The sequence below is a fragment of the Bacteroides sp. 1001136B_160425_E2 genome (assembly GCF_015559655.1).
GTDB lineage: Bacteria > Bacteroidota > Bacteroidia > Bacteroidales > Bacteroidaceae > Bacteroides > Bacteroides luhongzhouii.
In genome coordinates this window covers 314,722-372,392 of record NZ_JADMQH010000003.1, presented here as the reverse complement: position 1 = coordinate 372,392, position 57,671 = coordinate 314,722, and the positions used below count along the sequence as shown (strand labels likewise).

Genomic DNA, 57,671 nt, shown 5'->3' with positions numbered 1-57,671 from the left:
TGTTCCGGATAATTATAATGTCCTGTTTCCTCTACTACGAACAGTTCCTTCTCCGACTGAATCATATTATATGTACTATAGGTTGTTGTAGGCGGACAAACCATATCGTTATACCCGAACGACATATAACAAGGCACATCAAGCCTCCTTGCAAAATTAGCAACATCATAATAAGCTGCAGTCGCCACTTTGGATTTCAATGTCGGACTTTCCTCACAATTACGGAAATAATGCGGCCACCCACCTGCACGACCACAAAGATAACCTGTCAGATCACAAAGTGCGGGATAAAAAGTCATAATCGCCTTTACTTTGGGATTCAACGCCGCCGTTACAATAGCCAGCGCACCTCCTTGGCTTCCTCCGGCTACAAATAAATTGGTCCCATCATACTGTGGTAACGTAACTAAATAATCAACTGCTCTCACACAACTCAGATAAACCCGCCGATAATAAAAATCAGAACGCGAATCTATATTCAGCGTGGGATAACCATTCAACGCACCATTGGCCAAAGCATCATACACCGTTTGCGACAAATTCACCGGAATCCCATGAATACCTAATTCCAAGGTTATAAAACCATTTCCAGCCGTAGCCACATCACCTGTATATGAACGTACGCCCGCCCCGGGTACTTTCAAAATAGCTGGGTATTTCCCTTCCTTCTTCGGCACACAAAGGATGCCGTATACTTTGGAATTCGAAGCAAATGCCCCTAAACTGAGATGGTAGACATTGACATTCTCTGTACAAGAAGCCGGAATTAACTGCAATTGGATATTCATAGGTACATGGGCTGCCTCTGCCAATTGTCTATCCCAAAATACATTAAAATCTGCCGGCATTGCAACTGTCGGCACTAGCTTTTCCGGTTCAAAACCTACCGTACACAATCCTTCGTAACGGCAATGGTTATAAACAGTCTCAACCTTACAACGCAAAAATCCGTTTTTTTTCATCGTACCACCCTTTATACGTCCGGTTCCGTCCGACAACATCAACGAGTCTTGTTTTAAAGGCTCCATCATATCCTCGGCTATCGAATAAACGACCACGCTCCTAACCGGAATACCCGACACTTTGACGGTTACATTAAAATCAACCTGTTCACCAAGAGAATAATTAAACTTCTTCTGTTGAGGTGAAACTTCCACTTCTACCATCTGTCTAGATGGCTGAGCCTGCAAAACAGATGAATACATCACTAAAAAGAAACATAAATATGATAAATATATTCTCAACAACATTACTAAATCCTTCCTAACTAAATTGACAACTATCACTCACTGATTATCTGGTATACGTACGCCATACAACCAACATCTTTATCTTCTCTCAAACTCCCTTTCTACGGACCTCCAACTCTGCTGTTATCTCCGACATTTTCTTTTCACTCAACGGATATCTTGAAATGAATAAAACAGATATCAATGTAGCGCAAGCTGGCAAAACACTCATCATCAAGCAAATGCCGATCAAAGCAGTCTCCGTCTGAACCACATTCGCCTCAAAACCAAAATAGAACAACAACCAGCCACTCAAAGAGCCTCCTATTGTCCAACCAAGCTTTTGAGACATAGATGAAGATGAAAAGATTAATCCCGTAGCCCGACGTCCAGTTTTCCATTCCGAGTAATCGGCTATATCCGCATACATGGACCACATCAGCGGTGAAACAATACCTGCACAGATACTAATCAGAATTTGCATCAACAAGATAGCAGCAACCATATCTTTGGGCAAGAAATAAAAAATAATACTCAATACTGTTGCCGCTGCCATAGCAGAAAAAAATGTCAGTCTTTTACCTATCGCACGCGTCAAAGCTGGTACACATAGAATACCGACAATATTGAAAGCCTGCCCCAGCACCAGATAAATAGTAATTAATGTCAGTGACGCGTCCATGATGGAAAACGACCATAAATCCGACCCCGCCACATAATACTTGAAATAAAACACAGCCGCACCATCACGCAAAGAGTTGAATACAAGCACCATCACACTGGCTCCCAAAAGAATCCACCAAGGTTTATTCACTCCTAAATCTTTCAAATCATTCTTTAGGAGACTCTTCTTCTCAAGAATCGGACGAATCCGCTCCTTTGTCCACAAGAAAGTTAATAAAAACATACAAGTGGCCATAACGGCAAAAACGACAGCAGCCATCTGCCAACCGAAAGCCATTGAAGGCAAACCATCAACCAGCTTCATCCTGCTAAAGAAATCAGTCAATGGCTCAACCAATGCAAGAACGAGTATGCTGCCCCCAAAAGCAAAAGTCATACGATAGGAGGAAAACTCCGTACGAGTCTGCGGATTGACTGACATAACCCCTAATAAGGAAGCATACGGTACGTTAATCAAGGAGTAAATCATCATCATCAACGTATAGGTGATATAAGCATAAACAATCTTAGCGGTTTCACTCTCCCCCCATGAAGAAAAAGTAAGGATTCCACAAATTCCAAACGGAACAGCCACCCACAACAAATACGGTCGGAATTTGCCCCAGCGGCTTTCCGTACGATCTCCCAGAATGCCTATAAAAGGATCCAGAAACGTGTCCCAGATACGAGTAACCAAAAACATAGTACCCACCACTGCAGCCGAAAGTCCTACCACATCCGTGTAAAAGAACAAGAGATACATGGTAAACAACTTCCAAAACATAGAAGAAGCTGCATCCCCTAATCCATATCCGATCTTTTCCTTCAGTTTAACTTGTTCATTTTCCATAAAAATCTACTTTAAAGAAGCTAAATAAGCTTTGTTCTTATTCACTAACTTATATATATTCTGAACTGATTTAATTGAACGAAAATCATCAGCCGGCGTATTGAAACAATAATCCAGCAAATGTTCAATATCAGTTTCCGCCACATGCATACGGGTATCACATGAAGCATAATAAATATATACTTTATCCTCGTCTCTTATCCAGCCATTCGCAAACAATACATTAGAGACATCCCCCACTCTTTCTTCACCAACCGGGGCCATAAAATAACCGGCCGGCTCTGCTATCACCTTTGTCGGATCTTCTAATGAAGTAACATACAAATATAAAACATATCTCAAACCTGCAGCACATCCGCGCACACCATGAGCCAGATGTAGCCAACCTCTTGAGGTTTTGATCGGATGCGGACCTTCTCCATTCTTCTGTTCCTTGATGGTATGATAAAAACGAGAATTAATAATCTTTTCCTCTTTGACTTCTGCATGAATAATATCATCAACGAGCGCCCATCCTATACCACCGCCATTTCCCGCATCGATAAATCCATCTTGCGGACGAGTATACAATGCATATTTACCATCCACAAACTCCGGATGCAGCACAACATTACGTTGCTGGCTCTTCGTCACCAAATCCGGCAAACGCTCCCAGTTTTTCAGGTCTTTTGTTCGGGCAATTGCCGCAAATGCCACCGCCGAAGACAAATCTCCCGGACGGGCGGCCGGATCCCTGCGTTCCGCACAGAATATTGCATAAATCCAACCGTCTTCGTGAGCTGTGAGCCGAGCATCATACATATTGGTATCCGGAACCTCCGTTTCCGGCATCAATACCGGAAAATCCCAAAACCGGAAATGATCTACAGGGCTGTCACTTTCAGCTATAGCAAAAAATGACTTGCGGTCCATACCTTCCACACGAACCATTAAATAATATTTCCCATTCAGCTTAATGGCACCAGAATTCATTACTGCATTAACTCCGATACGTTCCTCCATAAAACGATTGGTTACTGGATTAAAATCATAACGCCAGATCAACGGCGCATGATCAGCTGTCAATACAGGATATTTATAACGACAATAAATACCGTTCGTCGTCTCCATCTGTATATTCTTACGAGTAAGCAATACTTCATGCTTAACTTTCAAGTCATCTAATACACAATTTTTCATAATACTATCCTTATCATTTTTCTAATATTAATACCCAATCTTCTTTTTCACTATTATTCGGTGTATTGATCTCCAGACTTACTCTTGAATCAATTCCTGCCTCAGAAAACAAGCCGTTACGCGGGTTCATCCACCGCAAAGAATAGTAACCGGCTCCCCAATCCTTCAAGTTCAGTTTCCATCGCCCACCTTCCGGAAAATAACACACTAAATAGCTATCCCCGCCCAAAGCCACGGCTTCATCAACTCCATCTTTTACACTACTTATCATCCCGAAAAATGTTTTCCCATTCTTAAAAGAAAACATATTCCACAAACGACGAAAGTGAATCAGTTGCTCTGCACCTTCCAAATCAAGAGAGTCATACCAGGGAGTACGTGCTTCACACATCGGAATATGCTTAGCTGTATACATTTGCCAGACATTATTGCAACCATAAGTATAACCACATGCTCCGGACAACATACTCTGGTACAAAGACTTCCGAACATCATATGCCGTAAAACGTCCATCCTCCGGTTTGAAATTACGTGGTATGTCTTCATAGCGGGGTTCACCATCCATCACAGGTTTTCTCGGTTCCCTAAACAGATCTGGAAGTAGCAACCGGCGATAAATGTCATAAGACTCCTGACAATGCCCGCTTTGAAACATATTAAAATCTAACCATGTTTCATTATGAAACCACATGGATGAAGAATGTTCTCCATGCGGATGATAAGTCATCAAATGCCGGGAATCCTTTTCCCTGATGCCTTCAGCCATTGCTTTCCAAATGTCGCTATTCTTATCACCACCGCTTCTATCACCTCCTATGACCCAAATTATATTCGGATAAGAGACATAACGATCACCCAGAAAACGACCGTACTCGCGGGCATTTTTCACATTAAACAGCTCCGGACCTCGTCCCCATTGTTTGTCAACTTTATCTCCCCATGTTGGTAACAAAGCCACATACAATCCTTTTGATGCCGCTATTTGGAGAATAGAATCAATATGATTCAAATAATCAGCGCTCAATGTAATGTCAGCCTCATCCGTCAATTGGGGCGTTCCAAATACGGTTGAAAAATCATCCAGCTCTGTCAAAATAACAGATTGGATTACAGTGAAACCTTTTAACCGGCGATTTTCTAGATAACACTCTGCTTCCTCTCCACTCAAACGGGCAAACATCTCCCACGCCGTATCTCCTAAATATAGAAACGGAGTCCCGTCTTCATGCTGCAAATACCGTTTACTGCAATCTACTTCAAGGTCTCCATGAGTAAACGGAATCATATTTTCCCTGTCAGAAACAGCAGGAAATGATATAATCGTAAATAAAGCCAGCAATAAATATGTCAGAAGTAGCCGCTTCATTTTATAATATTCGCTTCTTTATACTTTTCCAGAATCTTTACTTGAGAACGCTCCGCCCCTCCTTTATAGGTTGGAATCACCATAACTGCATCATCCGGCCACCAGGAACCGGAAGCCCAGTATGTCCCATTGATACCGTTTGTAGACAAATAGGACAGAAAATTATCCAAAGTAACTTCCCAATCCGGATCATTCACCGGAATCCCATATTCACCTATAAATCCTTTCAACCCATTCTCCTTTAACCACTCGACAAAAGGAGTGACTAGTTTCACCCCTTTATCAGGAGTACCCTCTTCTTCTTCGTAACTATATTTATATGTTCCCGAATTGTCTTTATCAAAATAGCAATGAGCCTCATACAGCAATTTCTCTGACGGGTCTTTCAAATACTTGAGTGTATCACTTACATGCTTCCATTTAGAAGCAGAACTCCAATGATTGCCACCAACTATTATGGGTGTATTGGGATCTGCCACACGAATAGAATCAATGGCTGACTGCGCCATACTAATCCAGAAAATATCTTCACCCAAATCATAAGGTTCGTTCATTAACCCATAGCCATAAATATTCGTATAGTTTTTAAACTCATCCGCCATTTTCTTCCAGAATCCAGCATAATGTTCGTTAGTGATATCATCTTGGCCTATTATCTGTACTTTACCATTATGATATCTACGGCAATAATTATGCATATCCAATATAACCTTCATATCCAATTGTGCGGCAGCCGTAACAAAATTCTTGACAGCCTGGAGATCCGGTGAATGAAGTTTACCTCCCGGTTCATGCTGTAAACGCTCCCATTTAAAAGGCATACGAATCAGATTCAAACCTTTTTCATGCCAATATTTCAAATCCTCCATAGTAGGATAACCATAATCCTTACCACATTCACCGGGAAAATTATCACCAAACTCCGCACAAGCAATATTGATTCCGAAAGGTTCACCTTTCTGCTCTGGAGAAGTCTTAACCGCACAAGATACCAGTCCCAACAAACCTAAACCAATCAGTATAATTTTAGCCTTCATATTTAACCATTTTATTAATATAGAATATATTTTATCTTATCCCCCATTTTGTAGGTTGATCAGTCATAACTATCTCAAGCCTGCCCCCGGATACAATATCCTGATGGCTGAAAAAAGGTATGTCTAATGATTTTCCGTTTAATGTTACCGACTGAATATATTTATTTTTCTCTGAATTATTCTTTGAAACTATAGTGAATGATTTATTATCCGCCAGATTAACCACTACACGGTCAAATAACGGTCTTCCTATGGAATATACAGGTTTACCCGGACAAACTTGATAAAATCCCATTGCATTTAGTATATACCATGCAGACATCTGTCCACAATCTTCATTACCGGACAATCCATCCGGTGTATCTTGATATAATTCTTTAAAAACCTGATCCACCAGTTCTTGGGTTCTCCATGGCCTATTTACATAATTATACATATGAATAATATGATGGCTTGGCTCATTTCCATGTGCATATTGCCCAATAAAGCCACTTATGTCAGCAGAAGCACTACTACCCTCCAACCTAGAATCAATTGTGAATAAAGAATCCAATTTCTCAATGAATGCTTCTTTTCCATCCATTAGCTGCACTAAGCCATCAATATCGTGAGGGACGAACCATGTCCATTGCCATGCATTGCCCTCACAATAATTATCACTGCGATGTGAAGAAGCTTTCGGATTAAAAGGAACATCCCATTTTCCTTTAGAATCGACTCCCCTCATAAAACGGACAGAAGGGTCGAAATACAATTTATAGGCTTTTGACATGCGACTGTATTTTTCATAGTTCTTCTCGTCATTGACCGCTTCTGCCAGAATAGAAATGCAATAATCATCATAAGCATATTCCAACGCTTTTGCAACCGATTCATTCTCAAGATCACAAGGTATATAACCTACGGTGTTCTTATAATATTTGGCCATTGGCATCAAATGGTGCATAATCAATGGAGGACACTTAATTCCTGACATATCGAACTCCGCCGCCCGCAGACATGCATTATATACCTCATATAAATCAAAATCCGAATATCCCTTTGTATAAGCATCAGCTATTAATGAGACAGCATGATAACCGATCATTATCCCTGTATAGTTTGAAGCCAAATCCCACATCGGAAATATTCCCCCTTCTTTATGCTTTTGAAGTAACGAGTATATAAAATCATTATTCAATTGCGGATCAATAATAGAAAAAAGAGGATGAAGAGCACGAAATGTATCCCATAAAGAGAAAATGGTGTAAATAGGTTTCTGCACATCACCTTGATGAATTTCCAAATCCATTCCCCGATAGCGTCCATCCACATCCGTAAATAGATTCGGACATATCGCTGTATGATACATAGCAGTGTAGAAGATTCTCCGGTGAGTATCATCTTTTGTGGTTATATCTATTTTAGACAAATATTTATCCCACTCCCAGGATGCTTCCTGACGGACACCCTCAAAATCCCATTCCGGAATTTCCTTTTCCAGATTCTGACGGGCCCCATTCATATCTACAGCCGAAATACCTATTTTCACCATCACTTGCTCATCCGGTTGAGTTTTGAACTTCAACAACGCCTTACAACGTGGCTGCCGTTTCCCGCCATGATCAATAATGGTATCTTCTATTATACGACATTCAAATGGCTTCGAAAATTTCATATAGAAATTAATAGATTGCTCTGCCGCCCAATATGCAGTTAATTTATGTCCCCTGATTTCCGTTGCGCTGATCACTTCTATCTGCATATCCGAGTTAGTCTGATATTGGATAGAATAATCCAGATCCAGAATAAAACCGGCTTCATCACTCTTCGGGAAAGTATAACGATGCAATGCTGCACGTTTCGTAGCAGTAAGCTCTGTTTTCACATTATAACGATCCAGAAATACAGAATAATATCCCGGTCTGGCTATCTCATTATCATGCGAAAATCCCGAAGCATAAGGAAGTACCTGACTCTTATTATCCTGTGGATTATATTCTTGTTTACCCACAGTCGGCATCAATAAAATATCCCCATAATCTGCACAACCTGTTCCGCTCAAATGGGTATGAGAAAAACCATTAATGATAGAATCTTCATAATAATATCCAGAACAAGCATCCCAACCATCTATACGTGTATCCGGACTGGGCTGGATCATTCCGAAAGGAACTACCGCTCCCGGAAATGTATGTCCGTGACCGCCAGTGCCAATAAAAGGATCTACATAGTCAACATAACTTTTTTCTTTTGCAGTGGCAGATAATACTACCAGAAATGCAAATCCTACACAACAATATATCCTATTTAACATTCTCATTTCACTGATTATTTTACTTGTTTAATCGGATTGAAGCCTTATATTCAAACTCACGCAAAATGTCAGAAGACAATTGAGCCTTTTCTTTCCATTCTTTAGAACCATAAACACCTGCCTGTGAATAATCAAATGGTATAAAACCTATTTTCCTGACATTCTTTAATGTTTTAAATCTAAAATCATCATTCTCGGCATCTATAAATAAAGGAGAAGCTACCATCGAATCATTCTCTTTCTCTTTTTTCCATTGTTCCCATGGAAGTCCGTCAAAACTAAGTGCTCCATCCACACTCCAGTATAAATTGGACCCTATACCAATATTTCCTTCTTTCCAGGGACCAGACAATGTTTCTCCTCGCTTTTGCAATATAATATTACGCCGGAACGAAAAAGATAAATGCTTTTCCACACGAGTAAACTGTGCCTGATAATAAAAGCCAAAAGCAAAAATATTATTTTCAATTATATTTTCCCGGCCATAATGCTGGTGAAACCCGCCACTTTTACAACGATAAACTAGATTATTACGCATAATGATTCCTCTTGATCCCTCATCCGTATACAATCCCCAGCCACCATAATCATAAGAAAGAATATCATGGACTACATTATTGGAAACACTAGTACCCGGAGACTCTCCCAACGTATAAATGGCTCCCATATCCGACAATTCTCCCCAGCCTATATGATGTACATGATTATATTCTATGATATTACGAACGGAAGGACTTGTAAGCGGAGCCTGATAATATTCTCCTTCACCCCGTTTATTTAGAACAGAGGTCCATGAATCGGAAGTCTGATTATATCCCCAAAACCAGCCTGAAGATATGCCCGAATAACGCAGATCGGCAATATCATTGTGTGTTATCCGGTTGTTGCTTGTATGAAAAAGAGCAATTCCTACCCCACAAGGCAGTTCACTTCCCATATGTTGTAAAATACAATTATCGACGATATTCTCACTAGATACCGGTTGCCCGTCTGGTCGGAAAAAAGGTTCCCCGATCTTTATTCCTCCTGCACCAAAATCCGCTAAATAACAATGTTCGATCCTATTTCGATGGCATCCACGTTTCAGCCATATCCCATAACTCCCCAGATGCATCAACTCACAATTCACAAAAGAGACTCCCTCTGCATAATTTAATAATAAAGCCGCATCAGTAAAAGCGGCAGCCTGAACTGCATCTTCTCCATTATCCGGTAATAAATAAGAGGAATACTGAAATGAAATATTCTCAAAATGCAAATCACGAACAGGAGCATTTTCAGTCCCTTCCACAACCAACAGATGCTGCAAAGCCGGTGCCACACAAAAGGCCGTAGCCATATTTTCATTTGCCAACGGCATATAATAAATATAACCTGTCTGATGGTCCAAATACCACTCTCCCGGTTCATCTAAAGCCCTCATATAATTAAACATAACATATCGGGATCCTGCGGTGACAGGATTCCAATCCTGCATTCCTTTCCCTGCCAAATAAACAAATCCGGAATCAACATCCGCATATTCAATGTGCTTCTGTGTAATATCCCATTTATGATAAAAACGGAGCTTCACTCTTGAAACTTCATCTGCGGTTAACCCCTTTAATGAAGAAATATCTTGTGTATCCAATACCACTCGCTGAACCGCATAGTCCGCTGCACGAACTCCATTCACAAACGGAGTTTCGAAAGCATTTTTTACCACATACCAGTCTTCATTCGGCATACGCGCAAGAGTAGCCCGCCGGCCATTTATATACAACTGTTCAAAAGTAAATCCATATTTTACAACTTCCGGTACATAAGCGCGATAAAGTTTGTCTCCATACGGCTCCCAAGCATTAATGCATATACCTCCCAACAAAGAAGATTTTTGTTCTCCAACTCCACGAAAAATGACAGGTCTTTTTAAACTCGTTTTAATCTGAACCGGACGGTCTAAATAGTAATCACCACTTTGTATGAGAATAGATAATGTATCTGTACGGTTCATATCCGCACATCCTTTTTCCAATGCACGGTTTAACGAAAAGAGTGGTCTCTCCTTTGAACCATCATTGTTATCATTTCCTGTTGGAGACACATAAATTATTTGCTGACCATACATCTGACACAACGGACCCAATAACAGACTTACTAAAAATATAAGAATTTTCATAATTATTCATTTATCAGCCGGCAATCCCGACAGTATATCATTTGTCTAATACCCTATTTTATTGATTTCTATCTCAAATTCTCATACACTTTATCCACCGTATTATAGAATCTTATCAATTCACGAGACTTTTGTCCCGCCGGTTTTATGACTTCGGTATCCCATCCACCTTCATAGCTTCCACGAGGAAGTATCATGGAACAAGTTTCATTTTTATTAGAAATAGACCAGTTGACCCAGCTTATCCGGTTTTTTTCTAAGAAACCGGTCCATTTTTCCCATTCCGGAATATCCAGGAAACCATTTCCCGTATGTTCCATCCCCGCACATTCAGTAACAAAAAGAGGAAGATCCTTCTCTAAAGCCTTGGCAACACGGCTCCGAAGCTCCTCTTTATGGCTGGCCGCATAGAAATGCAAAGAATACATAATATTCTCATAACCAACAATCGGATCCTCAGCTACTATATCCACATGCTGGTCCCAGGAAGGAGTACCCACAATAATCAAGTTATCCGGATCATATTTCCGGATCTCGGCAATGACCTCTCCCGCATATTTCTTAACCCGCCCCCATGAATGTTCATGAGTCGGTTCATTGAATATTTCATATATTATATGTGGATTCTTCCCATATTTACGAGCCATGGATGCAAAAAATTGTTTGGCCAGTTCCGGATAGAAATCATGCGCATGCCAATCAATGATAACATAAACATTTTCTTTTATAGAAGCCCTGACAACAGTTTCCACACAATCCAATGCAAATCCCGGATTCACCAAATATCCATCCTCCACCCCTTCGTAAGCACCCATAGCAGCACGGATTACTGAACATTTCCAATCATTTTTAAGCCATTTTATAACCTTCTTGTTATAAAAACGGGGCCACAAATTATGCCAGCCTAGGCTTACCCCACGCAGAGAGATTGTGTCTCCTTGTCCGTTGCATAAAAAGCGCCCTTTTACTTGAAGCTGTCCGTGTATCTTTACCGGTTCCCAATTATTATTTCCGACCTTTCCATGCACTGAACAAAAGAAAAACAAAGAAACTATTACAAATGTCAGATACTTCATATTTTTAATTGATTTGAAAGTTTAAAACAAAAGCTGTTCCGGCTGATTCTCCAGAAACAGCTTTCATTGATAAAGATTTAATTACTGGTCTTCAGATATTTCTCCAGAATTTTCATTTGAGGTCTGTCAACTGTATAATTATTGGTTGGCTGTACAGACAGTGGGTAATCGCCCCAACGGGGACCTGCTGACCAATATGTTCCGTTGATACCATTATCCGATAAGAATTTCAAGGCCCTGTCAAGTACATCCAGCCAACGGCCATCATTATCAGGCACCCCATATTCTCCGACAAAACCTCTCTTTCCATTTTGTCTTATCCAGTCCACAAAAGGAGTCAAACGGGTAATGCCAATATCCAGAGTCGCACCGTCTTCTGCATAACTCAAGTTATAATTGCCCGAAGCGTCAGCATCAAAATAAGTATGAGCCTGATATATCAGATTATTATACGGGTCAACCAGATTCTTCAGATTATCACTATATCTCACCCATCTGCTTGCAGAAGCATACTCATCTCCACAAACAACAATTGATGTTTGCGTATCAATCTCACGTATAGCCGTTATGCAAGCCTGCGCTATATTAAACCAAGGAGTAGTGGACAACATACTATAGGGTTCGTTCATGATATCATATCCCCAAATATTTGTATACCCCTTAAATTCTGCAGCCAATCGCTTCCACACATCACAGAAATGATTGACCGTACAGTTCACCGAACCAATAATAGCATATTGATTATCATTCGAGTTTTGACCGTTTGAATAAATGCAATAGCGACCAAAATTGTGCATATCTAGCAAAACCTGTATACCCATACTTTCCGCTAGACTCACAATGCTCTTCATCTTAGCCAATTCTACAGAATTCAATTCTTTCCCCAATTCCGGTTGTATACGTTCCCATCGGAATGGGAACCGAATCAATCCGAATCCTTTCTTTTTTACATATGTCAAATCATCACGTGACGGGTATCCATAGTGAGTACCGTCAATACCCGGATAAACTGCAGCAAACTCAACTCCTGACATATTAACGCCAAAATATAACTCAGACCGTGACTTATCGTCTTCATCCCTTTCATCATCAGAAGAACAGGCACTTAAAGACAGGAACATGACAATGACACCCAATATAATTTTCAATCGTATCATAATAACTCTATTTTTAACGTTTCACAAATCTGAAATTACAGAAACTTACATCAAACACTTGTTCAGATGAAGGGGAGAAAATAATTTTAAAGGGTAACCTGCTTTCCGAGCTAGTTCCGTTGGGAATCAGCTGATGTCCGTCACCATCAGTGGAAGTTACCGGAATACGAGCGGTCATCCATTTGCCATACGTATTAATAGGTACACCGCTGGCAGCAGGCTCCCAAACATAGTCACCCAATACGAAACGGGCAGCAGAAGATATTGGATAAGCGGCTGATGTATTCATCTCAAATCTAAGATCATACGAAGACAGATCGGAAACAACCTCTTGTGGTACATCAATGTAACCATCCCGTAAAACCATCCAGCCCCACGCTCTGACAGTGCCCTCAAAACGAACATAGTTCATACCCTCTGCGAGTGGCGCCGGATCCTCACCCTCTACAATATTTGTAGCATTATACAAAAAGTCTTTTGGAGAATCTGGATAGTTGTTCGAATGTGTATATGCACCGGGACCCGGCCAGTTATTAAAATCAAACAATTGGGAAACACCTTCATCTGCATAAGTCAGATAAACAGGCTCTCTCATCTCACTACCTTGAATGGATAGACGAATACCTGGACGGGCATTTGCAGGAATCTGTAATGTTATATCCGTACGGGAGGCTGCCAGAATATTAATCGGAGTATCACCCAAACGAATATTCGCCGCTTCCGCAGTGATTCCATAAAGATCAAAGTTATCGCCTGAAATAACAGTTGTATCACCCGGTTGCGCAAACTCATTATACAAACCTCCAATTGTCAGTTCCGGAACAGTAACAGTCAAAGAAACAGTCGTTGAACCGTTTGCAGTTGTTATATATACCATATTCGTCACTTCCGAAGGTAATTTACGAGGAATAGGCGCAAGAATAGCTTCATATGAAGAATAGGTTTCTTTCGGATCCACCTCTATATCATTAAATTTCAACGACTTCAAATCACCAAGGTTAGAGCCTTCGATGCGTACGACTTGTTCAAATGCCGCCGTTGTAATAGGCATCTCACCCTCTGTGGCTAAAACGATACGTTCGACAACCGGAGCTCCAGTAGAAGGTATATTTTCCTTAGCCAACACTTTATCCACTTCCACTATATCCGTACACGATGATACCAATAGTAGAAAAGTAGCAATAGACATATAAATATATCCTAATGTTTTCATCTTATTTTTACTTGTTTAATTGATTATCTATATTAATTCCAGCCCGGATTATTGGATGTTATCGCCTGATTCGTCAGCATCTCCATAGTCGGAATCGGGAAAAGCAAATGTTTCTCCTGACGAGCTTTCACATTATTAGCTTCATCCATTCCGCCCAATGCATTCATGGCTTGCAGATAAATACCCCAACGAATCAAATCCCAACGACGATCACCTTCGAGTGCGAACTCCATCGCCCGTTCTTCCAGAATAGCCGAACGCAAAGACGCTTTATTGGCAAAAACATCCAACTCTTTCAATGTGGCATTACTACGACTGCGCACATCATTCAATGCATCCACAGCTTCTTGTGTCGGCCCGTTCAGTTCATTTGCGGCTTCAGCTTTAATAAGCACTACATCCGCATAACGCAAAAACGGATAGTTAGCATCCATACGTTCCAGAGTCTGGTCCGAAATCTGTTGGGAATATTTAGTCGTATAAGCAAAGAACTGTTCAGAGCCACCTTCATCAGAACGCCATCCAGCAGTCACTTCCGGATTATCAAATGGCGGTTCTTTTGCATCGACCATACTTTTCCATTTTCCAAAGTTTGGATAATAAGAACCACCACCCCAACTGGAATCGGAACCTTCACGTATCCAACAATGCAAAACTCCTTTGTCTACACGATAATCTTTCTCCTCAAACAACAAATACCAGTGTTTACGCATACCCACTGTCAAGCTATTATCAACATGGCCTTTATTATTCAATCTACCGCAGTAATGCAAACCAAACAAAGTACCGAACGAGGAGTCTCCTGACAAGGACTGCAAACTAAACAAGAACTCACTGCTTGTTTTTCCGATAGCCGTCCATAAATTATCATAAGCCACCAGTTCATGATTTCCGTATACACCTTCTATTACATCGGATGCCAGTTGATAAGCATTTTCATAACATATCCGAGGGTCAAAGCTCTCATAACCTGCTACCACATTCTTTGAGAAAGTAGTTGCAACGGGGTCTGTATAAATCTTAGTATCCACGCCATTAATATTCTGAATCACATAAGGTACTCCCGTCTTTACTGTAACTTGCTCACTGGCAGGAGTAGAAGCAGCCCCCATCGTAGCATATACTTTAGCCAGAAGTCCGGCCGCCGAAGCAGCACTTACCCGACCGGGTACATAAGCTCCATCTGTATTCTTATAAATCATATCTTTCGCTTTGTCAAGCAATGGAATGATTTGTTCTTCATAAACCTGCTTAACCGGAATTCTCGGATTGTCCGTATATGAGCCGGATTCATTCACACTTACGGAATATACCGGAATATCACCATAAGCACGAGCTAGATAGAAATAAGCCCACGCTTTCAAGAAATAACACTCGCCCAAGCAATTCTTTTTATGAACTTCCGTCGGACCAGTCATGCCCTCTATTTGCGCAATTGCCTGATTAGCTTTGTTTATCAAAGAATACATTCCTGTCCATAACGCATTGCATTGCGCACTACCCCCCTGAAAATTACCACTGCCAAACTCGGAAAACTGCCAGACTGCACCGGATATATAATCACAATCGTAATCCAGCGGACGTGGAAAAGAGCCATATATAAACATTCCAGTATGCAATACATTATAAACTCCTATTACCCACATATCTGCTCCCCCATCAGAATTTTCAATCTCTCCCGGAGAGATAAAGTCATAAGGTTTCTCTTCCAGCATATCTTCACAAGAGGTTGTAAAAAGTCCAAAAGGCATACACAGACCTAACGCCAACACTGTAGATATTAATTTATATTTTTTCATCATTACTTCTTTTTATAATGTTAATTTAAAACCAATCGTATAAGTACGGCTATTCGGATAAGAGAATATATCCACACCACGACGAGAAGCGTCTGACCCGAAAGCATTTACATCCGGATCGAACCAACTGTAATTGGTAAGCGTAAATACGTTCGTTATTGTTCCGAACACCGACAAGTCGGCAATACCCTTACATACTGATCCAAAATTGTAATTCAAATTAATTGTTTTCAAACGGAAATAGGAACCATCCTCTACATAACGGTCAGACAACTTCATATCACGCGTCATAGCCGTTGTTATTCGCGGCCACTTCGCATTCGCCGCATTCTCCGGTGTCCAACGGCTTTCATAGGCTTCACGAGTCACATTACCAATACTGTTCATACCAATCATAGTCAGATTACCGTTAAATATATCATTTCCCTGACTTCCTTGGAAAAACAATCCCAACGAAAGCTTCTTCCAGCGGAAATTAGCATTCAAACCATATATAAAATCAGGATTCGTATCTCCGATGACAGCACGGTCTTCAGTAGTTATCTGATTATCACCATTACGATCGACATACTTTATCTCCCCAATCATCCGCTGAGCTTCTTCATTCGAAACTTTAGAATAAATAGGATCTGCTCTTACTTCTGCTATGTTATCATAGAACCCATCTTCCACATATCCATAGATCGTTCCTATCGGTAAACCATTTCTTTGCAGAAATACTTCATTGGCTCCATACCACAACTGCGTTGCATACTGGTCGGCATTCAACCCACCTATCCGGTTCTGATTAAATGAAATATTTCCATCGAAGTTTAGTCCCCAGTCCTTTTTGTCAATAGCTACCACATTGGCTGTAAACTCAAAACCTTTGTTAGTAACATGTCCGAAGTTAGTCCACATTGTACTATAACCAGTACTTAAAGGAATTGAGACATTCTGCAACAAATCTTTCGTTTTTTTGTAATAATAGTTTGCAGAAAAGTTCAGGCGGTTCTTCCAGAATCCGAAATCAAGACCTACGTTAAATTGGTCAGTAGTCTCCCATCTTAACGAAGTATTTAAAGGACCTTTATAAGTCTGACCACTAAAACCGCTAGTTAGTGTACCGTTCAACGGATAATTGGCCGTACCTAATGACTCCATAGTCTGATAACTGCTGATAGCCTGATTACCAGTCTGTCCGTAACTAAAACGAAGTTTTAGATTACTAAATAAGTTCAAACGTTTGATAAATTCTTCTTCTGAAAGAGACCATGCTATTGCACCTGATGCAAAATTTGCAAATTTATTACCCGGCGCAAAACGACTGGATCCGTCACGACGGAATGAAACTGTAAAAATATATCTATCCAGCAATGTATAATTGGCACGTCCCAGCAATGATACCAATACAGATTCTCCACGACTACTGGAAGGACGATCAACAACCAATGCCTGACTCATATCGTAATCTTTGGTCAAGTCAGTTGGAAAGTTCTGTGCAGTAATAGCTTTTCCTCCCCAATGTGATTTCTCATAAGTAAAACCTGCTACAGCATTCAAACGATGTATCTTATTGAAGGTTTTATCGAATGTCAGCACTGATTCAGCTGTCACATTCTGCCAAAAGTTATCACTTCGGCCGGCACGTCCGTTTGCTACCTTACCTTCACCGGTCTCACGGCTATAATAAGAGCTACGGTCATTTGAAGTATAACTGATACCCAAATTCTGCCGGAACTTCAACCAATCTACGATTTTCAATTCGGCATAAGCTGAAGTGAACACATTTATCGAACTTAATTCATCTTTCGCCGTATTCACATAGGTTCGCGGGTTAGCCGACAACCATGAATACTCATCATCTTCACTTTTATCACCGGCATAAACTGTCGGAATGTAAATCAATGCCGACCGGATAATACTTGCATCATAAGAATTTGCTTTCGCAAAATTGGTCGTTGATTTTGTAAAATTGATATTCAACCCCGCATTCAGCCATGAAGTAATTTCACTATTTACATTCGAACGGAACGTAAAACGCTCGTATCCGGAATTTTTAATAATACCATCTTGTGTAGTATAATTGCCGGAAATAGCATAATTGCTCCTTTCATTTCCACCCGAAACACTGACATTATATTCCTGCGTTAAACCAGTCTGTAGAATTTCATCCATCCAGTCGGTACCTTCCACCCATTTACGATTTCCATACTCATCGGTTCTCCATCCCGGGTGCAAGAAATCTTCAGGAATAGGATTGTAACTCCCGGATTCACGAATTACATTCCCGTTTCCATCTCTTTTATATTTCCACGAACCATCATAAGGCAATTCCGTATAAAGCAAATTATCATATAAGCCACCATTTCTAGTACCTTCATTCATGAAATTAGCATAAGTGTAAGCATCCAACATTTCCACCATTTTGGAAATTTTAGAGATTCCGAAGTTTGCCGAAAACTCGATTCTTGCCTTACCTGCCTTACCACGTTTGGTCGTTATGATAATCACACCGTTTGCACCACGTGAACCATAAATAGCTGTAGCCGAAGCATCTTTCAGAACATCAATGGATTCAATATCATTCGGATTAATCAATGACAACGGATTCGCGGTCGTATTATTTCCTTCATTCGCCCCACTGGTAGGTGTACCTCCTGTTTCAAAAGGAATACCGTCTACAATATACAAAGGCTGGGAATTAGTTGAAAAAGAATTGGTTCCACGTACGGTAATACTAACACCGGACCCCGGAGCACCGTCACTTTGATTAACGAGCACACCTGCCAAACGTCCCTGCAAACCTTGCGTCAAACTGGTGGGCGCACCTTGTATCAGATCATTACTACGTACGGAAGATATAGCACCAGACAAGTCCTTGCGCCGCATTGCGCCATAACCAACCACCACCACTTCATCCATAAGAGTCGTTTGCTCTTTCAATTCGACATTGAGTATTGTTCTTTTTCCAACGACTACAACTTGCGTTTCATAACCTATAAAAGAAAAACGAAGCTGGGAACGGTTACTGTTTACAGAGAGCGTAAATCTACCATTCATATCGGTAATAGTCCCATTTCCACTCTTCACACCTTCTTCTACAACATTAACTCCCGGGAGTCCTTCTCCATTGGCATCTCTAACCACACCGGTTATTTTAATACCATCAGCTAAAACGTCCGCACTTACAAGCAGGAACACAGCCAGCATTATCCACACTACCTTAAATGCCCTTGACTCCTTCATTCTTGAACGAGGATAAAAAAAGAGATTTTTCATCATTTATTAATTTAAAGTTTGACTATAAAAATTATTCTTATCTACATAAGTATAATATACCGTCATAGCCTTCCTTACAAAACTTAAAGGTCCACAACGATTTCATAAATACAAGCAAACATCTTCCTTTTACCCTAATATTACAGAAAGATTTGTTCGCTTTTCCTTCAGACAAATTAAAAGATTGTAGTTTCATTTTTCAACCGCATTAGATTTACATTGAATTACTGATGCAAAAGTAGTCGCATCACTACATTATAAAAAGTACTTTATTATCATATCATGATACTATCTTATCATTTGCATAAATGGACATTATAAGTAAGGTATAAAGGAGATTATCAATGTATAAAATCACAAATTCACCTACGGCAAAGCAATAAGTCTTCCTCCCAAATAGCTTCAAGTAATATCAATAGTCAATACCAGATTTATACTTTTATAGCATGCGTCCCCATCGACTACAAGTTATAAAATATTTTAATGTATAGGAACCAGCTTTCAGAGTAAGATAAAAAAACACCCTTATCAAAACAACTAATATGAATCCGGTTTCCAATTAATGCAACCCAATTCATACCTCAATATCCCTGCACAATATTCGCAAAATTACCAGATATCTACAAAAAAAACGCTAAGTAATTTAATAAGTAACCATTTAAATGTACCAGATGCCATACCGTTTTTTGCCATCCCACGCGTTGTAATTTAAAGATTATCACGTATCTTTGCCTCCTCAAATCATAAATACGAGATATGGCTATTACAATCAAGAAAGTCTCCACAAAGAGAGAACTTAAGAAATTTATCCGTTTCAATTACAGAATGTACAAGGGCAACCCATATTCTGTGCCCGACCTCTATGACGACATGCTCAACACCTTCAACAAGAAGAAAAACGCAGCATTCGAATTCTGTGAAGCAGATTATTTCCTCGCATACCGGGACGATAAAATAGTAGGACGTGTAGCTGCAATCATCAACAACCAGGCGAACGAGAAGTGGAAATGTAAAAACGTTCGTTTCGGATGGATAGACTTCATCGACGATCCCGAAGTATCATCCGCACTCATCAAAACGGTGGAAGAATGGGGAAAAGAACGAGGCATGACTCACATTGCCGGCCCTCTCGGATTTACTGATTTCGATGCAGAAGGAATGTTAGTTGAAGGATTCGACCAACTTAGCACCATGGCCACTATCTACAACTACCCGTACTACCCCGTACACATGGAAAAGTTAGGTTTTGAGAAAGACGCCGACTGGGTAGAATACAAGATATACATACCGGATGCCATTCCCGACAAGCATAAACGTATCTCCGAACTGATCCAACGTAAATACAACCTCAAGATAAAGAAATATACTTCCGGAAGAAAGATAGCCAAAGACTACGGACAGAAGATTTTCGAACTGATGAACGAAGCATACAGTCCACTTTATGGTTATTCTCCATTGACACAGCGGCAAATCAACCAATACGTGAAAATGTATCTGCCGATCCTCGACTTACGGATGGTTACACTGATTACTGATGCCAATGACGAACTGGTCTGTGTAGGTATCTCCATGCCATCTCTCGCCGAGGCTTTACAGAAATCAAACGGGCGTCTGTTGCCACTCGGATGGTTCTATCTGTTAAAGGCATTATTTATGAAACGCCGTGCCAAAATGCTTGATCTGCTACTCGTTGCAGTGAAACCGGAATATCAAAATAAAGGTGTTAACGCTTTGTTATTTTCCGATTTAATTCCTGTTTATCAAAAATTAGGTTTTATCTTTGCGGAAAGCAACCCCGAACTGGAACTGAACGGAAAAGTTCAGGCACAATGGGATTACTTTGAGACTCAACAACATAAGCGCCGCCGTGCGTTCATCAAAGAGATAAAATAAAAAACAGCTATGGAAGAGAACGAATTGATACCTGTAGACAACAACAATGCAGTAGAGTACACTGACGACAACATCCGTCACCTAAGTGACATGGAACATGTACGCACACGCCCCGGTATGTATATCGGAAGGCTGGGCGACGGTGCACATGCCGAAGACGGAATCTATGTCCTCCTGAAAGAAGTAATTGACAACAGTATTGACGAGTTCAAAATGCAAGCCGGTAAGAAAATCGAGATTACCGTTGAAGAAAACCTTCGTGTCAGCGTACGCGACTATGGACGAGGCATCCCACAGGGAAAACTCATCGAAGCCGTCAGCATGTTGAACACTGGTGGTAAGTACGACAGCAAGGCATTTAAAAAAAGTGTCGGACTAAACGGTGTCGGTGTGAAAGCCGTCAACGCCTTGAGCTCCTGTTTTGAGGTACGCAGTTACCGCGACGGTAAAGTACGTATCGCCACTTTCTCAAAAGGAAACCTGCTGACCGACGAGATACAAAATACCGAAGAAGAAAACGGAACTTACATCTTCTTCGAACCGGATAATACATTATTCCTGAATTACAGTTTCAAGCCTGAATTTATTGAGACAATGCTACGTAACTACACGTACCTCAATACAGGGCTTGCCATTATCTATAACGGGCACCGTATTCTGTCGCGCAACGGTCTGGTAGACCTTTTGAATGACAACATGACGGCAACCGGACTTTACCCGATCATCCACCTGAAAGGGGAGGACATCGAAATCGCCTTCACGCATACCGGACAATACGGAGAAGAATATTACTCCTTTGTCAACGGTCAGCATACCACCCAAGGAGGTACACATCAGAGTGCTTTCAAAGAACACATCGCCCGCACCATCAAGGAGTTCTTCAACAAGAACATGGACTATACCGACATTCGTAACGGGCTGGTTGCTGCCATTGCCGTCAATGTGGAAGAGCCTATCTTTGAGAGTCAGACGAAAACGAAGCTGGGTTCTACCAATATGGTTCCCGGCGGAGTGACAGTCAACAAGTATGTAGGTGATTTTATCAAACAGGAAGTGGACAACTTCTTGCACAAGAATGCAGATATAGCCGAAGCGATACAACAAAAGATACAAGAATCCGAGAAAGAGCGTAAAGCCATTGCAGGTGTAACTAAACTTGCCCGTGAGCGTGCAAAGAAGGCAAACCTGCACAACCGCAAATTGCGTGACTGCCGCATACACCTCAACGACCCGAAAGGAAAAGGACTGGAAGAAGACTCCTGCATCTTTATCACTGAGGGAGATTCTGCAAGTGGTTCCATCACCAAAAGTCGTGATGTAAACACCCAGGCAGTGTTCAGTCTCCGTGGTAAACCGTTGAACTCTTTCGGACTGACGAAGAAAGTGGTTTATGAAAATGAGGAATTTAACTTGCTTCAAGCAGCTTTAAATATAGAAGATGGAATTGAAGGACTGCGCTACAACAAAGTCATCGTAGCAACTGATGCCGACGTGGATGGTATGCATATCCGCTTGCTATTGATTACCTTCTTCCTGCAATTCTTTCCCGATCTTATTAAAAAAGGACACGTACATATTCTGCAAACGCCTTTGTTTCGTGTACGCAACAAGAAAAAAACAATCTATTGCTACAGTGAAGAAGAGCGCGTTAACGCAATTAACGAGCTAAGCCCGAATCCGGAGATTACCCGATTCAAAGGTTTAGGTGAAATTTCACCGGACGAGTTCAAGCATTTTATCGGTAAGGATATGCGCCTGGAACAAGTGACCTTGCGCAAAACGGACGCAGTAAAAGAACTACTTGAATTCTACATGGGTAAAAACACCATGGAACGACAGAACTTTATTATAGACAATCTGGTTATAGAAGAAGATTTGGCATCATGAGAAAAGCAATATTCCCGGGTACTTTTGACCCCTTCACCATCGGACATTACTCGGTAGTGGAACGTGCACTCACCTTTATGGACGAAATCGTGATAGGAATTGGTATCAATGAAAACAAGAATACATACTTTCCCATTGAGAAAAGAGAGGAAATGATTCGGGAACTTTACAAGGATGAGCCTCGTATAAAAGTGATGTCTTACGACTGTCTGACCATTGATTTTGCGCAGGAAGTAGGGGCCAGATTCATTGTCCGCGGCATCCGTACGGTGAAAGATTTCGAGTATGAAGAAACAATTGCAGACATCAACCGCAAACTGGCGGGTATTGAAACCATCCTGCTCTTCACGGAACCGGAACTGACTTGCGTCAGCTCGACGATTGTACGCGAACTATTGACTTATAATAAAGACATCAGCCAGTTTATTCCCAAAGGCATGAAAATGAGTGAATAACACTCGGCAGGAATAGATGGCGAAACTAAAAAGATGATGAAGAAACTAACTATTATACTATCCGTTTGCTTGTGGACAATTGCCGCACAAGCCCAGAACTTCGGTTCTGAAGCCATGCGTAAGCTACAAATGGCAGAGTTCGCAATCTCCAATTTCTATGTGGACAAAGTAGATGAAGACAAGTTGGTGGAAGAAGCCATCATCAAGATGCTGGCACAACTCGACCCGCACTCTACTTATTCGGACGCAGAAGAAGTGAAGAAAATGAACGAACCTCTTCAAGGTAACTTCGAAGGTATTGGAGTTCAGTTTCAGATGATCGAAGATACCCTGTTAGTAGTGCAACCCGTCAGCAACGGACCTTCCGAGAAAGTCGGCATCCTTGCCGGTGACCGTATCGTTGCGGTCAATGACAGCACCATTGCCGGAGTGAAAATGAGTACGGAAGATATTATGAAGCGTCTTCGTGGTCCGAAAGGCTCTAAAGTCAATCTGACTATTGTTCGTCGTGGCGTACAGGATCCTTTATTGTTTACAGTAAAAAGAGATAAAATACCTATCCTTAGCCTCGATGCTTCTTACATGATTCAACCAAAGACAGGTTATATCCGCATCAACCGTTTCGGGGCAACTACTGCCGAAGAATTCAAGAAAGCAATGACAAGCCTTCAGAAACAAGGTATGAAGGACCTGATTCTCGACCTGCAAGGAAACGGAGGAGGTTACCTGAACGCAGCTATCGACCTTGCCAACGAATTCCTGGGACAAAAGGAACTGATTGTCTACACGGAAGGACGGACTGCCAAACGCAGTGATTTCTACGCTAAAGGAAACGGAGATTTCCGTAATGGACGTCTTATTATTCTGGTAGATGAGTACACAGCCTCTGCCAGCGAAATTGTCAGTGGCGCAGTGCAGGATTGGGATAGAGGAATTATCGTAGGACGTCGCTCTTTCGGCAAAGGATTGGTGCAACGTCCTATCGACCTGCCGGACGGTTCCATGATTCGTTTGACTATTGCACGCTATTATACTCCATCGGGACGTTCCATCCAGAAACCGTACGACAGTACTGTCGATTACAACAAGGACCTGATAGAACGTTTCAACCACGGCGAACTGATGAATGCTGACAGCATCCACTTCCCGGATTCGCTGAAAGTACAAACCAAGAAACTGGGACGTACTGTCTATGGCGGAGGCGGTATCATGCCGGATTACTTCGTTCCCATCGACACTACTCTTTATACAGATTATCACCGTAATCTGGTTGCTAAAGGAGCCGTGATTAAATTCACCATGCAGTTTATCGAAGGACACCGGAAAGAGTTGAAAAACAAATACAAGAAGTTCGAATCGTTTGATGAGAAGTTTGTTGTCGATGATGATATGCTCGCCACTTTAAAGGAAATCGGTGAGAAAGAAGGGGTGAAGTTCAATGAAGAGCAATATCAGAAGTCGCTTCCTCTTATCAAGACGCAACTTAAAGCACTGATAGCCCGTGACCTTTGGGATATGAATGAATATTTCCGGGTAATGAATACCACCAATGAGAGTATACAAAAGGCGCTGGAAATACTGAATTCGGACGAATATCAGAAGAAATTAAAATAAAATAGCAAAATAAGTAGAATAAACCGTACCCGAACAGGCACCCTTGTTGTAGTATAAGTAAAATCATTAAAACCAAAGTATGATACGACAGTTTGATTTTACTTGGACAACAATCTGGTTGTTATTGATCGGGTACGGTTTATTTTTTATCTCTCTCCCTGCACAGGCACAAACAGGAGCGAAGAGAATCTCATTAGAGTTGAAAGACAAAGCCTTGCCTGATGCGCTGAAACTAATTGAAAAAGCATGTGGGAAAAGTATTCTCTTTACCTACAACGGAACCGAAAGTTATCGTGTGACAATGAGCATACGCGAAAAGACAGAGCGGGAAGCCATTGATCTGGTATTGAGTGGGAAACCTTTCATCTGCATGGAGCGGGAAGACTATTTTGTTGTACAACAACACAAGTCGGACAAAGCCATTGCGGTAGAAGGAAAAGTGTATGATGAGAAAGGAATTCCCCTCCCTTTCGTCAATGTACTTGCTCTTGCTGCCGATTCCAGTTTCCTCGCGGGAAGCGTAACGGAGGAAGACGGTTCCTTTCGCCTGCCACCCATAGCCGGAGAGGATTGCCTATTGAAGGCTACTTTTGTAGGCTACTCTCCGCAAGTAGTTCCCTGCCGGCATACAAACATCATCCGCCTCCAGCCTGACGCGAAATTACTGAAAGAAGTGGTTGTCACCGCCTCACGCCCATTGATAGAACGCAAGGACGGAATATTGACGGCTAATATCATCGGCACTCCCCTTTCGCTGATGGGATCGGCAAACGAGATGATTTCACATCTTCCCTTTGTCACAGGTTCGGAGGGGGATTTTTCTGTTATAGGAAGAGGCACACCGGACATCTACATCAATGGACGTAAAGTGAGAGACAACACCGAGTTGAATCGTCTCCAAGCTAACGAAATACTATCAGCGGAAATCATTACTACACCGGGTGTACAGTATGGTTCCTCTGTGAAAGCCGTCATCCGCCTCCGCACCATCCGTAAACGTGGACAAGGAATGAGCGGTAACTTCTACACTGACTACTCACAAGGGCGGGTAGCCAACGGCACGGAAGGTATATCATTAAACTACCGTACCGGCGGACTGGACATTTTTCTAAAAGGAGATTTTGCGGAGATTAACAACCATAGTACAAGTATAATAAACCGTGAGGTTCACGCCTCTTCAGACTGGAACCAACAGACGGAAGCCCAAAATAAAGGCAACTACAATACCTTCAATGGAGAAGTGGGATTCAATTACGAGGTTAACGATCACCAGTCATTCGGCGTGCGTTATACACCGGGCACAAATATTGGCAACTCCCATTCCGTCACAGAAGGTAATACGCTCATTCTCCAAAATGGCAAAGAAACCGACAATCTACACTCCCGCCAGGAAACCAATGCCCACACCGGCTGGTGGCAGGGAGCCAACGGATACTACAACAGTACACACGGAAAATGGAATATCGACTTCAATGCCGACTACGTATATGGGCGTGACCGTATACAACAATATGCAGAAAATAATGGTATTGAGGACGCCACATCAAGCAACCGCGTACGCAATCGCCTCTATGCCGCCAAACTTCTTATTACCGCTCCACTGTGGAAAGGCAAGCTCTGCTTCGGCACAGAAGAGACATTTACCAACCGTCACGACATCTTCCTCCAAAACGGTTTTTCTGCCGATGCTGACGACCGCATCAAACAGACCATGATTTCCGGTTTCGCAGATTATAACCTGCCATTAGGTAAGTTCAATATTTCGGCAGGGCTACGCTATGAATTCCAAAAGACAGACTACTACGAGAAAGGGATCCACCAGAAAGAGCAAAGCCCCACGTATCGGCACTGGATACCGGTTGTTGGCATCGCATACACTCCCGGAGACTGGTCTTTCAGCCTTTCTTACCGGACAATAAAATACAGCCCTAGTTACGAGATGCTCACCAGTGCCATCACGTATCAGAACAAATATGCCTACCGCAGTGGAGATCCGTTTCTCGTCCCTCAAATACACCGTAATATTTCTCTGGATGGTGGATGGAAATGGGTTAACTTCAGTCTTTTTTATGACCATACTTGGGATATGTACACCAGTTATACCAAGCCTTATGACGATGTAAACCATCCGGGCGTACTGTTATTCAGCATGGCAAGTATCCCGCATACCAACCAATATGGAGGTGCTATCGTTCTTTCGCCCCAAATAAGTATTTGGCAGCCGCAACTGACAAGCGGCATTAACTGGTACGATTCACACGCAGCTCCCATAAACATCACCCAGCATTGGAACGAACCCGTATTCTATTTTAGTTTAGATAATAACTTCAGCTTTCCCCGCGGCTGGTTCTTTAATATAAAAGGCACCTTGCAAACCGGTGCCAAACAAAGTTATGCCATCAGACATACCGCAGGAAGAGTAGATGCCCAACTGACAAAATCATTCCTGAAAGATCAGTCGTTAAAAGTATCGGTAACCGCTAAAGACATCTTTCATACAGCCTACAGATACTTTACCATTTATGGCGACCGGACGTTCAGCTCCAATCGCGATTATTCGGACCAGCAACGTCTCGGTATTCGGTTAAGTTACCAATTCAACGCCACAAAGAGCAAATATAAGGGAACCGGAGCCGGAGAAAGCGAAAAATCACGCCTATAGGTTTGCAACCCGAAAGAGAAACGTTACTTTTGCCATCTCTGATGCACATAAACAGATGATGCTGATATATTAAAACGAATGATACTCCTGTTTCATAAAAACCACACGAAGGAAGAGGCCTTCAAACAACTATTCACGGAAATGTATCCGCGATTGGTGCGTTATGCCACACAGCTCACCGGAGACAGGGAGGAGGCACGCGACATCGTAAGCGAAGCAATGGAACAGGCATGGAAGCATTTCGACCGACTGGACAAGAACGACTGTGGCGGTTGGCTCTACACCATAGTCCGCAACACCAGCCTTAACCACCTGAAGCACCGCATGGTGGAGCAAGACAACTTGACAGCTCTGTACGAAGCCACACAGGCAGACGTAGAAAGCAACTATAAAGAACACGAAGCATTGCTACAAAAGGCAGAAGCTATCGCACATCGTTTGCCAGAGCCAACCTGCACGGTGCTACGGCTATGCTATTATGAGCACCTTACTTATCGGAAAGCCGCCCTACGTCTCGGCATCAGTCCCGACACAGTAAAGAAACATATATCCAAGGCATTGCGCATACTGCGCGAAGCCATGAACAAGTAAGAAGGAGGAATCAATATGAAAGAAAAGAAAAAACGTAATGAAGTGAAAGAACAGGAAACTTCCTCATTCCCGGAAGATACCGAAACGCGCCGTCTACAAAATATTTTTGGAGAAGCATTGGGTGACTTCCCGTTGCCGGAAGAGGTTCAGTCAGAGTGGAACACATTTATACAAAAGCAAAAAGAGAAAAGAAAAAAACTTTATCTCCGGATATGGCTCTCCGGCAGTGTAGCGGCAGCCATCATCCTCATCCTCTTGCTTTGGTCGCCTTGGCAGCAAACGGAAACCGAAATATCCGGAATTGAAATCTTCGCTTCTCTCAAAGCTCCTGAACGTATCACAACCACAAAGGAAAACGGACGAATTATCGTCTCCACTCCGCCAAGCACGTTGACCCACATCACGCTGGAAGACGGTAGTCATGTTATATTAGGTGCCAACAGCCGTTTTGAATATCCGGAGAAGTTTACTTCACCGGACAAACGTATGGTTAGTCTCACCGGAGAAGCCCGCTTTGAAGTTACCAAGGACATCAGTCGTCCCTTCATTGTTACTGCCGGGAAAATACAGACACGAGTACTAGGCACAGTGTTCGACGTGAACGCCTATCCCGCCAGCCTCCCAGCTGTGACCTTATACGAAGGATGCGTGCAATTGACTGATACCGTTTCTACTTCCAGCCGGAAAATGTCACCCGGACAACATGCCCGGTTAGCGGCAAACGGCGACATACTTCTCTCCAAAGTCTCTTGGACAAAGGAAGAAGGGTGGACACAGGGAGAGTTCTATTTTGACAACATCCCCATGAAGGAAGTCTTACAAGAGATAGGCACATGGTACAACATCAGCATTATTTGCCATTCAGCCAGTCTCCTGCAAGAACGAATTCATTTTCGTTTTAGCCGGAACGTTCCGGTAGGAGATCTGTTGGCAGCGCTGAATGACTTGGGGATCGCAGAGTTTCAATATAAGGAGAAACGAATTATTGTAAAATAATGTCTCACTGAAACTGATTCATTACTAATCTGAAGTATACTCAAATGTCACTGCATTGCGGATGTCAGCAGAAGAGGCGGCAATATAAGCTTTAAACTTCCCTGGTTCCACGATCCAGGCATGCTGCTTATCATCAAAGAACTTCAGCACTTCCGGCTTTATCGTAAACTTCACTTCTTTTTCTTCATTCGGAAGAAGTTGTACCTTCCGGAAATCTTTCAATTCCTTAACCGGACGGAGAACACTACACTCTTCGTCACCAATATATAGTTGAACAATCTCTTTCCCTATTACTTTTCCTGTATTCTTAACCTTCACGAGAATATCTATACTACCATCAGCATTCATTGTTTTAGCCGACACCACAGGTTTACCATACTCAAAGGTAGTATAACTCATGCCATAGCCAAAAGGAAAGAGTGGCTGCACCTTCTTCGTATCATACCAGCGATAGCCAACCAAAATATCTTCTTTATATTCCTGGCGGATGCTATCGCCCGGATAACTGATTTCTCCAAAGAAATGTGCCGGACAATCCTTCAGTTTCACCGGATAAGAGAAAGGCAGTTTACCACTGGGAGTCACATCTCCACTCAACACATCAGCTAGCACCTCTCCACCAACAGAACCTAAATACCATGACTGGACAATAGAAGGAATCTCCTTCACCCAAGGCATTTCCACCGCATTTCCGCTGACAATCACCGCTATCAGGTTTTTATTTACCTTCAATAAAGCTTCTATCAACTCATTCTGGGCAAAAGGAAGTTCGTACGATAAACGGTCTCCACCCTCACAATCTTGAAAATGATTCTTATTCAATCCACCTACAAAAATCACTAAATCCGAGTTCATCGCTTTTTCCACCGCATCATTACGCAAAGAATCCACAATAACCTGCGGAATGACATCCGCCCGACCGTACATCGGACGACCGCTTGTATAACCTTGTGCATAAACTACATTATCACCAAACTTGGCCTTTATACCGTCCAATGGTGAAATCACTCTCTGAACTTTTAATTCTGAAGATCCACCGCCTAACATCAAATTACGGGTAGCATTATCTCCCACCACTAAAATACGTTTGTATTTTCCTTGGGATATAGGCAATAAAGAAGGCTGTTTCCCGCCAGTTCCATTTTTCAACAAGACAATCCCCTCTGTTGCAACCTCATAAGCCGTGCGATAGTGCTCTTCACTAGTCAGTGCCCCAAACGGCTTCCTGCGATTCATAGCCGTACGGAAAATCAAACGTAGCACACGTTCAGCCTTATCATTCACTACTTCCATCGGAATTTTACCTTCCCGAACCATTTTCAGATAAGACTTGCCCAAGTAATAATCATCATAACCGAATTCCGATTCCGAAGTCAAACCATTCGTATAAGATCCCATTTCAATATCCAAGCCATACATGGCAGCTTCATAAGTGTCATGCGCAGCTCCCCAGTCCGTTATGACACAACCGTCGAATTTCCATTCTCCTTTCAGTATATCATTATTCAATAGCTTGTGATGAGTAGCATGAGTCCCACGCACCTTATTATATGCTCCCATAACAGACCAGACCTTACCTCTTTCTACGGCAGCCTTAAAGGCAGGCAGATATATTTCATACAGAGCACGGTCACTTAGCTGCACATCAATATGTCCCCGCCATAACTCCTGATTATTCAGCGCATAATGCTTCACACAAGCAGCTACTCCATTCTTCTGCACTCCCTGAATATAGGGAACACAAAGTTCCGAAGCTAAATAAGGATCTTCTCCCAGATATTCAAAGTTACGTCCATTGAGTGGGGTACGATAGATATTCACACCCGGTCCCAGCAAAACATCCTTTTCACGATAACGGGCTTCCTCCCCAATAGCGGTTCCATACTTCTCCGCTAACAGAGGATTCCAACTGGCAGCCAGACAGGTCAGCGCAGGAAAGGCTGTGCAACTGTCATTAGTCCATCCTGCATATCCCCAATCGTTCCAGTTAATTTCGGCACGTACACCGTGAGGTCCGTCACTCATCCAAAGTTCAGGAATACCCAAACGGGGACAACCTGGAGAGCTGAACTTTCCCTGTGCATAGCTAAGACGAGTTTTTTCCTCTACGGTCATACGGTTCAAAGCATCCCGCACTCTAACCTCCATCGGTTGTGTATCATCAAGATAAACCGGTGTTTGTTTCTTATCCTGAGCAATCATCTTCGTACCTGCCCCAACAGACAGGAAACATATAGTCAATAAAAACAGTCTCATTATCAAATTATCATTTACAGTTTACAATTCTTTCGCCGAGATCTTTACCACAGCTTGCCGAAGCCCCTCTGAAGTAGCTGTTAGCTCTGCTTTTCCCGGTTTTCCATCATTCTGAATTACAACAAGGCATTTTCCATAAAATGCTTTCCTCTTTTCATCCTTAAAGCGTTCCATCGATATCGGATTTCCGTTGTCCACCCCTGCGATAAAGGCATTACCTTTTACTGTGAAACTCACTAAATTATCAGCATTAGGGCAAAGATTTCCTTTCTTATCCAACACCTCCACAGTGATAAAACACAAATCTTTTCCATCAGCAGTAAGAACAGAACAATCAGGAGTCAGACGAATTTCTGCAGGTTTTCCGGCTGTCCTGATTTCCTTTTCCGCCACTACCTTACCACTTTTACGTGCAACAACCTTCACCACCCCCGGTTCAAACCTTACACGCCAAACTACATGCAGGTTATCGATATCCTTACACTTCACTCCTTGCGATTTTCCATTCACAAACAATTCCACTTCATCAGCCTGATTATAGTAACACCACATATCGATCTCCTGTCCCGGAGTCCAGTTCCAATGCGGGAAAAGATGTAATACCTGTTTGTCCGTCCATTCCGATTGATACAGATAGTAGACATCTTTCGGGAAACCAGCCAGGTCAACAATACCAAAATACGAACTACGCGCAGGCCATCCGTAAGGAGTAGGTTCTCCGATATAATCAAATCCAGTCCATACATATTGTCCACTGATAAAATCATTGTCCCTGACTAATTTGAGGCTTTCCTCGTGAGTGTTTCCCCAAGGCACATGACAGTTTTCATAAGATGAACAGGCAAAAGTAGAATCGACAAAGGGCTTGTCCCAACGTTCGGGCCAGATAAACATCCGGTCGCTGGGCATACGGTAATATCCACGCGTCATCAATGCCGAATTACTTTCAGTAATGATAAACGGCTTGTCCGGGAAATTGGTCGGAGCATTGGGAATATCCTTGTTATGATAATTATAGCCAATCACATCCAATGCGCCGGAACGAAATAAATGGTTCCCGGAATTCGGCTCATTACATCCGGCAGTGACAGGACGGGTAGCATCGAGCTCCTTCACAAAATCCACCAGCTTCTTCGTCAGCAAAGAGTTGATACTTTCTTCTCCTTCTCTGGCCAACATATCAGAAGAATGTCCGAAATTCAAGATCAGATTAGCCTCTTCCAAACTCAACGTATCCGCTTTGGCATCACTCCACTGTTCCAGGACTTCATTACCGATACTCCACATAAAAACAGAAGGATGATTACGGTCACGCAAAATAAAATCATTCAAATCACGTTCATGCCATTCGTTGAAGTAACGTGCATAATCATGCGCCGTCTTTTTCTTCCGCCACATATCAAAAGCCTCATCCATCACGATAAACCCCATACGGTCACAGAGATCAAGCAATTCGGGTGCCGGAGGATTATGAGAACAACGTATGCCGTTACAACCCATTTCTTTCAGAATCTGCAATTGCCGTTCAATGGCACGTGCATTGACTGTCGCTCCCAGGCAGCCCAGATCATGATGCATACACACACCGTTAATTTTTGTCTGTTTGCCGTTCAATATGAATCCTTTCCGTGCATCAAAATTGAATGTGCGAATACCAACAGGAGTAGTATACCTATCGATACATTCCTCGTTTCGCATCACTTTGGTAACCAGTGTATACAGATACGGAGTATCAATATCCCACAATTGAGGTTGCTTTACAGTCAGCTGCTGGGAAAAAACAACCTCCTTACCGGCTTCCGTTTTCCCAGTTGACCGGATTTCAGCAACTTCTCTGCCTTCAGCATCCTGCAAGGATGAACAGACTGCAACATTCTCGTTCGTATCACTTTCATTCACAAGGGTAGTAGCAAGATTCAGTACAGCCTGTTTTTCGTCAACTGACGATGTCGTGACATACGTCCCCCATCCGGCCACGTGTATCGGAGCGGTCTTACTTAGCCACACATTCCGGTAAATGCCACAACCTGAATACCATCGCGAATTAGGTTGCTCCGCATTATCCACACGTACAGCCAGTACATTCGGCTCATCCCATTTCAGATAAGAGGTCAGGTCATAACTGAAACTAATATATCCATAAGGACGTACTCCCAATGAAACACCATTGATAAATACCTCCGAGTTCATATATATTCCGTCAAACTCAATACGGAATATCTTTCCCGTATCGGCTTTATCCACGTTAAAGGTTTTGCGATACCAACCGACTCCCCCTGGAAGTGACCCTCCTCCTGTACCGGAAGGATTTTCCCTGCTGAAATCCCCCTCAATCGCCCAGTCGTGAGGTAAATTCAATACACGCCAGTCATTGTCGGCAAAACCGGGCTGTGCCGCTTGCAGTCCATCTCCTAAATGAAAACGCCAGTCTGCATTAAAGTCGGACCGCTCACGCGGAGATGCGGGGGAAGAGCTGCTACATGCCCCTAATAGGAGCAGACAACCTCCCAGTAGCAGGCAGCTCCCCAGTATCAAATATTTTAGTTTACCAGTCATCATCAACGAATTATCATTCAGGCTACAGTTTCAATGTCTGTTTGCTGCCATTATACTTCACAGTCACCCCTTTCGCATTCAAATCAAACGGTTGGGCTTTTTCCTTATTGACCGTAATCACAGTAAAAGTCCGTTCTTTCAGCATACCCGGAAAGTCTCCTTGGCGTTCACCGATCACTAAAGTCTTGGTAGCTTCATCATACTTCATTGGTATCATGGCATACCTCCCTTGTTCATAGTTATAATTCACACCCTCATCTTCGTATAACGTAAACTCTCCATCCGCTCCCTGATAAATATACAAACGGATATGATCCGCCGGTTTTTCATCCGTATACTGAATATCATCTCCAAATGGTACGATAGCACCGGCACGCACATGCAACGGAATACGCTCATAAGGAGCTTTTATAACCTTTCTCTCTCCTCCAGCCTGAAATTTGCCTGAATAAAAATCATACCAGCCTTCTGATTGAGGGAAATAAATTTCACGACTGCGGTCACCATATCGATAAACGGGAGATACCATAAACGAAGGACCGAACATAAACTGGTCACCAATATTATTCACTTCGGCATCCGCAGTGAAATCCATTACTAAGGGACGCATGATCGTATAATCATCCAACCAGGTCATACCTGCCAACGAATAAATATACGGCATCATATTATAACGTAACTTGGTATAATACACAACCGACTGATAAGCCGGATGCCCTTCCGGCGCAATCTCCCATATTTCACGGAAAGGGTATTGCCCGTGTGCACGATATAAAGGCACAAACACACCGAATTGATACCAGCGGGCATTCAACTCACGCCATTCTTTATAATCGGCGTTTTCCGTCTTTGTCGCATTCCATTGTTTCTGCCCTGCCACATAACGATTCTCTACACAAAAACCACCAATATCCATTGTCCAATAAGGAATTCCACTCATCGCAAAATTCAACCCTGCAGAAATCTGCGCTTTCATATCTTCCCAACGTGTACCGATATCTCCACTCCATGTAGCCGTAGAATAACGCTGCAATCCGGCAAATCCCGAACGGGTCAGCAAAAACACACGTTTGTTATTATCCACCCCGCGCTGACCGTCATAAATCGCTTCCGCATTCATCAGTGCATAAGCATTAAAGAATTCTGTTGAGGAACCTAATGCCGTAGGCCCGCACAAAGCCTTCCTATATTCCAAGTCTGTACAATCACGCACATTCGGTTCGCTGGCGTCCATCCACCAGGCATCTATACCCAACGGATAATAATGCTCATACATCTGTTTCCAAAACAATTTCCGTGCGTCGGGATCATAAGCATCATAAAAACCATAATGGTAACCGGGACCTACCCAATCTTTCAAGCTATCCCTGACAGACTGCTGATACATCCATCCATTCTCGTCGAATTCTTTGAAATGTTCAGTAGTAACATAGAACTTAGGCCATACCGAGATCATCATACGGCCATGCATAGCATGGATTGAATCGACCATTGCTTTCGGATCCGGAAAACGAGCCTTATCAAACTCGTGACTACCCCAGGCATTCTCCGGCCAGTGATTCCAATCCAGTACGATATTATCCAACGGAATTTTACGATCACGAAAACCTTTCAGTGCTCCCAACATTTCATCCTGTGTATTATACTTCTCACGACTTTGCCAGAAACCCATTGCCCACTTCGGCATGACGGGAGACTTTCCGGTCAGCGTACGATAACCGCTAATCACATCGTCCATATCTTCACCAGCCATAAAATAATAATCGAGCTGCTTTGTCATTTCACTCCACCACGATTGTTTCCCCTGTTCTTTCGGATCGACGGGTGTCAATGCACGCAGCCCGCAATAAGACTGCCCACCATCAGGCTGCCACTCGATTTTCAACGGTATACGCTTTCCTGCTTCCAAATGAGCAGCAAACTTATAACTATTAGGATTCCATGCAGTACGCCAACGTTCCGGCACTACCAGCTCATTATTCAAATAAACCTTGACATATCCTGCATAATAAAGAATAAACTTAAATTCTCCCGTTTGAGCAGGCTCTATCTCTCCTTCATAGGTGACGTTAGCCCCCATTAACGGCAGTTTCTTCGGAAGATTCTCAATCGTTTTCAGATTCTCGAAATAAATGGAATCTTCCCGACGAACCAGATTTTCTCCTTTTTTCGGTACATAAGTACCGGTAAGCGCCCCTTCCTGACCTGTCTTATCATAAAGTTTAAAGATACGGTTCAACTGGGAATAATCATTCGGATTACCAAAGCGGCACAACGAATAACTATCCAGTAGTATGCCATAATTTTTATTCGAAACAACAAACGGAACAGATACTTTCGTATTGTATTGGAACAATTCTTCATTCTTGCCCTTATAATTAAATTCATCCGCCTGATGCTGACCTAATCCGTAAAACGCCTCATCTTCGGGAGACTCAAATACCTGACAGATCGTATATCCTTTCGTCCCCTCCACTTCTATCGGAGTAAACTTCTTTCCTCCTCCCTTGTTTTCCTGTAGGATTAACTCTCCGTTTCGATCCGTAAACCACACTTCCCCGGTACTAGTCAGTACGGATGCTTTTACTTCTTCAGTAGACACTGTAATCGTATCGCCATTCTGCACAACGGCAAAGGATGTTTGTTTTTCCTGCGGAACAACAATCAGACTTTGCGGATCGGCAAACTTGCTGTCGGCAGTGGCAGAAACACGGATTAACTTATCTCCCATCACTTGAAGGCGAACTAAACGAGGCCCTCCTATTTCTTTCTGTTGTACTTTAACTATCACACTATCACCTGTCTCTTCGTAGACCTTATTGGAACATGCTCCGAAAAGAAGTCCCGGTAACAGGCAACAGAAAATGTTTTTCATATTCATAATCATACCTACCTTTAGGGTTCAACAATATATTTTCTCATATCGCAAAAGTAAGTACTATAAATGAAAAGTTCCCCTTCTAATGTTTTATAGAAGGGGAACTTTTAAACAGTGACCGGACAATATGTTTTTTTCAAAGGTATCATTTGTTATTTCCCTTCTTTTTCCTGATAAACGGAGGGTAAAACACCAAATTCATCCTTGAAATAACGACTGAAATATTTGGGGTTATTGAAGCCTACTTCGAAGGCCACTTCGGACACATGAAGCTGGCTTTCACGCAATAATTGCGCTGCCCGTTTCAAGCGAATCACGCGGATAAACTCAATCGGTGTCTTTCCTGTGATCTGAAGCAATTTCTTATACAAATGCACACGACTCATACCCAGCTCCCGACTAAGTTCCTCTACCGAGAGTTCAGTACGTGACATATTATCTTCCACATACTTGATTGCTTTCTCTATCAACTTCTCATCCAATGAAGTAATCACAATCTCACTAGGCGCAGGATCAATCATTCCCTGGGTGACACGATGATAACGGCTTAGTTCTATCAGTTTACGGATACGCAACACAAGAATAGTCATGTTGAACGGCTTCGTTACATAATCGTCCGCTCCTGTCTGCAATCCTTCTAACTTTGCTTCGGTATTCTGTCGCGCTGTCAGCAAAATCACAGGGATATGCGCTGTGCGCTTATCCTGCTTTATCAGGCGACACAACTCATTGCCGTCCATTTGGGGCATCATTACATCACTGATGACCAGATCGGGTAATTCTTCCTGCATCATTTCCCACGCTTCCTGACCATTCACAGCCAGTTTGACACGATACTGCAACTCTAGACTATAACGCATAAAGATACGGAAATCTTCATTATCATCTACTATCATCAACAATGGGAAATTTTTGCGTTCCGTTTCCTCCCTGGCTTCCTCTTTCATCTCCTTATCTTCTTCATCCCCGACCGGTATGCCCCTTTCTTCTGGCAACTGCACCTGTGTCTCCACATGTTTTACCGGAAACTGAATAACGAAAACAGACCCCATCCCTATATTATCGAATACCTTCACTTCTCCTTCATGCAAAGTGACAAAATCACGTACCAAACTCAAACCGATACCATTCCCGGTAGTTTCCTCTACTCCCTTATGATTCGCCTGATAGAAACGTTCGAAGATATGTTCCTTGTCCACATCGCTAATTCCTATTCCGGTGTCGGTAATCTTGATTTCCAGTATATCGGGAGTTCCTGCCACATGCTCTACCATCACCGTCACACGTCCTCCTTCGGGAGTAAACTTAAAAGCATTAGAAAGCAAATTCATCACAATCTTTCCTATCTTGTCAGCATCAAAAGCCATCGAGAATGTATCTATACCCGAAAAGAAAGAGAACTGAATATGTTTCTTATCCGCCATCAACAAGAAAGAGTTACAAACACTATGCACATACGAAATGATATCTCCTTCCGACAGAGACAACTGATGAGTACTCATTTCTCCTTTACGAAAATCAAGCAGTTGATTAACCAGATGCAACAACCGTTGTGCATTACGATACATCAATTGCAAACGTGTACTCTGCAATTCATCGGTCGTTTCTTTCAGCATGCCTTCCAAAGGAGAAATAATCAAAGTGAGCGGTGTACGCAATTCGTGGCTAACGTTCGTGAAGAAACGGAATTTCATATTATTTATTTCTTCATTCTTCGCCACCTCATTTTCTATTTGCTGAAGATGAAACTTCTCACGTTCACGTTTCAGCATCCGGTAACGCGCCAGGAAGAGCACGATAACCAAACCGACGGCATACAACAAATAAGCCCACCATGACATCCAGAAAGGAGGATTGACTACAATACCCAGCGTGGCTTCCTTTATGCCGACATAACCGTCACTATTGATCGCTTTCACTCTCAAAACGTACTTTCCCGGAGCAAGATTAGTGAAAGTCACATTGTGTACTCCTAACGGCAGGGTTAACCAGTCATTATTGAACCCTTCCAACTTATACATATATTGAGTTTTCTCCGGCAAGTTATAGTTATCCGAAGCAAAAGATACACTGAAAATGTTCTGCTTATAATCGAACTCTACATTTTCTACATCGTTCAACTCTTTTTCTATCAACACTCTTCCGCCATACGACTGTCCTACCTTCACTGCCTCATCAAACAGCGAAAGACCTGTAAACATCACATTAGGCAGCATTTTATTATAGCGTATATGATCCGGAGCAAAAACATTTACTCCATATAAGCCTCCAATCGCAATGTTCCCATTGTGTAACGTCTTGATAGAACGCTGGTTAAAATCACAGTTCTGCAATCCATCCTCACTATTGTAAGCCCTGGAATCAAAAAGGTAACTCCCTTTTCCGTCCGAAGCTACTGTTACCCGAATCACCTTCCTGCTGGTCGATACCCACATATTGTGCCCCTGATCTTCCGTAATTGCGGCAATAAAATTTCCTTTAGCCTCTGCAACAGGAGACAGATCAAGAAATACATGACGCCTCATATCATACACGTTCAATCCCTCGCGTGTAGCAATCCATATCAATCCCCGGCTATCCTTATACACATGATTAACCGCATCATTCGATATTTTCACGCTACTGCTCTGGCCCTGAACCCTTTTTATTTCACGAGTACGCATATCCATCGTGCCTACTCCCTGACTGGCGGTTCCGAAAAACAATGTATTATCATCTCCCCAACACAAAGAAGTTACATTATTCTCCAACAAAGCCGAGTTATTACTGGTATAAGTTTCAAAAGTACCGGATAACGGTTCCAAACATTGCAAACCACCTCCCAACGAAGCAATCCAGATTCTTCCCTTATCATCCTCCACCAATGCCCAGACATTATTACTCGCCAAAGCATTTCCGGCACCTTCCTTATAAGAACGTACCTGGGAACCATTCATGCAATACAGTCCCCCATTAAATGTCCCGACCCATAATTTGCCATCTTTTGACTTCAGCATAGACACGACCGGATTCGGCAACCGTCCTTCGGCATCTTGCCAGAAAGGTTCCGCCTTTCCTGTAGAGCGATTCCACAAAAGGATTCCATGGTCGTTCGTACCCAGCCACAGTCTATTTTCATCCGCCTGTTCAATGCAGGTTATATCTCCCCATTCATACATATTGAACTTAAAGATACTTTCGCTATAATAAGATACTCCTTTCTTATAAGTGCCTACCCACATGATACCATCCCTATCAGCATATAAGTCATAAATGGTATTATGAGGCAAGCTCCGTCCATTATCATCGTGGGCAACAAGAGAAGTCACTTTCCCCGTTTCTTTCTCAAGCACGTCTATACCGTCATAATCTTTTCCAACCCAAATCCTGCCTTCTATATCCTGTGCCACCGCATGAATAATTACGTCCGGACGTGACGACCAAATAGCGGTCAAGTCTGTCCGCCAACTTTTTGTCCCGCAGTCATACGCCCATATTCCCATAAGGCTGTATGCCCAAATGCAATTGTCTCTATCGACAAAGAGCGAAAGCTCTATTGTCTTTCCTGTCGGCATCTGCTTTGTTATCTCATCGGACTTCCATTTAATCGCTAACGTGGCACGATCCAAACATACAAGCAGTCCTGTATTATAAATCAACAAAATCCCATCACTACATTCCGCTATTTCCGTCACTCCATATTCCGGCAACGAATGTTCCATATATGAAAAGAAAAGTTTCTTTCCTCCTTCCTTGTAACGATAGCATCCTTCACCTGCCACACTAAGCCACGTATTCCCTTCCCGGTCCACAAAAATCTGTTCCGGAACTCCCCATGACTCCATATTTTTCATGAATCCAGTAACATCAGTGATAAAACAATCCCGCTCCTTATCAAACAACACATAGCCTCGGGCCGTATTTATCCAAAACCGTCCATCAGGCATTTCCACAATATTTGTGATATAGTTATCCGGTAAAGATCCCGGATCATTCTCGGCGTGCTGGTAAATCTTAAAAGTATATCCATCATAGCGGTTCAGTCCGGTAGTCGTACCAAACCACATGAATCCATCCCGATCCTTATAAATAGTGTTTACAGAATTATTAGACAATCCGTCCGACACTTCCAAGTGTTTGAACAAATATGATTGCGCAGACATAATCCACGAAGTGAGAAGTAAAGCTAACAATAAAAGGCTCTTTCTTATCATGTTTTTCAGATTTGTACAAAGGAAATAAAATATTATCAAACAGCCAAGAAAAAGAGCCTGCGGATTATTTGACAGAATAAACAGCAAGCGCATCCAACGAAGAGGCCAATGCAACCAAAGCAGCATTCCAGTTAATGGCCACTTCATTGGAAGCATAAGAATCTTCCGTATCTACATACGACTCATCCGGACCGGTAGTAGGATAAAAAGCCCCGTCCTGCTGTCCCGGATTAGGCCCTCCAACAAGAAACCCCGGAATGGGAGCTTCTATGCCATCTGATGCCGAAAGACGGTGATGAGGATGCTTCGGACTCTTTGTTCCAAGTCCCGTCACATAACAGAAACCTGTTGCATTTCGTCCCAATATATAATCCATGTTTCTATAGGCATTAGTCAGATAAGCTTCTCTGCCAGTCAGAAGAGATGCATACATTAACGATACCCCCTGATTAATACATTTCTCCGCAAGGCATCCCCAAAAGAAATCTTTGGCATCATTACCATAAGGAGCGTGAAATGGAGTCTGTTCGGCTCCTTGTATGACTTTATCTGCATATTTCAAAAGTTCTGTTTTCAATGAATCGGCAAAACGACGGTCGGCTTCATTTAATTCTCTGCCTGGTTGAAGCCATGCAAATATACCTAATGCAAATGTATTTCCCCATCCTGGAGCTGTGTATACTTTGGGAGCCTTTTTTATAGCTTCTTCCCTGTATATCTCTTTCCCGGTTGAGAAATAGAGTTCGGTAGCCGCCCAGAAAAATTCATCATCTGCATGTGTATCACCATATTCTCCTGTAGCTATTGCTGGTTGAAACTCCTGATTGAGCAGATTCTGATTATAAAAGGCTTCCGGATGCTTTTCCGCCCAGGCATAAGCCTTCTCCGCCGCCAGCAGAGCACGCTTGGAAAATCCCGGATAATCTTCCTCATAAGAGGAAAACAGGCGGGAGGACTGTGCCATGACAGCTGCAAAGTCTAAAGCGGCAGTGACTGATTTCTGCACGACATAACGTTGTTGTTTACAGTCAACAGGTTTCACAAAACCTTCAAAAAAGGGAGTAGTCAATTTATGATATACTCCTCCATCTCCAGGGTCCTGCATTGACAACATCCAATCTAAATTAGATTGCATTTCGTCCAATAGATCGGGAGTATGGTTATTGCTCTCCGGAATATTTGTATTTTGCCGGGAAAAGTAATCCGGAAACAACTGGTAAATAGACTGCATCAAACCTATTGAATAACCGGAATTCACAATATACTTATTATAATCGCCGGCATCATACCAACCTTTGGAGGAAGAGACAATCGTTCCTGCAGGACGATTGGGGGAAGCAGCACTGGAATGTATCAATACATGATTATCCGGATGCCCGGTCGGCCTGCTCCACTGCCCTGCATATTGTTCTTCAATCGGCATTGCGGTACGCTGATAATAAAAAGACTTCAAAGCCGCATCAGCCAGAAGAGATAATACACTGTCTTTTATTTGGAAAGTAACCGATGCTCCGTTCACTTTCAGCACATATTTCCCCGGAGTTGTTACAGCACTAAAATCCAGCGTCGTTCTTGTTTTATCGGACCATGCTGACTTTGCTGTATATAAAGATTTTCCGGCAAACACTTGTTTACCGGAAACAGCATCCCATATTACAAACTCCTCAACCTTTCCACTGTCTACTACGGCTATTTTCTCTTGATTGGGATAGTAACCCAGTTGATTCAATCGGACAACGTCGTTTGACATCACACTCGTTGAAGGAGTACACGCAACCACCAACCCACTCAATATCCCAAACAGAGCTATATATTTTACTATTTTCATATATTTACCCAAAAAAGAAGGAGAAGGTAAACGGTTCGTCATACCCTCTCCTACTTCATTCAAATCATTATTTTCTCACGATACGGAAATTATCGAAATAAACTTCAATAGTAGCTTCGCTACCACCAGGATTTGTTGCATATACACCTATATGAGCAGAGTTCCTATTCAAAAACTCTTGATATGTAGCATCTGCGACAACAGAAGACAAAGGTACGGAACATTGCATCCATTTTCCTGTTTCTGTCTTTCCTGTAAAAGAACTCACCGGAACATACCCGCTTAATGCAGCATCAAAGTTCTCACACATTGCAATTTGGAAAACAGGTCCGGTAAATACTTCTTTTACAAAACATTCAAACTGTAATTTCAAGTCACCAATCGGTGTATTTCCCGGAAGAACGTTTGTATTTACCCATTGAGCGTTAGAATAACTTTGCTTCCACCAATAGTTATATGCACTCACTGTCCCGGTAATGCCCAGACAAGTTCCCGTAGAAACATAAGGAGCTGAAGAACCATCTGCCACTACAAAGCTACAATCTCCCCAAACATGACTACCGATTCCATCGTAATTCAGTATCACATTCTCCACAGGATAGAACACAGCCGAAAGCTCTCCTGTACCTCCGCCAGTAGTTACCGAAATCTTTCCTGAATGAGTAGGTGCCTGCGGCAATACAAAACTAAGCTCATCGAAAGCATCCGATACTGTTATATCGGCAACAGGTATATCAAACTCTCCATTCACATTAACATTTGATACTTGAATAAAATTCTGCCCGGTAATAGTTACCATACTCCCCACAACTGGCATCGTCGAACTAATTCCTGTAAGCACAGGTTCAGGAATAGTGGTCTTAAATTCAATGACCGCACTGCTCGTATAACATTCCACAACAAGATATCCTTCCTCAATCACATTGGCAGGAACCGTCAACGTAATCCGACCATAATTATTGGTTACTTGATAGTCAACAACTTTCTGAATATTTACCGGCCTTTTTCCATCATCAGACGGCTTCTCTGTAGAGAAATAAAGTCCCTGTACTTCATAGAAATTTCCACCGATAAGAACCAGTTCATCTCCCTCCTCTATCGGATAGGTAGCAGCAATACGTGTAATATAAGGAGCCGGGGACAGAACATGCATATTATATAAAGCTACTCCATGATTTGTTTCTACACGAAGTTCCCCTTTCAGTTCCGGGTTCTCTCCCAGTAGTTCCAGTTCGGCAGGTACAGTCAATATGATATTTGTCGAGGTTACATAATTCCTATTGAAACTGACCTCTTGATCGTTGATATACACTTTTTGTGTTCCACCCAAATGTTCTCCGACCACAACGATCATTGTTCCCGGATTTACATCAGTAAAAGTACTGTCTGCTTTAGCCGGATCTGTTACTCTTATATAATGAATAACCGGTATAGCATCATCGTCATCATTTTGGCAAGAGACAACTACCAAAAAGGGCAGGACTAACAACCCTATCAGGAACAATCTCGTGTCTAAATATTTATATATTGATTTCATAAGTTCTTTTGATTTATTCGTTAAATGTATAAGGAACCGGCGGCTCGTTCAGTAACGGATTCTGGATTACATCAGATTCCGGATAAGGCAAGAAGATATCCTCTGCTTCAATGTTGATAGTAAACTCCGGAGCTGTGTAATATTCAGAACCTTCAAGGAAGGTGGCTCCATCTGTGTCATACTTCCCAAAATGCAATTTTCCGTCCTCATCTTTGATGATAGCATCCGCCCGGTATCCCCGCCACTGATTGTTAAAGTAGTTGAGCATCTTGTCCGGTAAATAACGGAACCAAGTCACCATATCATACCAATTCGAATATTCCATACCAAACTCAACACGACGCTCGCGGATAATGTCGTCCAACGTGATGGAAGACTTTTTATTAATCTTTGCACGCTCACGTACACGGTTAAAGAAATAGAGACCGCGACCGTCACTCAACGTAGAGTTGTTGCCCAAACAGGCTTCTGCATACGTCAGGTAGACATCTGCCAAACGCAAAATATAAGTATTGAGCGGAGAGTTCATTTGTTTTACTTTGCCGTCGTTATCGTCATCCGGTCCCCCCGGAACACCCTTTTTAATAGGAGAAGCAGTGCCCTTATAAGTATAGCCATCATCTTTGATGCAAATATAAGAATAGTAAGAGCCTTTAGTAAAGAAGGTAGCGTTTCGGCGCAACGTATCTGCCAGTTCATACTGCTGAAGCATATCAATACTTCCGTTATAACTACTCCAGCAATTGACACCACCCGTCACCTCGGTAGAGAATGCCAAATCGGACAAGAGTGTATTACATTCATACCACTCACCCAATGGCACCCACTGCATAGCGAGCAGAGATTCCTGATTGTTATTGTTCTTATACTTGAAGAGGTCTTCGTAGTTTGTCATCAAATCTAACCCGCTATTCTCACACACATCACCGGCATATTGACGGGCAAGTTCCAAATCATTTTCATTACGCGTACCACCATTGTTCCAACCCGAACGTGCCAGATAAACCTTTGCCAATATCCCTTTCGCCGCCCACGATGTAGCCCGTCCTTTATCGTTCTGTTCGGGCAAGTTATTAACAGCATAGTTCAAATCATTGATAATAAACTGAAACACATCCTCTTCACGATTGAGCGGACGAACGGGATTATCAACCAACTTTTGGTTATCTTCAATGAGAATCACCGGCCCCCAAATGCGCAACATATAAAAGTATGCACATGCACGCATCAACCGGGCTTCGGCAATTGCCTTTGTCTTGGCAGCCTCACTCACACTACCCTGTGTCTGCGTCTCTACCGCATTGATTACAGAGTTCGCCATCGTTACTACCGAGTAAAATCCACTCCATGCACCCGACAGATTTTCGTCCAAAGCTGTCACTTGGAAAGTAACAAACTGCGGATAATTCCACGGGCTGTACATATCATTGGCACGCCCGCTACCGATAGGAACGATGGAACGTTGATTGTAATCAAACCATGCCCGATTGTAAAGCGGAGCGGTGGCTGCTTCCAACGCTTCGTCAGAAGTATAAAATGTAGCATCTACATAGTTTCCTTCCGGTGCTCTATCCAGAAAACTGTCACTACATGCTGCAAGCAGCAGTGTGGTAGTTGCTATTGCTAATAATTTACTTTTCATAAATGTTCTCATTATTTGTCAGGTTAGAAACTAAGGTTAAGTCCGAAAGTATAAATTCGTTGTGAAGGATAACGGGCATTATCGATGCCACGTGTCAGCACGTCATAATTGTAAGCACCCACTTCAGGATCATATCCTTTGTACTTTGTAAAAGTGAATGCATTCTGGATATTCATATACACCCGCAGATTATCAATATTGAGCTTACTTATCCACTTCTTAGGGAAAGTATAGCCTAATGAGATATTCTTAATACGGAGATACGAACCGTCCTCCACAAAGCGGCTGCTCATACGGTTGTTATCGTTAGCATTGGCAGCGGTGATGCGTTGTACTTGTGCCGAACTAGCATTCGAAACATAGACATTGGAAAGTGTTGTCGGCTGTGACGGATCGATCTGTTCTACACGGGCAATATTAACAGCTTCTTTCAGCATACCACTGTTATTCATCGGATTGGTAAATTCTTTACGCAGCATATTCACCACCTTATTTCCGTATACACCATTGATGAAAATATTCAGATCAAAGCCTTTATAAGAAAACGAGTTGTTAAAACCGTAAGAGAACTTCGGTTCGGGATTACCTAAATAGGTACGATCTTTCTCATCAATAACACCATTGTCGTCAATATCCTCATAAATATAGTCTCCTACCCATATCTCACTTTCAGAGATGTTCTTTCCTTTAGGAATAGCCACTTTTACACGCTCACCATTTTTATCGAGAATATAATTGCCGTAAGAATCCCGCTTGTAAAAGTCATCTTCCTTCGCAAACATGCCTATCACGTTATATCCGTAGAACTGTCCTATCGGCTGTCCCACCTCCGAGTAGGTGTAAGTCTCACTGTTGATAGTACCAGAAAGCCCTGCTGTCTCCGTATAAAGCTTTGTAATCTCATTCCTATTGAGTGAAATAGTCAGTCCTGATCTCCACATGAAATCTTTTTTATTGATATTAACCGTATTCAACGTGAATTCCAAACCTTTATTGGTCATAGCACCCGCATTTACCCACGGTGAAGAAATAACACCATTAACATAAGAGGGAAGCGATGCTTTCATCAACAGATTATCAGTATTTTTGTAATATCCGTCAATAATCAGTTCTACCCGGTTACCAAAAAGATTAATGTCTAGTCCGGCATTCCATGCCTCTGTCTCTTCCCATTTCAAGTTTTCGTTTCCATAGTTCTCTGCATAATATCCGCTTCCCCAAATAGTTGCCACAGTTCTCATCTTTACACCATAAGCATAGTTCTCTGCCGCTTGATTACCAACTAATCCCCAGCCCAGACGTAATTTCAAGTTATCTAACCAAGAGACGTTTTTCAGGAATTTCTCATTCTTCAACTTCCATGCAAGGGCTGCCGATGGAAATATCCCCCAGCGATTATTCGGAGCAAACGTAGAGGAACCGTCACCACGTACAGTAAGTGTCAACAAATAACGGTCATCAAATCCGTAGTTAACACGGCCGAAATAAGATTCGATAGCAGAAGAACCTTTGGAACTGCTGTTCTTTGCCGTGAGTGAACTACCCGCGTCCAGTTCGTGGACAGAGTTGAGAAAATAGTCACTCCGGGTACCGGAAAGTGATTCCCAATTATTTTCCTGCGCTTCATGTCCCGCCATAGCAGTAATTTGGTGCCGACCGAAAGTATTAGTATAAGTCAGATAAGTTTTTAACGTCCAGTTACTGCCATTGCTGGCACTACGGCTACCTAATGACTCTTGGGTATAAAGACCATAGTCATAAGACGGAGTATATTGATAATTGTTGTTATAATAATAATTGCCAGCATACTCAGCTCTGAACACCAAGCCTTTGTAAAGTGTAATGTCAGCAAAGAAATCCACATAGAGTTGTAACCCCTTTTCATAGTTCTCACGCATCAGAGCTTCTGCTACCGGATTCGTAAAATAAGTACCATACATATTTTCTGACTGCATTCCCCATGAACCGTCGGGATTCTTTGCCGGAACTTCGGGCAGCTGTTGTATCGCTGTGCGGATGATATTACCATTGTCGATCGTATTGTTCTGCTGCGTCTTGGCAACAGAAGCACGCAATCCTGTAGAAAGCCAGCTCGTTATCTTATTATCCATGTTGACACGGGCAGAGAAACGTTCGAAGTTAGAACCGATACCAATACCATCCTGACTCAAATAACCGCCCGAAAGCGAATAAGTAGTCCCTTCGTTTCCTCCGGAGATATTGATCTGATGATTGTGCATGGAGGCATTGCGGAAAATCTCATCCTGCCAATTCGTCCCTTCTCCCAATAAACTAGGGTCTTTGAACTCCTCACGATCTCCAAAACCCAGTACTTGAGCACGTAGATTCTGATATTCCGCATATTCGCGCAGATTCAACACATCCAACTTCTTAGGTAATTGTTGTAAACCATAATATCCTTCGTAAGAAACTTTTGTCTTACCGGCTTTACCCTGATTAGTGGTAATCAGTACCACACCATTCGAAGCTCTCGAACCATAAATAGCAGTAGCCGAAGCATCTTTCAGAATTTCCATAGAAACGATGTCCGAAGGGTTAATGGACGACAATACACTGGAGTTACTATCCGTATTACCGGAAATCGCTACACCATCAATTATATACAGAGGTTCGTTGCCATTCAAGGAGTTGATACCACGAATACTCACAGAGATACCTCCACCCGGAGCTCCCGAGTTTTGTGTAACGGAAACACCTGCTGCACGCCCCTGCAAAGCCTGGTCTAACGAGGTGACAACAGACTTTTTCAGTTCATCTCCGGTCACGGAAACAACCGAACCCGTAAGGTCACTTCGTTTCATGGTTCCATAGCCGACAACTACCACCTCATCCAACGTTTTAGTATCTTCTTTCAGGACTACGTTAATGACAGGTTTGGTTGCAACAACCTGCTGTTCCATAAAACCGATGTAAGAAAAGACCAGCGTCTGTCCGGTAGATACGTTCAGCGTATACTTACCGTTCAGGTCTGTAATAGTTCCCGTCGACGTGCCTTTCACTTGTACGCTTACCCCAATCAACGGTTCTCCGTCGGTAGCAGAAGTTACTATTCCCGATACCTTTAAGTTTTGTGAAGGAGCAGCCTCCAATATCGTTATCGGCAACCAAAGTAATATTGCCAACGCAAGACAGTACCAATGTACAAATGTACATTTTCCAAGAAAGTGTTTATTCATTGTACCTTATTTAAATGGTTAATATTCAATTTAATCCTTCCATAATGGATGCTATGGATGCTGCATTATGCGGTTGTCCGGTAGTGCGGTCGAACAGCTTTTCGGTATAGCCGGCATCCCAGTACAAGGGAACGAGCTTATTCTTCACGCAGGTTTTCACTACATATTCGATATAGTCATTACGTGATTTCAAATGATTCTCCAAAGCCTCTCCGGTCAACTGGTCTCTTAATGTCGGACCATATTCGCCGATGATTACAGGAACATTATCATTGATAAATACATTCAGTGAACTCAAAGTAGCTTCTATATCTCCCTCCTGTCCGGTAGAAGAAACATTTCCACCTGCAAACGCAGATCCCCATTGACTCTTAAAATTCTCCTCATTAGGCATGATCGTGAAATCATAAGGATCATAGTAATGACATTCCAGGAATATACGATTTTGAACAATATCGAGCGGCATTGTAAAATGCGCTACCGCTTTCGCCACATCAGTATTATATGCCTGCACAATCAGATGACGATAATGATTACGTCCTCCGGTAGCTCTAACCGTATTGACAAATACCTGATTGAAACCATTCTGTACCCGGTAATTCTCCTCCGTAGGTTGCGCACCGTTAGCGTCGTCATTATTAACCTCATTGGTTCCGGCAAAGAGCAGACGGTCGTCATAGTCCCTGAATCTTAAGGCGATCTGTTTCCACATCGCTTCCAGTCTTTCATCCAAAGCTTCTTTATTAGCATCTGCCGGATGGTTCAGCCAGCCACCTTCCCAGTGAATATTGATAATAACATAGAGACCGGCATCAAGCGCAGCCTCCACTGCAGCCTCTACCTTGTCCAGCCATGCACTCTTAATCTTATACGTTACCGCATCTTCAAACTGATGAGAATATGCTACCGGCATACGCACGACATCAAAGCCCGCTGCTTTGATTCCCTCGAAAAGAGCTTTGTTTGGTGTAGGATTTCCCCAACACGTTTCATCACCGGAAAGACTTCCGTCTTCTCCCACAATGACTGCCTCAAATGTATTCCCCACATTTACTCCGGCTTTCATCAATGCCGACAGTTGCATGGAAGTCAGATCACGCATCCCTGTATTATCGGGTGCAATGTATTCATCGTATGCAGGTATGCTATATATGGATTGTTTTACATTAATAATAATATCCGGAGTGCCACTTGCCGAAACAGTGACGGTAGCCGTCCTCTCTTTCTGCGTATCATTAGCCTCTACTGTGATATTTACATATTGTTTTCCTTCACCGATGGTATGTGAACTTTTACACCAACTTTCCGAACTACTGATATGCCATTCGGACGGACCGTCTATCTGAATAGTCTGCCTGCTTCCACGAGCATCAAACTCCAGATTACGATATTCCTGTGCCACTTCCAGACTTCCTCCTTTTTCATCACTATTGCTACATGATATCAAAGAGGTGGTCAGCAACACCAGCACAAATATGACTCGTTTAATTCCCAATGGACTAAATAATCCATCACTAAATGACTGTTTTTCCATATTCTTCTATACTATTAGATTAAATTTAAAACCGTTAACCTTGCCTCATCAAAATCTATTTGTTTTCTACACCACAAAATTATGTATTCGACATGTAACTTCACTTCTGTAATGTTATTCATATAGGGAGCGTTTTGGAAACGATGGGGTGAATTTGTTTTATAAAAGGGATTCATTTGTTTTCTCCCTATTTACCTTTATACTTAAAGTACTCAAAATCAGCATACGCCTTCGATTCTTTAGAAGCAGAGGTAATGTAAAGCCCCAATACAACTCCGGTAAATCCACCTGCTGTTTCAGTGCTTAGATAACGTGTGTTCATCTTACCCAGATCATGATAGTTTCCATTCACTTTATAACCGAAATAATAGTAATTGATATCCGACTTCACCACCAGCTCCACTTCACCATCCGCCGGCAGGGAAACTTCTTTGGCATAATGGGTAATCTCTCCCAGTTTATATCTCAAGCCTACAGAACGTTTCCGATCCTTATCCTGACGGACAAATAAATCGTAGTGAGAATGAAACTCCATAAAGACGGAAATCCCCGCTTCATCATTCACTCCCGCTTTCTGCAAGACTACCGGAGCGGACGCTTCCATATCAAAATGTTCCTGCCGCAAAGCGACAAAGGTAGGGCTTTTCCAGTCACTTAACGTAACGGGAGTCGCTATCAAACGAAGTTTTCCATCTTTGGTAAACGTATAATTCTTTGCTTCGGGATTCTGCAGATGAATCCATTCGGGAGAAAGTTTTCCTTCTTTAAAGTCTGTTCGTTCCGGCCTGCCTTTCATTTCCTGTTGAGGCAGAGTAGTTGCGTCCATCTTCAAAGAGATGGTTCCGTTGCCATTGACTACAGGCCAGGCGTCCTTATCCCAACGTACCGGAGCCAGATAGGTTTCACGACCTAATGTATGATGCGTACCGGGCATCACTCTGTACGCTAGACAAACCATCCACCAGGAACCATCAGTATCTTCCACCAAGTCGGCGTGTCCGGTTCCCTGAATCGGGCTGGATTGTCCCGACTCATTGGCATGAGTCAGAATGGGATTTGCCGGATTTCCCTGATAGGGACCGTCTATGTAACGGCTACGGGCAATGGTTACTTTATGCCCCAATTCTGTACCGCCCTCCGAAATCAGCAGATAGTACCAGCCGTCTTTTTTATACAGGTGCGGACCTTCGGCATATCTGCCTCCAGTGCCGTTCCATATTCGTTTGGAAGGAGAAAGCTGCTTGCCTGTCATAGGATCAATCTCACACAGGTTGATATACCCATCCGGGTTGCTCACCATAAAGCATTTGCCTTCTTCAAAATAAAGCGAAGGATCGATACCTCCCTGCTCCAGCCAAACCGGTTCCGACCACTTGCCACGAGGATCGATGGTATGCACCAGAAAGTTTCCCTTGCCGGAGACATTGGTAGTAATCATGTAGAATATCCCATCGTTGTAGCGGATGGTAGGAGCAAAAATACCACTGCCCGAATTGGCATTAGTCAGATCAAGTTGGGACGGACGGGTCAGGCAGTTGCCTATCTGCTCCCAATGCACAAGGTCTTTACTATGAAACAAAGGTACTCCGGGAAAATATTGAAAGCTACTGTTGACTAAGTAATAATCATCTCCTGCCTTGCAAACACTCGGATCGGGATGGAAACCGGGGATTACAGGATTACTGTAACCCTGGGCCGATACCTCGCATACAGAACAAAGTAAGAGGGAAATAAGGAATAAAGCGTTTCGCATATTATATAATTTAAGAGTTAAACATCTTCTCGGTTAAGAGTTCAAAATCTTCTGTCGGCCGACGGTACAAAAGTAGATGTTTTTCTCCAAGGAGGCATGGTATTTCGTTCACACCCGGTCTGCCAAATGTTTTACCCATACGCACAGAATGTTTCCCTTTAACGCATCATTTGTTTCCAACCCTATTCCGCATAGTCCAGCCCCTGAAAATCAAACCAGTCAAAGTCGGCCGGATTTGTATTTGCCCGGCCATTGCCGGAGGCATACATACCTATAAATACACCGGTAAAACCACCTACCACTTCATTGGAGATATCACGTGCGGAAGCTGTGCCCAATATAGCAGAAACGTGACCTGCCTTTATCTCAAACATATAGGTCGTCTCGGTGGCAGTGATGGATAAAATCAGATCTCCGGTGGCAGGAAGTTCTTTACAGGTGGTATCAACCACTTTATCTTTCAACGTTTTACGAAGCATAGCAACCCTCTGCCCATTCCGCTCCGTTATCAGCAGATCGTAATGGTTCTTATCATCTGCCCTGATTACCAGTCCCGCCTCTTCATTTTCCGCTTGCGGCATAAAACTGACTTTTGCCGATGCAGTCAGATTGAAAGCTGTCTGCCGACGTCCGATAAAGGAAGGAGAATCATTCGTCGTAAAATTAATTGCCGTCCCTTTCAAACGTAGAAAGCCCGGTTTCTCTGTCAACGACCAGTACGCTTGGGAAGGATTGCGGATAAAAGTCCAGTCTAACCCCAGTGTTTCCTGATCGAAATCATCACGAACCGGTTGTTTCTCCCAAAGATGTGGCGTCAGGTTAGGAAAAGGATATGTTTCCTGTACAACTCCATCTCTACCCACTTTAGGCCAGCCATCGGCATCCCATGTCACAGGTGCGAGGAAGGTCTCGCGCCCCAAATGCTGGTACTTGCCGTTCACAGGTCTTATTCCCAGGCAAACTGCCCACCAACTTCCATCTTTCAGTTGGACGAGATCGGCATGACCTATTGCCTGAAAAGGATGATTGGGACAGTTCATATTCGAAAGAACAGGATTCACAGGACTGGGTTCATAAGGTCCCCAAGGGGATTTGCTCCGTTGTATAACTTCCCGGTGCTCGTAGCCCGTTCCTCCTTCGGCAGACATGATATAGTAATAATCGCCTACCTTATACAAATGAGGTCCTTCCGGCGAAGAGCCTCCCAGGCCGGCAGCTACCTTTCGCAAAGGTTCGACAAACTTTCCGGTTTCGGGGTCCATCACTCCCAACAGGAAGCTGCCTTGATTATCCGGACTCAAAAAGTACATCTTTCCGTCGATAAACTCAATAGACGGATCTACATACCAGTTCCCCACCCATACCGGATCAGACCAGGGACCCGCAGGATTCTTTGCCGTCACATAAAATACTCCTTGCGAACCTTTTCCGCCATAATTCGTGCCAATTACATAGAATGTACCGTCATGGTATCGTAACGTCGGTGCATACTGTCCGCCGGTGGAGGCGCTGCATCCCATCAACGGATTATTTTCCGGACGGGAAAGGGCATGACCTGTCAGTTTCCAATGCACAAGGTCTTTACTATGATAAACCGGCAGACCGGGAAAATACTCAAAGGTAGAAGTAACCAGGTAAAAATCATCTCCCACCCTGCAAATGCTCGGATCGGGATTCATTCCTGTGATAACGGGATTCCTGAATGTCTGCTGTGCGAAAGAGACATTAACCATCCATAATCCGATCAAGATTAATAAAAGCCTGCAACTGTTCTTCATCATTCTTATTTTTAAAGTTTGTACTGATGGCAAAGTTCACCATAATCCGGCAGAAACAAGGTTCGTTATGTTTCAAGGTGTGGAACGTTTTTTTTCAGGCTAGCACTTTCCGTTTCAAATATAAGGTAATAATGTTATATTCGGAAAGTCCCGCAAGGCATAGAAGAGAATAGAATGTATTTTATTGGGGCATGATTTGTATCCAATTACATTTCGCCCTTTCGGGTGATTGCAAATCTTCCTACATTTGTAATAGAATTTAAGTCTTACTCTAAAAATATCAACTCATGAAAAGCATTAAGAAAATGGTATTAGTATCAGCCTTTGCCGGCACTTGTATGGTACCCCATGCACAGACAACCTCCCCTGCCATCCCGGCTGATCCGGCTATTGAAGCTAATATCCGGGAATGGCTTCAGAAAATGACTCTTGAACAAAAGATCGGTCAGATGTGTGAAATCACCATTGATGTGGTTTCTGATCTTGAAACCAGTCGCAAAAAGGGGTTCTATCTTAGCGAGGCAATGCTCGACACAGTTATCGGCAAATATAAAGTAGGTTCCCTATTGAATGTTCCTTTAGGGGTAGCACAGAAAAAGGAAAAGTGGGCGGAAGCCATCAAACAGATACAGGAAAAATCTATGAAGGAGATCGGTATTCCCTGCATCTATGGGGTAGATCAGATTCATGGAACAACCTACACATTGGACGGAACGATGTTTCCGCAAGGCATCAACATGGGAGCCACCTTCAACCGCGAGCTAACCAGAAGAGGTGCCGAAATCTCCGCTTATGAAACGAAAGCCGGCTGCATCCCCTGGACGTTCGCCCCGGTAGTCGACTTAGGCCGAGACCCGCGCTGGGCACGTATGTGGGAGAACTATGGTGAAGATTGTTATGTAAATGCAGAAATGGGCGTATCGGCCGTGAAAGGTTTTCAGGGAGAAGACCCGAACCGTATCGGAGAATACAATGTAGCTGCATGCATGAAGCATTATATGGGTTACGGTGTACCTGTTTCCGGTAAAGACCGTACTCCGTCTTCCATCTCACGCAGTGATATGCGTGAAAAACATTTCGCACCTTTCCTCGCCGCTGTACGTCAGGGTGCATTGAGCGTAATGGTAAACTCCGGTGTTGACAACGGACTGCCTTTTCACGCCAACCGTGAGTTGCTGACCGAATGGCTGAAAAAAGACTTGAACTGGGACGGACTGATTGTGACAGACTGGGCGGATATCAACAACCTTTGTACCCGGGATCACATCGCTGCTACCAAGAAAGAGGCTGTCAAGATTGCCATCAATGCCGGTATCGACATGTCGATGGTTCCTTATGAAGTGAGTTTCTGCGATTATCTGAAAGAGTTGGTTGAAGAAGGAGAGGTATCGATGGAACGCATCGACGACGCAGTAGCCCGTGTGTTGCGTCTGAAATATCGCCTGGGATTGTTCGACCATCCGTATTGGGACATTAAGAAGTATGACAAGTTCGGTTCTAAGGAATTTGCAGCTATTGCTCTGCAGGCTGCCGAAGAATCGGAAGTGTTACTGAAGAATGATGGAAATATCCTGCCGATAGCGAAAGGTAAAAAGATTCTTCTGACCGGACCGAACGCAAACTCGATGCGTTGTCTGAATGGCGGATGGTCGTATAGTTGGCAAGGACACGTTGCCGATGAATATGCACAAGCATATCATACCATCTACGAGGCTTTGTGTGAGAAATATGGAAAAGAGAATATTATCTATGAACCGGGAGTGACCTACGCCCCTTATAAGAACGATAACTGGTGGGAAGAGAACAAACCGGAAATTGAGAAACCGGTGGCAGCGGCAGCACAAGCGGATATAATCATTGCCTGCATCGGCGAAAACTCTTATTGCGAAACCCCGGGCAACCTGACTGATCTTACATTATCGGAAAACCAACGAAATCTGGTAAAAGCTTTGGCTGGTACGGGCAAACCTATTGTCCTGATTCTGAATCAGGGACGTCCGCGCATTATCAACGATATAGAGCCTTTGGCTAAAGCGGTTGTCAACATCATGTTGCCAAGCAATTACGGTGGCGACGCACTTGCTAACCTATTGACAGGCGACGCAAACTTCAGTGGAAAAATGCCGTTCACCTATCCCCGACTAATCAATGCCTTGGCGACTTATGACTACAAGCCTTGCGAAAACATGGGGCAAATGGGAGGTAACTACAATTACGACTCGGTGATGGATATTCAATGGCCGTTCGGTTTCGGATTAAGTTATACTAATTATAAGTACAGCAACTTAAAAGTAAATAAACCTACTTTTAATGCTGACGATGAATTGATATTCACAGTTGACGTAACCAACACGGGCAGAGTTGCCGGAAAAGAGAGTGTGTTATTGTTCTCTAAGGACTTAGTAGCAAGCAGTACACCGGACAATATTCGTTTACGAAACTTCGAAAAGGTCTCTCTGAAGCCGGGAGAAACAAAGACTGTTACGCTGAAACTGAAAGGAAGCGATCTGGCATTTGTCGGATATGACAGTAAATGGAGACTGGAAAAAGGAGATTTCAAGATTAAATGTGGTGACCAATGGATAGATATCGTATGTAATCAGACGAAGGTGTGGAATACTCCGAATAAGAATACGCTCCACAACTAAACCTCTTTTTATATATTTCTATATAAACATCTTCATATAGAATCTTCTTCCTATATAAAAATACACATTCCTCTATCGCCTATCACCGCCAGTAATCAAAATCCTTATTCATCAAGGTTTCCGGCGGTGATAGGTTGTTTCTGAACCTATCACCGCTATTCACCATTATCCAAAGTCTACACCATTGCAAATGTAAGATTACTCATAACTATCTTTTTTAATTACGTGTTTCCGCATGCCAATGAAAAAGGCGCGGAAACAAACGTGCCCTCTTCCTGAAGGCACGCTACCAATATAACTATATTTTCAGACAATGACACTGTTATCACAGTAAAATAGTTTAATCCTCTCTTACCCTATATCTATCAGATAGAACAAGGCATATAAAAACATCAAACAAGTAGGAATACTTTGCTTTTCTCCCTGATATAGTTTATCTTTGCTACTGATATAGTTCATTCTTCATGGCCGTGGCGAATTCCTACCACG

Annotated in this window: 31 protein-coding genes (1 of these 31 running past the window's edge); 8 read left to right on the top strand and 23 right to left on the bottom strand. The window is 42.7% G+C overall.

The window, feature by feature from the left end; all coding sequences use genetic code 11:
- The 12 genes from I2I04_RS04580 to I2I04_RS04525 form a co-directional block, all read right to left on the bottom strand.
- Positions 1-1,166, bottom strand: the 5' portion of a protein-coding gene (locus tag I2I04_RS04580; RefSeq protein WP_229126925.1) for an acetylxylan esterase. It extends 43 nt beyond the left edge of the window; the window shows 1,166 of its 1,209 coding nt (coding positions 1-1,166); the start codon lies at positions 1,164-1,166; its stop codon lies beyond the left edge, outside the window.
- 172 nt (positions 1,167-1,338) lie between these two features.
- Complete coding sequence (locus tag I2I04_RS04575) at positions 1,339-2,742, bottom strand: MFS transporter (RefSeq protein WP_195654445.1); 1,404 nt, start codon at positions 2,740-2,742, stop codon at positions 1,339-1,341.
- 6 nt (positions 2,743-2,748) lie between these two features.
- Positions 2,749-3,921 (bottom strand): glycosidase, encoded by a 1,173-nt coding sequence (locus tag I2I04_RS04570; RefSeq protein ID WP_195654444.1) that lies wholly within the window; start codon positions 3,919-3,921, stop codon positions 2,749-2,751.
- A gap of 13 nt (positions 3,922-3,934) precedes the next feature.
- Complete coding sequence (locus tag I2I04_RS04565; protein WP_195654443.1) at positions 3,935-5,287, bottom strand: DUF4038 domain-containing protein; 1,353 nt, start codon at positions 5,285-5,287, stop codon at positions 3,935-3,937.
- Positions 5,284-6,324: a glycoside hydrolase family 5 protein gene (locus tag I2I04_RS04560; protein ID WP_195654442.1), complete on the bottom strand. Its 1,041-nt coding sequence runs from the start codon at positions 6,322-6,324 to the stop codon at positions 5,284-5,286. The genes I2I04_RS04565 and I2I04_RS04560 overlap by 4 nt, the downstream gene beginning before the upstream one ends.
- Before the next feature lie 31 nt (positions 6,325-6,355).
- The gene (locus I2I04_RS04555) at positions 6,356-8,626 is read right to left on the bottom strand and encodes a GH92 family glycosyl hydrolase (protein WP_195654441.1); all 2,271 of its coding nucleotides are present in this window, start codon (positions 8,624-8,626) and stop codon (positions 6,356-6,358) included.
- Positions 8,627-8,639: 13 nt separating this feature from the next.
- On the bottom strand, positions 8,640-10,778 hold the full coding sequence (locus tag I2I04_RS04550; protein ID WP_195654440.1) for a right-handed parallel beta-helix repeat-containing protein: 2,139 nt from the start codon (positions 10,776-10,778) through the stop codon (positions 8,640-8,642).
- 68 nt (positions 10,779-10,846) lie between these two features.
- Positions 10,847-11,854 (bottom strand): glycoside hydrolase family 5 protein, encoded by a 1,008-nt coding sequence (locus I2I04_RS04545; RefSeq protein WP_195654439.1) that lies wholly within the window; start codon positions 11,852-11,854, stop codon positions 10,847-10,849.
- Positions 11,855-11,931: 77 nt separating this feature from the next.
- Positions 11,932-13,011: a glycoside hydrolase family 5 protein gene (locus tag I2I04_RS04540; RefSeq protein WP_195654438.1), complete on the bottom strand. Its 1,080-nt coding sequence runs from the start codon at positions 13,009-13,011 to the stop codon at positions 11,932-11,934.
- 13 nt (positions 13,012-13,024) lie between these two features.
- The gene (locus tag I2I04_RS04535; RefSeq protein WP_195654437.1) at positions 13,025-14,224 is read right to left on the bottom strand and encodes a glycan-binding surface protein; all 1,200 of its coding nucleotides are present in this window, start codon (positions 14,222-14,224) and stop codon (positions 13,025-13,027) included.
- A 32-nt stretch (positions 14,225-14,256) separates the two neighbouring features.
- A complete protein-coding gene (locus I2I04_RS04530; RefSeq protein ID WP_229126924.1) occupies positions 14,257-16,026 on the bottom strand; it encodes a RagB/SusD family nutrient uptake outer membrane protein in 1,770 nt (589 codons plus the stop codon).
- 9 nt (positions 16,027-16,035) lie between these two features.
- Positions 16,036-19,287, bottom strand: a complete 3,252-nt coding sequence (locus I2I04_RS04525) for a SusC/RagA family TonB-linked outer membrane protein (protein WP_195654436.1) — start codon at positions 19,285-19,287, stop codon at positions 16,036-16,038.
- Positions 19,288-20,040: 753 nt separating this feature from the next.
- Here I2I04_RS04525 and I2I04_RS04520 point away from each other — a divergent pair.
- The 7 genes from I2I04_RS04520 to I2I04_RS04490 all read left to right on the top strand — a co-directional run bounded on the left by I2I04_RS04520 (position 20,041) and on the right by I2I04_RS04490 (position 29,382).
- Positions 20,041-21,177 (top strand): GNAT family N-acetyltransferase, encoded by a 1,137-nt coding sequence (locus I2I04_RS04520; protein WP_143258919.1) that lies wholly within the window; start codon positions 20,041-20,043, stop codon positions 21,175-21,177.
- A 9-nt stretch (positions 21,178-21,186) separates the two neighbouring features.
- Complete coding sequence (locus I2I04_RS04515) at positions 21,187-23,064, top strand: DNA topoisomerase IV subunit B (protein WP_143258918.1); 1,878 nt, start codon at positions 21,187-21,189, stop codon at positions 23,062-23,064.
- Complete coding sequence (gene coaD / locus I2I04_RS04510) at positions 23,061-23,519, top strand: pantetheine-phosphate adenylyltransferase (protein WP_143258917.1); 459 nt, start codon at positions 23,061-23,063, stop codon at positions 23,517-23,519. Before I2I04_RS04515 ends, coaD begins: the two co-directional genes overlap by 4 nt.
- A gap of 36 nt (positions 23,520-23,555) precedes the next feature.
- Positions 23,556-25,133 carry a S41 family peptidase gene (locus I2I04_RS04505; RefSeq protein WP_143258971.1) on the top strand — a complete coding sequence of 526 codons (1,578 nt, stop codon included), beginning with the start codon at positions 23,556-23,558 and terminating at the stop codon, positions 25,131-25,133.
- 79 nt (positions 25,134-25,212) lie between these two features.
- Positions 25,213-27,795 carry an outer membrane beta-barrel family protein gene (locus I2I04_RS04500; RefSeq protein ID WP_195654435.1) on the top strand — a complete coding sequence of 861 codons (2,583 nt, stop codon included), beginning with the start codon at positions 25,213-25,215 and terminating at the stop codon, positions 27,793-27,795.
- 78 nt (positions 27,796-27,873) lie between these two features.
- Positions 27,874-28,386, top strand: a complete 513-nt coding sequence (locus tag I2I04_RS04495) for an RNA polymerase sigma-70 factor (RefSeq protein WP_195654434.1) — start codon at positions 27,874-27,876, stop codon at positions 28,384-28,386.
- Between the two features lie 15 nt (positions 28,387-28,401).
- Positions 28,402-29,382: a FecR family protein gene (locus I2I04_RS04490; RefSeq protein WP_195654433.1), complete on the top strand. Its 981-nt coding sequence runs from the start codon at positions 28,402-28,404 to the stop codon at positions 29,380-29,382.
- Positions 29,383-29,406: 24 nt separating this feature from the next.
- On the opposite strand, the gene I2I04_RS04485 is transcribed toward I2I04_RS04490, so the two are convergent.
- From I2I04_RS04485 to I2I04_RS04435, 11 genes are all read right to left on the bottom strand, one after another.
- On the bottom strand, positions 29,407-31,638 hold the full coding sequence (locus I2I04_RS04485; RefSeq protein ID WP_195654432.1) for a glycoside hydrolase family 3 C-terminal domain-containing protein: 2,232 nt from the start codon (positions 31,636-31,638) through the stop codon (positions 29,407-29,409).
- Positions 31,639-31,659: 21 nt separating this feature from the next.
- Positions 31,660-34,197 carry a glycoside hydrolase family 2 TIM barrel-domain containing protein gene (locus I2I04_RS04480; RefSeq protein ID WP_195654431.1) on the bottom strand — a complete coding sequence of 846 codons (2,538 nt, stop codon included), beginning with the start codon at positions 34,195-34,197 and terminating at the stop codon, positions 31,660-31,662.
- 19 nt (positions 34,198-34,216) lie between these two features.
- Complete coding sequence (locus I2I04_RS04475; protein WP_195654430.1) at positions 34,217-37,081, bottom strand: alpha-xylosidase BoGH31A; 2,865 nt, start codon at positions 37,079-37,081, stop codon at positions 34,217-34,219.
- A 143-nt stretch (positions 37,082-37,224) separates the two neighbouring features.
- Positions 37,225-41,265 (bottom strand): two-component regulator propeller domain-containing protein, encoded by a 4,041-nt coding sequence (locus tag I2I04_RS04470; RefSeq protein ID WP_195654429.1) that lies wholly within the window; start codon positions 41,263-41,265, stop codon positions 37,225-37,227.
- A 64-nt stretch (positions 41,266-41,329) separates the two neighbouring features.
- A complete protein-coding gene (locus tag I2I04_RS04465) occupies positions 41,330-43,093 on the bottom strand; it encodes a glycoside hydrolase family 9 protein (protein WP_195654428.1) in 1,764 nt (587 codons plus the stop codon).
- 67 nt (positions 43,094-43,160) lie between these two features.
- The gene (locus I2I04_RS04460) at positions 43,161-44,630 is read right to left on the bottom strand and encodes a glycan-binding surface protein (RefSeq protein ID WP_195654427.1); all 1,470 of its coding nucleotides are present in this window, start codon (positions 44,628-44,630) and stop codon (positions 43,161-43,163) included.
- Between the two features lie 13 nt (positions 44,631-44,643).
- Positions 44,644-46,272, bottom strand: a complete 1,629-nt coding sequence (locus I2I04_RS04455) for a RagB/SusD family nutrient uptake outer membrane protein (protein ID WP_195654426.1) — start codon at positions 46,270-46,272, stop codon at positions 44,644-44,646.
- Between the two features lie 23 nt (positions 46,273-46,295).
- Positions 46,296-49,469: a SusC/RagA family TonB-linked outer membrane protein gene (locus I2I04_RS04450; RefSeq protein WP_195654425.1), complete on the bottom strand. Its 3,174-nt coding sequence runs from the start codon at positions 49,467-49,469 to the stop codon at positions 46,296-46,298.
- Positions 49,470-49,494: 25 nt separating this feature from the next.
- Entirely contained in the window at positions 49,495-51,003 is a 1,509-nt protein-coding gene (locus I2I04_RS04445) for a cellulase family glycosylhydrolase (protein WP_195654424.1), read from the bottom strand.
- 187 nt (positions 51,004-51,190) lie between these two features.
- Positions 51,191-52,756, bottom strand: coding sequence for a glycoside hydrolase family 43 protein (locus I2I04_RS04440; RefSeq protein ID WP_195654423.1), 1,566 nt, complete (start codon positions 52,754-52,756; stop codon positions 51,191-51,193).
- Between the two features lie 182 nt (positions 52,757-52,938).
- Complete coding sequence (locus I2I04_RS04435) at positions 52,939-54,537, bottom strand: glycoside hydrolase family 43 protein (protein WP_195654422.1); 1,599 nt, start codon at positions 54,535-54,537, stop codon at positions 52,939-52,941.
- Between the two features lie 284 nt (positions 54,538-54,821).
- Here I2I04_RS04435 and I2I04_RS04430 point away from each other — a divergent pair, with 284 nt between their 5' ends.
- Positions 54,822-57,182, top strand: a complete 2,361-nt coding sequence (locus I2I04_RS04430; protein ID WP_195654421.1) for a glycoside hydrolase family 3 protein — start codon at positions 54,822-54,824, stop codon at positions 57,180-57,182.
- Positions 57,183-57,671 lie beyond the last annotated feature (489 nt).

Bases quoted from the DNA above. Each gene is read 5' to 3' on its own strand.
- I2I04_RS04575 (WP_195654445.1), bottom strand. From the start codon at position 2,742: ATGGAAAATGAACAAGTTAAACTGAAGGAAAAGATCGGATATGGATTA.
- I2I04_RS04570 (WP_195654444.1), bottom strand. From the start codon at position 3,921: ATGAAAAATTGTGTATTAGATGACTTGAAAGTTAAGCATGAAGTATTG.
- I2I04_RS04565 (WP_195654443.1), bottom strand. From the start codon at position 5,287: ATGAAGCGGCTACTTCTGACATATTTATTGCTGGCTTTATTTACGATT.
- I2I04_RS04560 (WP_195654442.1), bottom strand. From the start codon at position 6,324: ATGAAGGCTAAAATTATACTGATTGGTTTAGGTTTGTTGGGACTGGTA.
- I2I04_RS04555 (WP_195654441.1), bottom strand. From the start codon at position 8,626: ATGAGAATGTTAAATAGGATATATTGTTGTGTAGGATTTGCATTTCTG.
- I2I04_RS04550 (WP_195654440.1), bottom strand. From the start codon at position 10,778: ATGAAAATTCTTATATTTTTAGTAAGTCTGTTATTGGGTCCGTTGTGT.
- I2I04_RS04545 (WP_195654439.1), bottom strand. From the start codon at position 11,854: ATGAAGTATCTGACATTTGTAATAGTTTCTTTGTTTTTCTTTTGTTCA.
- I2I04_RS04540 (WP_195654438.1), bottom strand. From the start codon at position 13,011: ATGATACGATTGAAAATTATATTGGGTGTCATTGTCATGTTCCTGTCT.
- I2I04_RS04535 (WP_195654437.1), bottom strand. From the start codon at position 14,224: ATGAAAACATTAGGATATATTTATATGTCTATTGCTACTTTTCTACTA.
- I2I04_RS04530 (WP_229126924.1), bottom strand. From the start codon at position 16,026: ATGATGAAAAAATATAAATTAATATCTACAGTGTTGGCGTTAGGTCTG.
- I2I04_RS04525 (WP_195654436.1), bottom strand. From the start codon at position 19,287: ATGATGAAAAATCTCTTTTTTTATCCTCGTTCAAGAATGAAGGAGTCA.
- I2I04_RS04520 (WP_143258919.1), top strand. From the start codon at position 20,041: ATGGCTATTACAATCAAGAAAGTCTCCACAAAGAGAGAACTTAAGAAA.
- I2I04_RS04515 (WP_143258918.1), top strand. From the start codon at position 21,187: ATGGAAGAGAACGAATTGATACCTGTAGACAACAACAATGCAGTAGAG.
- coaD (WP_143258917.1), top strand. From the start codon at position 23,061: ATGAGAAAAGCAATATTCCCGGGTACTTTTGACCCCTTCACCATCGGA.
- I2I04_RS04505 (WP_143258971.1), top strand. From the start codon at position 23,556: ATGAAGAAACTAACTATTATACTATCCGTTTGCTTGTGGACAATTGCC.
- I2I04_RS04500 (WP_195654435.1), top strand. From the start codon at position 25,213: ATGATACGACAGTTTGATTTTACTTGGACAACAATCTGGTTGTTATTG.
- I2I04_RS04495 (WP_195654434.1), top strand. From the start codon at position 27,874: ATGATACTCCTGTTTCATAAAAACCACACGAAGGAAGAGGCCTTCAAA.
- I2I04_RS04490 (WP_195654433.1), top strand. From the start codon at position 28,402: ATGAAAGAAAAGAAAAAACGTAATGAAGTGAAAGAACAGGAAACTTCC.
- I2I04_RS04485 (WP_195654432.1), bottom strand. From the start codon at position 31,638: ATGAGACTGTTTTTATTGACTATATGTTTCCTGTCTGTTGGGGCAGGT.
- I2I04_RS04480 (WP_195654431.1), bottom strand. From the start codon at position 34,197: ATGATGACTGGTAAACTAAAATATTTGATACTGGGGAGCTGCCTGCTA.
- I2I04_RS04475 (WP_195654430.1), bottom strand. From the start codon at position 37,081: ATGATTATGAATATGAAAAACATTTTCTGTTGCCTGTTACCGGGACTT.
- I2I04_RS04470 (WP_195654429.1), bottom strand. From the start codon at position 41,265: ATGATAAGAAAGAGCCTTTTATTGTTAGCTTTACTTCTCACTTCGTGG.
- I2I04_RS04465 (WP_195654428.1), bottom strand. From the start codon at position 43,093: ATGAAAATAGTAAAATATATAGCTCTGTTTGGGATATTGAGTGGGTTG.
- I2I04_RS04460 (WP_195654427.1), bottom strand. From the start codon at position 44,630: ATGAAATCAATATATAAATATTTAGACACGAGATTGTTCCTGATAGGG.
- I2I04_RS04455 (WP_195654426.1), bottom strand. From the start codon at position 46,272: ATGAAAAGTAAATTATTAGCAATAGCAACTACCACACTGCTGCTTGCA.
- I2I04_RS04450 (WP_195654425.1), bottom strand. From the start codon at position 49,469: ATGAATAAACACTTTCTTGGAAAATGTACATTTGTACATTGGTACTGT.
- I2I04_RS04445 (WP_195654424.1), bottom strand. From the start codon at position 51,003: ATGGAAAAACAGTCATTTAGTGATGGATTATTTAGTCCATTGGGAATT.
- I2I04_RS04440 (WP_195654423.1), bottom strand. From the start codon at position 52,756: ATGCGAAACGCTTTATTCCTTATTTCCCTCTTACTTTGTTCTGTATGC.
- I2I04_RS04435 (WP_195654422.1), bottom strand. From the start codon at position 54,537: ATGATGAAGAACAGTTGCAGGCTTTTATTAATCTTGATCGGATTATGG.
- I2I04_RS04430 (WP_195654421.1), top strand. From the start codon at position 54,822: ATGAAAAGCATTAAGAAAATGGTATTAGTATCAGCCTTTGCCGGCACT.